The following is a 57671-nucleotide window of genomic DNA, read 5'->3' as shown; positions in this document are numbered from 1 at the left end:
CTTCCACCGGAAATGAGGACGGTTTTTTCATGCAGAGTCGAGTTGGACACCATTACTCCATTCAATCGTGGACGTGGTCTACGCTACATTCTGCCAGAGTTTCTCGATACTGTCCGTACCGGGTACTTTGAGGTCTGGTGTGGCGCCACTCGCAGCGCGCCAGGCTTATCGTGTCCCTGGGGTGTGCCAGGGTTGTGGGTATGGAGATTTCAACTGCGATTGTGCTGTGCCTTCTGATCGCCCTCGTCTGCTTTGCCGCTGGTATTTTTGTCGGGTCACGCCTTGCTACAAACCGCGCTACCTCAACCGATGATGCCGACCTGCGTGAGCAATTAGCGACAGCGCAGACACGTGCCGAGCTGTTGGAACGTCAACGCCACGAAGATCGCGACCAATTCCAATCGCAGCAACAGATCGTCCAGATGCTTGGGCCGCTTTCCAAGCAGTTGGAGCATTTGGGAGGCCAAGTCTCGCAACTAGAACGCGATCGAGGTCAGCAGTACGGGCAGCTGTCCCAGCAACTGCGGACGGCGCACGCCACTGATGCAGCACTGCTCGAGAACACGCATAAACTGGTTGCCAGCCTGCGCTCTTCATCAGCGCGTGGCCACTGGGGTGAAGTCCAACTGCGGCGCATAGTGGAAGCTGCCGGCATGCTGCGCCATACAGATTTTGAGGAGCAAGTCAGTTTCTCCAGCGATACGGCTGAACGTGATGGTGAAATCTTCCGTCCGGATATGTTGGTGCATCTACCCGGCGAGAAGTCGCTGGTGGTCGATGCCAAAGCACCGATGTCGGCCATCCTGCAAGCAGGCGAAGTGCCGACAGACGGCTCCGAAGAGGAACAACGTCGTCGCGCAGAATTAGAAGCCGCGCACGCCCGCGCGGTCCGCATGCACGTCAAAGACCTGGGCACCAAAAAGTACTGGGCTGCACTCGACAACACCCCGGACCTGGTGTTGTTGTTCCTGCCGGCTGAATCCCACTTATCAGCGGCACTTGAAGCTGATCCGCAATTACTCGACTACTCCTTCAGCCAGGGTGTAGCCCTGGTCTCCCCCGTCTCACTACTTGCCACGTTGAAGTCCGTCGCCTATGCCTGGCAACAAGAAAATCTGGTCGATAACGCGCGCACTGTTTTCGCCTCGGCACGCGAACTCTATGAACGCCTCGGTCTCATGGGTCGCCGCCTCGACTCGCTGGGCAAATCCATTAACACCACCGTCTCTCGGTTCAACTCCATGATGGCCACCCTCGAGGGACGCGTCATGCCATCGGCACGCAGACTCGAAGAACTCGATGCCTCACTGGACTCCATCGATTTACCCGATGCGGTTCAGCAGACTACACGTGATGTCACAGCCCCGGAACTTCAGGCCAATATCGACGCAACCGAACACACCACGGATGAAAGGTAGCAGACTGTGAATCGACAATCACCGAAATCGATTCTCACAGGCTTCCAACAAGCCTGGAACGCTCATGATGCCGATGCTCTTGCCGAACTCTTTGTCGACGATGCACACTTCGTCAATGTCACGGGATTGTGGTGGTCCAATAAGGCGCAAATCCGTAAAGCACACGCGTTTGGATTTGAACGTATTTTTGGCGACTCAACAATGACCGTTGGCCGCACAGAAGTACGGATGCTGGGTGAAGATCATGCAGTGGTCCACGGTCGAGTCATCGTGACAGGCCAAAACACACCTGATGGCCAGCTTGCCGACGATCGACGCACCGTTTTTAGTTTTGTTGTGACCCGATTATCCGACGATCACGGCACACACTGGAAGGCTGTTGCGGCACACAACACCGACGTTGTCCCTGGAGGACCCGAAACGCACGTGAATTCCCCGGATGGCCAGCAAGCGGTACGATACCGTTCCTAATACCGTGCTCGTTGACGGTTCGCAGAAATGAATCCACCAAGAATGCCAAGCAGTGCACAGCCAAAGCCAATGGCCATCAGCACAATCAGCTGCGGATCAGCCCACTCCTGAAACGCCCGCAAGAACGAACGTGCCAAGGACAGCTGAGGCGTGTTTTCCGCCGATTCGAGGACTTGATTTTGCATCCATGCGAGCCCCAGTTTCAGCGCGACCCCGGTAATGGCGGTCAGCAGCCCGGAGATCAACCACACAATCCAACGACTGCCATGAGTAGCAACCAGCAAAGCCATCAACAACACAATGCCAGCAATCACCAACACGACCGGCCACAGCGTAATCAATTCTTCCGTCAAAACCGTCTGCTCTGCAGTCAACATGGTCACCGGTGGAATCGCCACGTCAATGCGCAGCTCCGGCTCAAGACCAAGCCCACCGCTGACACCCGGAATCCCGGCCACCGCATCATCGATCATCGAAATGCCTACCTCAGCTACCGGATCCAGCTGCAGCTGCAGTTGCGCGTCCGTCGAATTCTGGGCAATCGATTCACCGTTCTCCATCCGTTCACGCAACGAATCAATGCTCTGCGACCATCCAGCACGCGTCTGCTCCAAGCTTTCCGACCACGCCTCGTCGAAGTCCTCGTGCGCCGTCAGGTCACCAACCGCACTCGACACCGCCGCACTCACGGCATCTCCGACAGCACCGTTCTCAATGGACTCCGATGCCATGTTTCCTAACGCGTCCGGAACAGCAGATTTCAGTGGCTCTGCCGACTCACCAGAACCAAACATTGTTTGGACCGGCTCCGGTTCATTAATCACGCCATCAAGCTTCCACGCGACCAATCCCACCGAAGCAGTGATTCCAGCAACCAAGGCCAGCACGACAGCCAAAAAGTTACGCATCCGTGAATCCTACTTTCTCCAAAATTGGTCAAGTTGTGAAATCATCAGGGTATTAAAGAACTAGTTTAGGTGGAATTGATGACTGAACACATTCCTACCGGGAATGGACCCGATCAACCGCAACAAGCCGCGGACACCACACCAGATAATCCGTGGCCCCTATCCCGGCTATCAGACAACCTCAAACACTACATTGAGCGCGTCTCCCCCACCTGGATCGAAGGTCAGCTCATCGAGCACCGACTCTCCCGCGGTCACGCCTGGATGACCATGCGCGACCTTGACGTTGAAATGTCACTGCCCGTCGTAGCCTGGTCACGCACTGCCCGAAACTTTGATGCCGCCATCGCCGAAGGTGCACGCGTCGTGGCCCTGGTCAAGCCCAACTTCTACACCAAAACCGGGCGACTGACCATGGTGGTCAATGAGATGCGCCCCGTCGGAATCGGTGAACTACTCGCCCGCGTCGAACGACTCCGTCGCGCCCTCGCCGAAGAAGGGCTCTTTGCCCCCGAACTCAAGAAACCATTACCCGTCCTGCCACAAAAAATTGGCCTCATCACCGGACGAAATTCCGATGCGATGCACGACGTCCAACGCAATGTGTGGCTTCGGTGGCCCTCAGCCCAATTCGAAGTGATCCACGCAGCCATGCAGGGCCCCCAGGTGGGTACCGAGGTAACGGCTGCACTGCGCGCGCTTGATCAGGATCCAACCGTTGACGTCATCGTGGTGGCACGAGGTGGTGGCGCGCTGGAAGAAGTCGTTTTGCCCTTCTCCGAAGAGCTCCTCATCCGAGCAGTGGCCGATATGACGACGCCGGTGGTCTCTGCCATTGGCCACGAACAAGATCGACCCGTGTTGGATGATGTGGCAGACTTCCGGGCATCCACCCCCACTGATGCAGCAAAAACTATCGTGCCCGATGCCGCTGTAGAACTCGCCGGTATCGCCGATGTCCGGGTTCGCATGGCCCAGGCCGTCCAGCGGCTCGTCGATGTGCAAGAACAACAGATTGCCCAACTTCGCTCACGACCAGTCATGGCCCAACCGGCCACGATGATCACGACTCGCGCCGAAGAAATTCAGCAAATCCTGGCGCGCACCCGGGCAACGTTTGCTCACCAATTGGACCGCAGCACCGATCAGATCGGCCAACTCAAGGCTCGGGTCCGTGCGCTGTCCCCACAAAAAACTCTGGACCGTGGCTACGCCGTCGTGCAGCACGACAACACCGTCCTCCGCGATGCAGCCGCAGTGTCGGTGGGCGATGAACTTGATATTTTGGTGTCAGCAGGACGCCTGAGCGCAACCACCACATCGGTGACCGAAACGACACAGGAGCAACACCGTGACTGAAAACCCCGCCGAACAACCCGCCGTCGAAGGCTTCTCATCCGCCGATGTTTCTGACGTGCACTCGATGAGCTATGAACAAGCACGCACAGAACTGATCCAAACCGTAGAACGGCTTGAAGCAGGCGGTGCCGGGCTCGAAGAATCGTTGGCCCTATGGGAACGCGGCGAAGCCCTTGCCCGGCGCTGCGAGTCCTGGCTGGACGGCGCACGGGCACGTCTCGAAGAAGTCCGTGCTCAGACCCAACAGCCAGAGCAACCAGATGCCTAACTTCACGTGCCGTTTAGGCGTGCCGGTACCGGTAGTCGGCCAGGAATTCTGCGATGCGCTCGATGCCAATCGTCAGTTCGCGAACCGACGGCAAGGTCACCATCCGGAAGTGATCGGTTCCATGGTAGTTGAACGCTCGACCGTGGGAGACCAGGATTTGCTGTTGTCGCAACAGCTCAATGACGAACGCTTCGTCGTCGGCAATCGGATACATCTCAGGATCCAATTTCGGGAACAAATACAGCGCCCCCTTAGCTTCCTGTACTGATACACCGGGAATCTCTCGCAAGAGCGAGGTGGCCACGTTGCGCTGTTCCAGCAGGCGTCCGCCCGGCAAGATCAAATCATCAATGGACTGATAGCCACCCAGCGCCGTCTGGATCACGTGTTGTGCCGGCACATTCGCGCACATCCGCATATTGGCCAACAGCGTGAGCCCCTCCAGAAAATCAGCAGCACGGTGTTTCGCACCCGAGACAGCAACCCAACCGGCACGGTAACCAGCAACCCGGTAGGCTTTCGACAGGCCGGAGAACGTCAACACTAAAACGTCATCAGCAATTGAAGCAGCATGGATGTGTTCGGCATCTTCATAGAGGATCTTTTCGTAGATCTCATCCGATAACACCACCAGACCATTTTTCCGAGCCACTTCGAAAATCTTTTCAAGAGTTTCCCGTGAGTACACGGCCCCGGTTGGGTTGTTGGGGTTAATGATGACGATGGCTTTGGTCCGGTCCGTCACCTGAGCTTCCAGGTGCTCCAGATCCGGGGCCCAGCCTTCTTCCTCCACGCACCGGTAGTGCACGGCACTACCACCAGATAGCGTGGTCGCTCCGGTCCAGAGCGGGTAGTCCGGTGACGGGATCAGCACCTGATCACCGTCATCGAGCAGTGCCTGGAGGACCATGGAGATCATCTCAGAAACCCCATTGCCGATGAAAATGTCATCGCTGCGGATGTCCATGATGCCTTCGGTTTCGTAGTATTGCGAAACCGCGCGGCGTGCAGAGGTAATGCCCTTGGAGTCGGAATAGCCCTGGGCATCTGGCAGATTGGAGATCATATCTTTGAGGATCTCGTCTGGTGCTTCGAAACCAAATGGGGCAGGATTACCGATATTCAGGCGCATAATGCGCTGACCTGCGGCTTCAAGACGTTGGGCTTCTTCCAGGATTGGACCGCGCACATCGTAGCGGACATTAAGTAGTTTGGATGATTGACGAATGTCGCGGTAGGCGCGGGTCACGGGTCCTCCTGAAACTGTCGAGTTTAGGTTGATTGTAGATTACTACTGCACAGTGTCAGCCGAATTGTCAGTAACTGTGTCGCTATCGATCAGATCCTGTCCGGCAAGCCAGTGCCGAATGGCCTGGTCAACCTCGTAGTCCAAATCAGAAACGGAGAGACGCGAATTGTGAAAACCTCGCAAGAGTTCGGTGGCTGATTCGCCATCAAGTTCTTCCAGCACCGCGATGACGTCCCGGTGTAATATCGCTTGCTCATTATCCGGTGCGACTGCGGCCACGGCGCTACGCGGCCAGGTATCTGTTGCAACATCGAGGGTAGCCAGTCCTTGATCGTCGATAACGGGGTCGAGACTATAAAGCATGGCGATCACATCCGGTTCGGTTTTTAACCTGTCGGTGAGCTCGTCATAGGCTTCGGTCTCGTCACCCGAGGTGATTTCAAATTCCGGCTCACACCCTTGCTGGGCAAGTTCTGCGTTCATGGGCTCGATTTCATCTGCAAGGGATTCGGCATGGATCCATGTCAGGTCCTGGCAGGCGGCTAAGAGTTCTTCTCCCTCGTCGTCCTCGGTGCTTTCCTGCAGGTCCCGGCTAAATTGCTCCGAGGTGATCGTTGAAGCCGCAGCCACCAAGCCCAAGTCTGCAGGCGCCTGAGAAACGAGCTCCAGATCATTCGGAAGTTGAAGCTCTTGGTCATCGCTGCCTGGTTCCTGTTGTGCAGTGACGATTCCTATGACAGCGTGATCATCGGCTGTCTGCGTCTCCAATGCGGCAAAGACTTCAGCCGAGTCGGCATGGTCTTGGATTTCTACCGTGGTACCCCGGTCCTCAACGTATTCTGATACCGCCAAAGAGGTGGCCTGATCAAGCACCGACGAGGTGGTGACAATGGTCAGTTGTTCGACATCAGCTTCCTGGGTGTCTGAGCACCCGACCAACATGATGCTGGCAGCCGCGAGCATGCCACAGAATTTTGCAGAGAACTTCACCGAGGGGTCACCGTTTCCTAGGTCAAATCAATCGAGGCGACGGGCATACTCAAGGCTTCTTCGACCCATCCAGACACACTGTGTCCCTTGGTTTGTGCACGATTATGCAACTGGCTTATTGGAATCCACGCGGCGTCTGTAGACGAGCCACCAACCTCTGGACGAAGCGTTCCGGAGACGATATCGGCGGTGTATAAAATGCGCAAAATTTGGAGTGGAAGGTGTTGTCCAGGCACGCGTTTTTCCGTCGGGATCACGTGTGTGGAGGTAGACAAATAGCCTGTTAAAGCGACGTTGTAGCCGGTTTCTTCCCATACTTCACGGATGCATGCTTCTTGGGGTTGCTCCTCGAACTCGATACCCCCGCCGGGTAACGTCCAAAACGAGCCAATCGAGCTCTCCCATAGACTCAGCAAAACTTCATCTTGTTTCGTAATTAGCGCATAAGACGCCGGTCGCCACTGAAATTCCATATTTTCCTAGTCTAGTGGTCGTCACCACCTGCCGGGGATCACTAGACTATAAGTCATGGAATTCTCGACGTCGTCGGCTGAATTTGAAGGATCTGACAGCCACTCTGCTCTCCCGTCCATTCTCGAACTAAAATTGCGTTCGCTCCTAAGCAATGGACCAGCAACCCAAAACTTTCAGCAGGAGACCGCGCATACGGCTCGTGGTTGGTTGGATCTCGCGCATGAATCGGCGTATGCCGATGATCTGGAGTGGGCACTCGATTGTGCCAAACACGGTCTGGCGAGCTCTGGCACAAAGCCCGACGTCAAACTTGGGCTTTACCGCTTACTGGCATCGGTACATCATAAACTCGGTGATGAAACCGCCATGCAGCACGCGATTGACAAGCGGACCGAGCTCTTACGCGCCCTGGGTCAAACCCACCAGGCAGACATGGAAGACCAACTGGGTTCGATTTTATTTGCCGAAGCCGACGCCTTCGCTTCGACCGTGCTCGGCGGTGTGGCTGACCAAGAACGTGCACTCGACACCGAAGACTCCGTCCTGGCTGATGTCCTGATCGGGTTAGCTGTCCACCAGATGAGTCAAATGCGTGCTGAGGAAGCCCTCGAACTGATTGAAGAAGCTGTTGCGATGCAGCGTCGTCGCCACGAAGCAGGATTACGACTCTCTGCCGGTTCACTGGTCAACACCGAGATGTTCTTGGCGCATCTGAAATTCATGAACGAGCAAGTGGATGAAGCAGATACACTTTCCACCCAAATCTTAGAATCGGGTTGTAACCGGGCCGTTCGCGCCGCGATGTGGATGATGCAAGCGGTGATTGCCCACCACCGCAACGAGATGGCTGAGGCTGCCAACTTTGGGATCCGCGCATTAGAGCTTTACGCGCGACTACAGATCCGACCGGGTGCTGCCTCAGCAGCGTCCCTGGTTGCGTCTGTGGCCCGCCGTGCTGATCAGCATCAGCTCTCAGTGCTTGCCTGGAAAGTCGCTGTCGACCAGGCAGAACAAGGCGAGGTCGAAGAAACCTCAGGTTTGGTCGCAGCACTAGGACATCAACTGCTAGATGCAGGCGAAGTCGCCGAAGCCGAAGAAGTTCTCACCGGGTTGGTCACCCGTGAAAAGCTCACCGGCAACCATCAAGTTTTAGCCCATGCCCTCATTGATTTAGGAAATGCGGTATGCCGCCAAGAGCGGTTCAAGGAAGCCATCACCCACTGGCGTGATTCCATTGAAGCCTTCCTGAAAGTCGATGCCGTCCGCGAGGCCGCCCGCACCAGCCTGGGGGCAGGCATGAAACTTGCCGAGGCAGAAGACGAGACAGTATTTTCTGAAGCTGAACAGCTCATGCGGCAGGCCGTAGAAATGGCAAAAACGTCAGAAGATCCAGCAGTTGAAACACAGGGGCTGCGTGAGTTGGCGAAGCTCTTATGTGATCAATCGAAGCCCGAAGGCTTGGACCTCTACGACCAGGCGATCAAGCTGGCTGGTAAAGATGAGATCCGTTATGTTGCTGCCGAACTGACCCGTCAGAAAGCCCGTGCCTATGCGCTGTTTGGCAAAACAAATAAGGCTGTTGCCACCGCGTTGACCGCAGCGGATATGTTTGAGGACGAAGCCGAACTTTCCATGGGCCACGGCTGCGAACTCTTAGCCGGAAAATTCCTGATTGAAAACAGCAAATGGTTAGAGGCCACAACGCTGTTTTCCACGATCGCCGATGCAGAAGGCATTCAACCGCCGCTACGGCGTGCTGCTCTGTTGGGCCTCTCCACGGCATTGCGTGGTCAAGGTGATCAACAAGAATCTGAACGGGCGAAACAACAAGCCGAACGTATTCAGGTTGAGAAACCACTGGAGAAGGAGCACGAGTTCACCGCGGAGCACCTCTTCGACGACTAAGTCGATTCACGTGTTGCGGTGCCCGGGTTATTTGGCCGCCAGATTGTCGTTGACCCGCTCGAGGTCTTCAGCAATTTCTCCGGAATAGTTATCTGGCAGCAATTGGGCTGTGTGGGTACGCGATGAGCCGCCTTGCACCCACCCTTTGCCGTTGGCAAGATCCCCTGATGTACCGCAGGACGATGACACTGACCAATCATCTGGATTATTGGGTGACGGTTCGTTGTAGAGCAAAATACACCAGGCGTCTTGGCCATCGCGTGCCGCAAAGACGCTGAAGTCTTCACCTTCACCAACGAAGGTATGATTCTGCATTTGCATGTCCTCGCCCACGTCTTTTACCCGCTCAGGTATTTCACGCTCCTGGCTATCGTTCATGATCGCAAGTTCTGGATCTTCTGAACCTGAGCACCCCGCGAGCAAAAGTGCTGCAACACCTCAGCCTGCTACAAAATACTGTTTGGTCATATGCCAAGCCTGACAATCACTGTTACGGAATACAAGACCCGAGATCAAACACCGGGGAAAGACGACGGAGCCATGGCCAGCAGCGTTTCGGCAATCTGCAGATAAGCTCTGCCGCGTAATTGGGACTGCGCATCGGGTTGATGACTTGGAATGAGGCTCACAACCATCGCAGCTGACCGAACAGCAAGCGCATACGGATTGGTATATGGCGCCAACTGATTGAAGAATCGCATGGCGGTTTGCCAACCCCACCGCTGTTGCTCGTTATACCCGAGCACGGCAAGATGACCGATGAGACAGGCGTAGTCGTCCACGCGGAAACCTGGGCCCGCACCATCGACGTCTAAGAGCTGCTGAATGCGGCCGGTCCCCTGGTGTACCAGAATGTGGGCTTCGTAGAGGTCACCGTGGGTTGGAACGAGTGGACCAAGTTCTAGTCCCTCGTGCGCGTGCTCGAGCTGGTAGCCAAGATGTGCGACGCGAGCGTCGTCAGCGGGCATGGCTTGGCGCGCCGAGTATATGAATTCTTGGTGCCGGTCAGCCCATGATGGTCGATGCGGATAGTCCATGACTTGGCGAGGAAAACGGTCGAGGATGCCGATGAGTCGGCGTGGATCGAAATGGTTGTGCACGCCTTCGATGCGTACGAGTTCACCTAGCGGCATGCCTTGTCCACCGGCCAGCGCCAGGACATCGGCGACAGGTTCTGCGATGGGTGCGACCACGGGGACACCGGCTGCAGATAGCTTCACGTGGATGTTATACAACGCTGCTGCGGTGTTTGGGCGGAGGACCTTCAAGTAGATGGTCTCGCCCAATCCTGCTGGCTGGCGTGGGGCCAGGTGTGCTTTGAATACCGCTCGGTTCATTGGCCGGTAGATGACGGTCTGCAGCGAAGTGAGTTCTCGCTCTTGTGCGAAATACTGTTGGACCTGCGCCGGGGTTGCGGCCAGCCCGAGTCCTGGAAGCATCGGATCCTGCGGATGTTGCCAAATAAATACCTGATAGCCCAGGTGGTTGGTTGTTTGTCCCTGCGCTGTGGGTGGGACTTGCGCGGTGGTCATGCCGAAGTATGTTTGGCCTACTCCCCCTTCATGGTGGACCACGGCTTCGGCGATGCCATAGTAGTGCCCGGCACGGAATTGGACGTCGTGCAGTGTGGCACTTGCGATGCGATATCGGGGATCTGTCACCCCGTCCGCAAGGAGTCCGGTGAGTTCTGTCTCCAGGAAGGGACCGAAGCTACCGGCACTCATGGTTGTCTGACCTCACATGGCGCGGCGACGGTTCAGTACCTTGTCGAGGTCGAGTCGCGTGTTGGCTTTCTGCTGGATCTTTTCCTGGTACTGGCTGGAGACCCCTTCGCTTAGGTGTACCTGGCGCGATGGTGTTGGGTCCTGCGGGGTTTCCAATGGTTCTGGTGCTTCACGCTGCACTTCCGGAGTATCCAGGTACATTGGGCGCGGGACCGGTTGCCGTGCGGGCACCGGTGCTGGTGCCTCTGCGGCAGCCTCTTCTTGCGCTACCGGTTCTGCAACAGGCTCGTCATGCTCTTTGGCCGGGGCATCAGCGACGTCAAATACTTCGTCATTGGTGTTGACGTAGGTGTCCTGTTGGCTGGCCTCTGTGGTGTATTGCGCGATGGTTGCATCGAGACCTTCGGAGCGGCTGAGTTTCTCGCGTTCGCGGGCACGCTTTTTAGAATCCATGATGGCCAGGCCACGGAGTGCGCCATAGCTTGCGGCGGTGATCAGCACGCTGATGCCAGCGGTGACCCACGTAGCTGCACCAAAGAGACCGGCGATAAAGCAAATGACGGCAACCAGCAGTGCGATGACACCGATGCCGAAGATTGCGAGCCGGCCCCAGCGAATTGAGAATCCAGTGCCACCGGAGGTGGTCGAAGAGGGGGAAGATTGCATGGCTTTCCTTCGTTGGCGGGATTCGCGACTCTTTCGAGCCCGTTGTGTGACATCCGGTCGACGTGCAAGGATCACTAAGCCGACTACAACAACGACAGCAACGACAACAGACGTTGCGATATCGATTTCGGGCAGGAATCCGAGCGTAGCGGCTAAGGTCTCTTCAAGCTCTCGGATACGGTTGTCCACGATCTTTACGATATACCGGGTCAACCCGAAGTTGGCGGCTTTCTGGTCGTGTGTTGCCAGGTTTCAGCTATGAGGATGCTCTATGGAAGACGTGTGAGGAGTCCACCGGGTGGGATTTCCTGGACGGTGAGCGCGTATGATGCATGATCACGCCATTGACCGTTGATATGTATGTAGTCTTTCCTGATGCCTTCGGAGCGAAAGCCGAGTTTTTCAACGACGCGTATCGACGGCGCGTTTTCGGGGACGATGTTGATTTCGATCCGGTGTAATCCCACGTGGCTCAGCAAGTAGTCGGCCGCCAGTGCCACAGCGGTTGGCACAATGTTTTTTCCGGCCTGTTCTTTGTCGACCCAGTAGCCGAAGGTGGTGGAGCGCATGGATCCCCACAGCACCGGGGCGGCAATCATTTGACCGACGAGCTCGGGGCGGGCGGCTGGGCCGTCTTGGAAGAAAATGGCCCACGGGAATGAGACTCCTGCGGCACCATCGCGGTTGTGCGCCCTGACCATTGCCCCGTATGTCATGCTGGGAGGATTCCGTAGTGGATCGGTGGCCTCCCACGGGGTCAGCCAGGCTGCGTTGCGGTTGCGCACTTCATACCACTGTCTGCGATGGGGGTAACGAAGCGGCGCCAGCATCACGCGGTGGTGTTCCAGCGTGACGGGCCAGCTCGTAGGCAGCGCAGAAAATTGTTTCATGGGGTCATTGTATGTCGTTGGGCGCGCATCGTCTGTTTGCATGTTGTGTCCCCGGTGTCACAATAAGATTATGTCTCTTGAAACCAAGGATGAGCTCCGTCGTCAGTTCTTTAGCCAACGCAAGGAACTTGGACCTGAGGAGCGTCAGCGCCAATCCGAAAGTCTCTCTGAACAGCTCTTGGACTGGTATCGCGGGCTCGACGCCGCCAGTCGGTTTGCCAAGAAGGTTGCGTTGACGATTAAGTTTGGCACGGAACCAGATACCGATCCGGTGATGCATGCGCTGCATGCGGATGGCGTGGAGATTTGGGTGCCGATTTCGAATGCTGATCGTTCGATGTCGTGGACGCAGTGGTACCCACAGGTTCCGATGGAGCAGTCGAAGCTAGGTCCGATACAGGAGCCCACCGGTGAGCGTTTTGGTCCCGAGGTGGTGGCTGATGCCGACGTGATCTTCGTTCCGGCACTAGCTGCTGACACCGCCGGGTATCGGTTGGGTAAGGGCGGTGGCTATTACGACCGGCTCCTGGAGGCCTTGCCAAAAATTGCCGATGATGTCCCGTTGTTGGTGACACCGCTCTTTGATCACGAGTTCTTTGCAGCAGACGCGGAAGCTTTCCCCATCGAAGACCACGATCTACCGGTTCAGGCGGTCGCCACCGCAGCAAACGGTATCGTCTGGGTTTAATAGTGCGGAGGCCGCTGCTCTAGCATCCAGCGTTCTCGTTCCGTCAGCTGGCGGTCCTTCGACGGCTTGGGCTGTGGCTCGATGGATTCGATGCGCGGTTCGGGCCCGGTGGCAGACTGGGGGCCGGTACCGGCAACGGTGACTCGTCGACTCCCCCGTCGCTTTTTGCCACCGTCCTGACGCTTGTTACCGCTCTCGGGTTGCTCAGCGCGTTTACCCATGGGGGTTAGGCTTCAGGATCACTGTCAGCGGTTGCATCGGAGTCCGGTTCAGCCTGCGTATCGCTTGTGGATGCTGCACGTGGGTCGAGCTGCAGCTTGTCGGCGAAAGTATCGGTAATACTGATCGGGTCGGTAAACACATCAATCGCCCACAGGGTTTCGTTCTGCCAGCCGAGATGTTCCAGTTGTGCCGGGATGGTGCGTGTTCGACTACGCACGGATGCTTGATCGTGTCGCGGTGAGCCATCATAGGCAACGGCAATTGGCTGGTAGGTCTCCGAGTGGAATGTTGGCCGGTGTTTGCTCGGTGTGTAGAGCAACAGGTCCGTGAATTCGTGGGTGTCGAAGTTGTAGGCTGCTCCACGTTCGGCAAGGTGTTGCACGAAGTCATCGGTGAGATGATCGAGGGCTTCACCGGCCGTTGGGTCCCCGGGCTGCGCTGGGTCGGTTGGCAAATTGACCAGCAAATCCCAGAAGTAATACGCACCCGACATGAGGTTATCGAAGTTGACCTCATGCGGGTGGATTGCGGTAAACACCTGAATGTGCTGACGGGCTCGCGTGAAGCTGGTGGCATAGTATTCCACGCCGTGCTGCTCGGAGAGCGGCCCGAAGTGGTGAATGACTTTGCCGTTGGCTGTGCGACCATAACCGAGTGTGAAGATCACATGGTCGGCCACGATGCCGTGTGCACGCTCCATTGGCGCGACCACGAAGGCTTCACCACTGGGCGAGGTCTCAGCACTAAAGAACTTGGCTGCCCACCGATGATTTGGCAGGTTGTACCGGATGGATTCGGCGATGCGACGCGCGTGAGCCCCATTGGCGGCGATGACGGCCAGGGAACGTTCCGGATGATCCCGGAAGTGTTCAAAGACCGCATCAACGGTGCGGGTGACTTCGGCGGTTGTGGATTCCACACCGTCGTCGCCCATGCCCGGGCTACCTGATTCGGTGAGGTATTCGACCGACATGCCGGTTTGCGAGCTGGTGGCAACTTCTTGTGGTGTTGGTGCCCGGTCAAGTCGACCGTCATACAACTGCTCACCCAGGGTTCGCGCCAGATACCGGTTGATGCCGCGGTGCAAGAAATGCAACGGGACCACCGGCAGCACACGGGTCAGAGCACGGTGGACAGATTCGGCCTGTCGAGGGTGGGATGGACGCGCGGTGGGGTCGATTGAGACCTGGAATCCGACGGGTCGGCCCGAGACTGCGTCCCCAAAAGCAACGACCTGGTCGGCACGCGAGATCGCGCCAAGACCGGTGGCCAATCCGATGGTTTCGGAGTCGAGGACTAACACGGTGTCGAAGGTAACCGATGGTGGCAGCTCCGCCAGGGTGAGCGGCGACGTGGTCAGGATAGGCACGAGTGGCTGGAGCAAGTTGGGGTTGATGCTCAGAATGGTTTCCACATTGGCCCCGCCGGTGCGCAGGAGGCGACGCAGAGAGTCGGCGGCGTCCGGATAGTCTCGAGTCGCTTTCTCCCAGCTGGTCGCCAGGCTGTGGCGGATTCGCGATGGTCCAGATTCACGGTGGGCCGTATCGGCGATCCGGAATTCTTCTTCTAACCGGGCTAACTGTTCACCCGTGGTGGCAGCCAGGTGTTCATCGGCCGACACCATGGCTTCTAGGGCTGATTGCCACCAGGACACCTCGAGTTCTAAGGTCACCTGGTCAGATGAGACACCGCGGGCCTGGAAATCATCCAGCAGTTCCTCAAGACCCTGTTCGGTGAGCTGGTCAATGACGATCGTCCGCTCGGGCAGGGTATGAAGCGTATGGGAGTCTTGAACCAGCTTGGACAACACATCGTGGAGGTCACCGGCATCAAGTCGGGTCAACCGGTCTGCTTCTGACTCGGCTGGCGCCAGCATGTCTTGGAGCCGGTTGAGGTTTTCATAGAGCTGGCTGGTATCTGCGGCCAGGGACTCAACACCGGTTGGGATGACCGGGTTGCGCTTGGATGAGGCCCACTGGTTCCACAAGGTCAGTTGGTCTTGTACTTTGACCAGTGCTTCGTGCAGGTTCGGCACATCGACACCCGGGCGGATATATTCGCGAGCAAGCCACCGTAGGCGGGTGCGAGTCATGGCAGACATATCGATGCCGTTGCGTTTGCGCCATGACCCGGTGGCGGTGGCGGCAATGAGGTCGGTGACCGGGCGGTCAAAGATATCCGGGGTAAATTGGTCCAGGGTGTCGCGAACTTCGCGCAGCAGTTCGACCTGTTCCATCCATTCGGTGATGTTGGCTGCGATCGACAGCTGAGCCTGCGCGGTGGCTGCTTCAAAGCGTGGTGCGACATCGGAGAGCTGGTCGTGGACAGACTGTGCCAGTTCGAGCGCTTCCTCGGCCTCGTGCACGTTACGTAGTCGGGCGCCATACCAAGGTGATTCGGTTGAGGAAGCTTCAAATGCTCCCAGCTCTGCGGCATACCGCAGCTGTTCGGCAACTTGTTCGCGGTCTACGGTGCTATCCAACACCGAGCGTTTCAGCCGCACCGACGTCGATGGTGCCGGGTCGGCGTTCATGAGGGTGACCAGTTCATTCATGGCCTGGATCGGTGAGCACTGCCAACGCTCGCGAACCTCGTGCAGGGATTCACCGTGTTCTACGAGTTGGCGGCGCGCATCGCGCAGTGTTTCATGAATCCGGCGGACCGCTGGTTCCTTGGCCCGCTCGGCGGATAGCAGGGAGCGCACCAGTTGGTTGGTGACTTGCGTTGAATCGGTGTCTGCTTGCACGCTAAAGACCATGGGGTCCAGTTGGAGCCCAGCTAACCGGTTCGAAAATTCTGCCAGGGTCGAGGTGTTTTCCGCGATGACCAACACGCGTTTACCTTCTTTGGCTAAGCCTGCTGCAGCCGCCACTGCGGTTTGCGTTTGACCGGTGCCCGGCGGCGCTGAGACGACCAATGATTCACCGGCTACAATGTGGTCGACCGCGCGTTGTTGGGACGCATCGAGGTCGACGACGAGCACTTCATCTGCCGGATCGCGTTGATCCAGTGGTAGCGGCTCAAAGGTAAGTTCGGGGGCTTCGTCTTCATATCCTGCTTCATCGGTTCCGGCACCGACTTCATACAGGGCGGTAATGACGTCATGGTCGGTGTTGACGACTTCTCGCGAAGCAGTATCCGACAGGTCTGCAAACGTGGAAATGAGTAGCCGGTGCTCGACTACCAGGCCGCGTACTTTTGATGACTGGGTGCGCAGCAGATCAAGCGTGGGCAGCGGTTCGAGTTTAGCTGTGGTGTAGGCGGCTTCTTCGTGGGTTTGTGGATCTAAGACGATCCCGTAGTTGTCTTCAAAGAAGCGCACCAGTGCCGGGTTGAGACGTGCTGGGCCGGTGATCTGGATATCGTAGTCGTCGCGATTAGGTCGAGCAGCCAACCGAATGGGCGCCAGAAGCACGGGGGCCGACATTTGCTGGTTGACGCCATCTTCGGTAGCACGCCAGGTGGCCAGTCCGGCTGCAAGATAGCCGACGTTAATGCCACGGTCTGCCAGCAACTCTTGAACTTTGGTATCAATGGCCTCGGCCGTGTCAATACTGCGCTGCATTTCGGGTTGATCGCGCAACAGTGTGGTCAACCGGGTCCGACGTGCGGATAAGAATTGCGTGAGCCCACTGGGCTGGGAGTGCGTGACGTCAATCGAATTCGACCGGGTGGGCGCATACCGCAACATGGTGTCGGATTCGGTTCCGGTCGCGATCTCAGCTAACCACCGGGAAAAGTCGTAATCAGCAACCTCCACAGGATCCACTGCGCCATCGTCTTCCGCGACGTCAGCCTCCTCGACAATCGGGGCTTCGGTTGCAGCCACTTCGATACTCGTGTCAACGTCTTCGGCAGACAGCGTTGTATCGTCGTAGTCGACGTCTTGTTTATCGCGGCTCACGCTCATCCTTCCTGTGGTTGATACAGGTTGCACCTACCTGACTCTAGTACCAATACGGCTGAGTTTCGCGTTGCCACACCACATAAACCGGCCCCGGGAGCCGGAAACTTATTCCCACTCGATAGTTCCCGGTGGTTTGCCGGTAATGTCCAGCACCACGCGGTTGATTCCGTCCACCTCTTCGGTGATGCGCTGTGAAATACGATCCAGGATGTCATATGGAATACGCGCAAATCGTGCGGTCATGGCATCTTCGGATAGGACTGGACGCAATACAACGGGGTGACCGTAGGTACGTCCACCGTCGTTAACACCGACCGAGCGTACATCGGCAAGCAAGACGACGGGTGATTGCCAGATCTCACGGTCAAGGCCTGATGCGGTGAGTTCTTCTCGCACAATTGCGTCAGCTTCGCGCAACAGATCTAGTCGTTCTTTAGAGACGGCACCGACGATACGAATACCAAGACCGGGTCCGGGGAATGGTTGACGCCACACGATCTCATCTGGCAGACCAAGCTTTGTGCCCACGGTCCGAACTTCATCTTTGAAAAGCTGGCGCAACGGTTCCACGAGTTCAAATTCGATGTCCTCGGGTAAGCCGCCCACGTTGTGGTGGGATTTGATGACTTTGGAACCATCGGCGTCACCGGATTCGATGACATCCGGATAGACGGTGCCTTGCACCAAGAACTGCACATCGGTCGCGTTGGGATCATTGGCTGATTTCGCAACGATTTCAGCTTGTGCACGTTCGAAGGTACGAATGAAGTGTTCGCCGATGATCTTGCGTTTAGCCTCCGGGTCAGACACCCCGTCCAGTGCGGATAAGAATTCTTCCTCGGCATCCACCATGATCAATTTGGCGCCGCCGGTGGAGGCCCCAAATGCCTGTTCGATTTCTACCGACTCGTCTTTGCGCATCAGTCCGTGGTTCACATACACCGCGGTCAGCTGATCGCCCACGGCACGCTGTACCAGGGCTGCTGCCACGGCTGAGTCAACCCCACCCGAGAGTCCTACCAGTGCACGCTTGTCACCGATTTGCTCGCGAATCTTTGCAACCTGTTGTTCGATGACCTGTTCGACGGACCAGTGCGGTGACAGGTCTGCGGCGATGAACAGGAAGTTCTTGATGGTGGCTTGACCGTGGGTGGAATCCTGTGCTCCGGGATTCCACAGCACGCCATAGAGCTGCTGTTCCGGATGCTCGGCTGCTGCGACCGGCATGGCAGCGTGCGAGGCGGTTACCACGAAACCTTGGCTTGGCTCGGTGATAACGTGAGCGTGGTTGGTAGCCACGTCTTGTGTCGCCGGCTGGCCGGAAAACAACGTGGAATTATCGTCGACGGTATCGAGGGACAGGACTTCTTTGGAGACTGCATCGAGTGTCACGGTGCCACCCAGTGCTTGGGTCATGGCCAGGAAGCCGCCACCAATGGCCAGTACAGGAATCCCGGCGTTCAAGAGTTTCGGGTCAATCTCCGGGAGGTCTTCGGTGACCGTGGAACGAGCCGCAAGCACCAGGGCTGCAGGCTGTGCACCGAGAATGGCGTCGGCTCCGGAGGTGTAGGAGTGCACTTCCGAATAGACTTTTGCTTCGCGAATGCGGCGAGCGAGGAGTTGGGCGTCGTCTGAACCGTAGTCCACAACGATGACGGTGTCTTGAGCAGAAACGGTGGCGTTTTGGGGTGTAGTCATCACAGCATTCAGTCTAGTGGATTCATGGAGTTGGCTGCGCAGTGCGCGCTAGTAGCGCATGGTCGCTTCGGGGTGTGCGGACAATTCGCGTTCGACTCCTTTATTGACGCGTTTTTCAACGAAGAAGGACAGGAATGGGACAACACCGCCACCGGCCATGGAGAGCAAGCGGAGGCCACCCCAGCGCATCATGGCCCAGAGTCTGAAGCAACCCAGCAGGTAGGCGACGTAGAGCCAGCCGTGGACGATGAGGATGATCAGCGAGATATTGACGCCTTCTAAGACGGCATCCTGATGGTAGAGACCAAGGATGAATTCTGTACCGTCTTCAGCGGTGCCCCCGGCGAAGAGTTCATAGCCGAAACCGTATTTGACGATCATCTGCAGCACGAGCAGCAACAGGAAGATACCGGTCAACCAGGCCGTGAAGGTATAGAGCTTCTGGGCGCCGCGGATCTGACGGTGGGTGCCTCCGAAGCGACGCTTCTTTTTGGCCTCGGGACGCGGCGGTGCCTGGCCGATATCGTCTTCGGTAATGTCTTCTGGATCCGGCAGGGTGGATGGGTCTACCGGTGGGTTCGACTTGTCTGTCATAGTGTTTTGTTTGTCTTTCTTACTCAGCGGGGTCTTGCCCGTAGTATGCGCGGTAGGCCTGGGCAGCAGCTGCTTTTTCTTGGCGTGCTTGTTCACGCAGGCGTTGCAGTTCTTGCGCTCGCCAGTGCTGTTCCCAGAGCTGGTCAAGTTCGGCTTCGCGTTGATCTTTCAGGTAGTCATCGCGGACGAAGCGCCACCACAAATACAACGAGAAGACGGCGAAGATGAACCATTCGACGGCGTAGAAGATGTTGAGCCAGGCCACTTCGCGTTCTTCGGGTTGTGGAGCGACGCCAACATCTTCGATGCCTTCACCAGACACAACATGCTCGGTGCCGTCCACGGTAAAGGTTTCGGCGACGACATAGCCGGCGTACAGCGGCTGGTTCCACAGGTTCACCAATTCTGCGGTGGACAGCATCTGGGTGCGTTTGGGCTCGATGAAGTGGTTCGTATTGGGGGTTGGCCCTTCGCCTGGAATCAGACGACCGTAGATCTGCATGGGCTCGTCCATCGACAATCCGGTGGACTCTTCAAATAGCGCTGTGATTTCGGAGGTGTCAGCTTCAATTTCTTCGGGAATCCAGCCCCAAGCAATCGGAATGTTGTTGTTTTCGGGTGCGCCTTCAACGTCCGCACTGGACACGAGCCAGAGACCAACGTTGCCTTCATCGACCCGAGATTCGACCTGCACGGTGTGCTCCGGGTCGATGGTCCCGGTGAAGTGCACCATTTGGTCGGCTTGATCGCTCATCATCGCCACACCGGGTTCGAAGTGTTCGGTAAGTGCAACCGGTGTTTCAGTTTCGGCGTGTGTGCGGGGCTGAACGGCGGTGGATTGTGCGAACTGCCACTGGGTGAGCAGCACAAAGAGCGACGCTACCGCGAGGGTGAGAATCAGGAAGCCGATCCACCGTGGTTTTAGAGCTGTGCGTAGCAAGTGGGGATCACCCGGTGTAGGTCGGTGAGATCTGAACTTCGACTTTTTGGAAATCTTTCAGATCAGTGTAGCCCGTGGAGGCCATGGCGCGGCGCAGGGCACCCATGAGGTTTGCGGTGCCGTTGGTGTGGTTGGTAGCGCCCACAAGCAGCTCTTCCAGTGGTGCGACGGTACCAACGTGGGTCCGGTCGCCGCGTGGGAAATCTTGGTGTGCTGCTTCCAGTCCCCAGTGCCAGCCCTTGCCCGGTGCTTCGGTTGCCCGAGCCAGCGTGGTGCCGAGCATGACGGCGTCAGCACCCATGCCGATGGCCTTGACGATGTCGCCGGAAGTACCCATTCCACCGTCGGCGATGACGTGGACATAGCGGCCGCCGGATTCATCCATGTAGTCGCGGCGAGCTTCCGCAATATCGGAGATAGCCGTGGCCATTGGTACGCGAATCCCTAAGGCTCGACGGGTGGTCGAGGAGGCGCCGCCCCCGAAACCGACCAGTACGCCGGCAGCGCCGGTGCGCATCAGGTGCAGGGCCGGAGTGTAGCCTGCCACGCCCCCGACGATGACCGGGACATCGAGTTCGTAGATGAACTTTTTGAGGTCCAATGGTTCTTTGGTTTCGGACACGTGCTGTGCCGAGACGGTGGTCCCGCGGATGACAAACATGTCGACTCCGGCATCCACAACGGTCTTGTAGAACTCTTGGGTGCGCTGTGGTGTCAGGGCTCCTGCGACGACCACTCCGGCTTCGCGGATCTCTTCCAGACGAGCTGAAATGAGGTCTGCTTGGATCGGTGCCGAGTAGAGCTCCTGGAGCCGTGCCGTGTTTTCTGGGGAGAACTGCTGGGCCTGTAGGGCAGCAATTTCGTCCAGTACCGGCTGTGGGTCGGCGTACCGGGTCCAGAGGCCCTCAAGGTTGAGTACGCCCATACCGCCGAGCTGTCCCAGCTGGATTGCGGTGGCCGGTGACATCACTGAGTCCATTGGTGCACCGATGACGGGCATGGAGAATTTGAACGCATCGATCTGCCAGTCGAGCGAGACGTCTTCCGGGTCGCGTGTTCGGCGGGTTGGCACGATGGATATGGCATCCAAGGGCATGGATTTCCTGCCGCGTTTACCGAGACCAATTTCAACTTCGTAGCTCACGTATATCCAGTTTCTATCCGATTGTGGATGGGTTTAGCGCTTGGGATTCTACCGTCACTCTATTAGGCGCGGTAGTTTGGTGCCTCCACCGTCATCATAATGTCATGCGGGTGGGATTCTTTGAGACCGGCTGCTGTAACGCGTACGAAACGTCCGTCGCGCTGGAGCTGATCGATGTTTTCCGAACCCGTGTAGAACATGGTCTGCCGCAGGCCACCTTCGAGTTGATGAAGTACTGCACCGAGTGGTCCGCGGAATGGGACTTGCCCTTCGATACCTTCCGGGATGAGTTTTTCATCATCGGGCACATCGGCCTGGAAGTAGCGGTCCTTGGAATAGGAACGTGAACCGTCGCGAGTTTGCATCGCGCCCAGTGAGCCCATGCCGCGGTAGGACTTGAACTGTTTACCGTTATAGAAGACGAGGTCTCCGGGTGATTCTGCGGTGCCGGCGAGCAGGGAGCCCAGCATTACGGAATTGGCGCCGGCCACGATGGCCTTGCCAATATCACCGGAGTGCTGCAGACCACCGTCTGCGATGATTGGCACACCGGCCGGAATCGCAGCTTTGGCTGATTCATAAATGGCCGTAATTTGTGGCACGCCCACACCGGCAACCACGCGGGTGGTACAGATCGAGCCCGGACCAACGCCAACCTTGACGGCGTCGACGCCAGCATCGACGAGGGCTTTTGCGCCCTGGTAGGTTGCGGCTTGTCCGCCGATAACGTCGACGTGTTTGGCTGCTGGATCGTCTTTGAGTTTGGCGACCATGTCCAGTACACCCTGGGTGTGTCCATTGGCGGTGTCGACCACGAGCAGATCCACTCCGGCGTCGACGAGGCTCATGGCGCGCTCGAAACCGTCACCGAAGAATCCGACGGCACCGCCGACTCGCAGGCGACCGTCATCATCTTTGGCGGCATAGGGAAATTCTTGGGCTTTGTCGAAGTCCTTGACCGTGATGAGGCCTTCGAGCGTGTTGTCTTTGCCGACCAGGGGCAGTTTTTCGATGCGGTGTTCTTGGAGTAGGCGTACGACTTCGTCGCGTGCAACATCAACGGGTGCCGTGACCAACGGCATCTTGGTCATGATCTCGTGCACCTTGGTGGTCGCGTATTCTGCACCCGGAACGAAGCGGGTGTCACGGTTGGTGATAATGCCCAGCAGAACCTGATGTTCGTCCACGACCGGCAGTCCGGAGATGCGGTAGCGACCACATAGATCATCCCATTCGGCCAGCGTGGCTTCCGGGGAGATGGTGACCGGGTCGGTGATCATGCCGGATTCGTTGCGTTTGACTTTATCGACCTCGGAGGCTTGGTCTTCAATCGACAGGTTGCGGTGGATCACGCCGAGTCCGCCGTAGCGTGCCATGGCGATGGCCAGTGGTGCCTCAGTCACGGTGTCCATGGCCGCGGAGATGACGGGGGTATTAATGCGGATGCGTTTGGTCAGCTGGGTAGAGACATCGGCATCGGCTGGAATGACGTCGGTCGCGTTCGGCAACAGCAGTACGTCATCATAGGTAAGACCCACGAACCCGAAGGGGTTGTGGGCTTTTGCGACAGGTTCAGATGATGGCCCGGAAGTGTGGTCGGTCACTGGATCATACCCTTTCAAGAAATCCTTTGGTTCCCATGATAAGGGCTGTACGACCCTGAATATTCCGAACGTCACTCATGGTGACGTTTCATCGCAGACCGTGAACACTTCCGGGCCAAACACGCTGCTCTTTACTCGACGGTGCCCTCGGTTTGCTCGGCGTATTCCTCCGGGGTTAGCAAGGGGCCTTCTTCTGAAACCTCGACGGTGAACAGCCAGCCGGCACCGTATGGGTCTTCGTTGATGCGTTCCGGATTCTGGATGACATCTTCATTGGATTCTACGATCGTTCCGGTCACTGGCGAGTAGAGTTCGGACACCGATTTGGTGGATTCCAGTTCGCCACAGACTTCGCCGGCGGTTACGGTGTCGCCAACTTCTGGGAGTTCAGCGAACACGACGTCACCGAGTTGATCGGCAGCGTAGTCGGTAATGCCGATGCGTACCGGGTCCTCGTCGTTGAGCCATTCGTGTTCAGCGGAGTAGCGCAGTGCGGGTTTAACTACTGTCATGATGGGTCCTTCGTTTGGGTTAGCGAGTGTAGAACGGGGGTTTGGTGATGACAAACGGTAGTGCTTTGCCGCGAATCTCGACGTCCACGGCGGTATCGACTGCCGCGTGTTCGGCATCGATGTAGCCCAGTGCTACCGGTTGGGACATTGTGGGCGATGGGATCCCGGAGGTCACGACGCCTATGGTTTGACCATCAAGGACGATCGTTGCGCCACTGCGTCCGGCGCGACGTTGGTCGCTGGTCAGGCCGACCAAAACTTGTGCGGGGGCTGTTTCGCGGTGTGGTTCCAGCGCTGCGCGTCCGACAAAGTTTTCTGGTTTGTCGAAGGACACGATCCGTCCCATACCGGCTTCAAACGGTGTACGTTCGCGCGAGAGTTCGTTGCCGTACAGTGGCATCCCGGCTTCCAGTCGCAGCGAGTCACGGCTGGCCAAGCCACACGCGGTGACCTCGACTCCGGTATCGGCTGCGAAGATGCGGTTCCATAAATGATTCACCTGGTCGTTGGGGGTGATGATTTCAAATCCATCTTCACCCGTGTACCCCGTGCGGGCCACGATCCATTCGCTACCGTCCACCGTCAGTTGGGTGACGCGATAGTTTTTCAATGACGAGGCTGCTTCGGCAAATTCTGCACCCAGGGCTGCGACCACGTCTTGTGCCTGTGGCCCCTGGATGCCCAGCAGTGACAGCCGGTCCGTGGCATCGTCGATGGTCGCGTCCAAGCCGGCCAACCGCTCGGTCACGGCCTCGGCGACGGCTTCGGCGTTCCCGGCATTGGGGACCAACAGGTAGCGGTCCTCCCCTAGCCGGTAGACGATCAGGTCATCGAGGATCGTGCCCTGTTCGGTGAGCATGACCGTATATTTTGCCCGGCCAATGGTCATCTTGGAGAAATCCCCGGCCAGGGCGGTGTTAAGCCCTTTGACGGCGTCGGCGCCGGTAACAAAGATTTCGCCCATGTGTGACAGGTCGAAGATCCCCACGGCTTCGCGAACGGCCTTGTGCTCGGTGATTTCTGAGGAGTATTTCAGCGGCATGTTCCAGCCGTTGAAATCGGTGAAGCTTGCGCCTAGCGCGTCGTGAGCCTCAAACAATGCGGTAGTTTTCAAAGTCATGTGCAGGCTCCTAGTCGATTTCGAACGCTTCAGGTGGTGGGCAAGAGCAGATCAGGTTGCGGTCGCCACCAGCCTGATCAATGCGCGAGACCGGGGTGAAGTATTTATCCACCCGCAGTTCTGGAACCGGGAAGGCCGCTTGTTCAACGGAGTATGCGCGGTCCCAGTCTGATGACACGACATCGGCTACCGTATGCGGAGCGTTGCGCAGCACAGAGGCTTCCAAGGACACCTTGTCGTTGGCGATTTCGTCGATTTCTTCACGAATGGTGACCATCGCGGTGATGAACCGTTCGATTTCTTCCAGGTCTTCGGATTCGGTTGGTTCAACCATGAGGGTGCCCGGTACCGGGAAGGCCATGGTTGGTGCGTGGAATCCGAAGTCCATGAGACGTTTGGCCACGTCTTCGGCTGTGACACCGGTTTGCTTGGTGAGCTCACGCAAATCCAAAATGCATTCGTGTGCCACGAGCCCGTTGAGACCGGTGTAGAGCAGCGGGTAGTGCTCCTTGAGGCGGTGTGCCAGGTAGTTTGCCGAGAGCACGGCAACTTGGGTTGCTTCTTTGAGTGCTGGCGCACCCATCATCGAGACGTATGCCCAGGTGATGGGCAACACGCCTGCTGAACCGTACAGAGTTGAGGCAACCGGTGTGGAGTCTTCTGGCAGTGGGCCGTTGGGGTTCGCCGGCAGGTGTGGTTTGAGATGTTCGGCCACGCAGACTGGTCCTACACCGGGGCCACCACCACCGTGTGGGATGGCAAAGGTTTTGTGCAGGTTCAGGTGGGACACATCGCCACCAAATTTACCCGGCTGGGCCAGGCCGACCAGGGCGTTGAGGTTTGCGCCGTCGATGTAGACCTGTCCGCCTGCGTTGTGAATCTTTTCGCAGATCTCGACAACGTCTGTGTCGTAGATACCGGCGGTCGATGGGTAGGTAATCATGATCGCGGCGATGCGATCACCGTATTTTTCTAGGACCTCATCCAGGTGATCGGAATCAATCGAACCATCGTCAGCGGTTTTGACAACGCTGACTTGTAGACCAGCCAGGACTGCCGACGCGGCGTTGGTACCGTGAGCGGATGCCGGGATGATGCAGATATCGCGCTGCGTCTCGCCCTTGGAGTTCAGGTACTGGCGGATCGCCTGCAGTCCGGCGTATTCACCCTGTGAACCCGCATTTGGTTGGAGTGACACCGCCGCGTAGCCGGTGATCGCTTCGAGTTTGGATTCCAGATCTTCGATCAGCTCGATCCACCCTGCGGCCTGTTCGGTGGGAACATAGGGGTGGATGCCAGCAAATTCCGGCCAGGCGGTGGCTTCCATTTCGGCGGCTGCGTTGAGTTTCATCGTGCACGACCCCAGTGGGATCATGGTGCGGTCTAACGCGAGATCGCGGTCTGCCAGACGACGGCAATAACGCATCATGGTGGATTCGGAACGGATCTTCTGGAAAATCTCGTGCGTCATGAATTCCGATTCACGAACCAACGCCGAATCAATGGCTGACTCTGATGAGGCCGCAAGTTCAACACCAAAGACCGAAGCCAGGGCTTTCAGATCCGCGTCGGTGGTGGTCTCATCCATGGAGATACCGACCTGGGTATCCGAGAAGCGACGCAGGTTGTAGCCTGCGTCATCGGCCTTGGTCATGGTTGCGGCGACGTCATCAACGGTCACCACAAGGGTGTCGAAGAAGTGTTCGGAGGCCAGTTCAAAGCCACCCGAGCGCAGCGATGCTGCCAGACGGCTTGCCATGGAGTGGGTGCGCTGGGCAATTTCAGTAACGCCTTCGGGGCCGTGGTAGACGCCGTACATGCCGGCCATCACGGCCAGAAGTGCTTGTGCGGTACAGATGTTCGAGGTGGCTTTTTCACGGCGAATGTGTTGTTCGCGTGTCTGCAGTGCCAGCCGGTATGCCGGTGTTCCGGAAGCATCTTGGGAAACACCAACCAGGCGGCCTGGCATTTGGCGGACGAAGCGTTCTTTGGTGGCCATGTAGGCGGCGTGTGGTCCACCGTAGAACAGTGGCACACCAAAACGCTGGGTCGTGCCCACCGCAATGTCAGCCCCTTGTTCACCAGGGGGTGTGATCAGCGTCAGGGACAGCAGATCGGCGATCACACTGATCATGGCGCCACGTTCTTTGGCCTCGTCGAAAATGGTCTGGTGGTCAACGATCGCGCCGTCGTTGCCCGGCTGCTGGACCAGCACACCGCACAGATCGCCTTCTGGTAGGCCTTCGGTAGCGAGATCGACAAGGTGGGTTTCAACACCGAGCGAACGGGTGCGTCCCAGGATGACTGACAGGGTCTGTGGGAAGATATTTTTGTCGATAACCACGGGCGCATCTGAGTGCTTGCGGTTGGCGCGGCGCATCATGAGTACGGCTTCTGCTGCGGCCGAGGATTCGTCCAACATCGAAGCGTTGGCAATTTCTAAGCCGGTCAGGTCTGACACCATGGTCTGGTAGTTCAGCAGGGCTTCAAGACGGCCCTGGGAGATTTCCGGCTGATAGGGCGTGTAAGCGGTGTACCAGCCTGGGTTTTCAAAGACGTTGCGGCGGATGACGGCGGGGGTGATCGTGTCGTAGAAGCCCTGACCGATCATGGTTTTCTTGACAGTGTTTTTTGCTGCTAGTTCACGGAGTCGGGCTTGGGCCTGGGTTTCGGTGAGCGCATCGGGTAGAACAAGTGGTTCATCTTGGGCAATATTTTCTGGCATTGCCGCGGTGGTGAGCGCATCTAGGTCCTCATAGCCGAGTGTTTCCAGCATTTCTGCAATGCCGGATTCGCGCGGTCCGAGGTGACGATGAGCAAAGTTGGCTAGATCATAGACAGCCATGGGATCTCCTAAGTATGGATACAGCGTTATCCGTGGACCCCTCCCCATCTGTTATCGACCTGAGAGTTTTCCAGTAGCTGGTTGCCCCGTCGGTGAGCCGTCTATGCGACGACTGCTTTCCAGATTGGCCTGTAGTAGACGGTAAGGGTACCTGAGAGATTCCTGGGGAGGAAGTTGCACCGTCGGTGCCCATTTACTGGGCTCTCCCGCCTGCTATGTACGGCCGCATTCAATTATGTGTCGGCTCACAGTATAGCCCGTGCAAAATTTTTTGAGAACTTTTGGACCATGCGGCCTCATACTTTACGCCTCGGCCTGATTTCTACGTGAAAACCCCGGCTGATCACACTGCCGGGGTTCACGCTTATTCATCGGACACGGGCTATTTCACACGGCCACGACTTCGACGGGAATATTGCCACTGATGGCTTTGGAATATGGGCAGAGCTGGTGGGTGCGATCCACGACCTGTTGGGCCGTTGCTTTATCAGTCTTGGGAATATTGACCTGCAGTTTGATGGACAGGCCGAAACTTTCGCCTTCTTTGCCAATACCGACCTCTGCGTTCACGACGGAGTCCGTCGTATCAACGTCCAGTTCTTTACCGGCTAAGCCCAGTGCGCTTTGAAAGCAGGCGCCGTAGCCGACAGCAAACAGCTGTTCTGGATTTGCGCCGCCTCCTGGTCCGCCCTGTTCTTTCGGGGTGCGTAGGTTGACATCAATCATTTCGTCGTCGGTGGTACCACGGCCATCGCGACCACCTGTGATTTCTGCTTTGGCAGTGTATGCAATGTTTTCGGGAGTTTTCATGTGCTCCTCCTTAGATAGAAGCTCAGCTTCTTTGCATTTGCTAGCCGCTGCTGCGACCAACCACTTTCCAGCATTGTCGTACTGCTGTGAGTTGTCCACCCCTGATGCTGTTAACCAACAGAACCTCTGCCCAGCGAGTGGGCAGAGGTTCTGTTTGAAGGTTTCAGAAGAACAGTTCGTTAGTCTTCGTCTTCTTCAACTTTGTCAGCGACCAGTGTTTCGGTGGTCAGCACCATACCGGCGATCGACGAAGCGTTCGCCAGCGCGGAGCGGGTGACCTTGACCGGGTCAATAATGCCGGCGTCTACCAGGTTGCCGTATTCACCGGAGGCAGCGTTGTAGCCTTCATTTGGCTTCATTTCGGCAACACGGGAGACGACAACGGAGCCGTCTTCGCCTGCGTTGAGGGCAATCCAGCGGGTTGGCTGAACGATAGCGCGGCGCACAACATTGACACCTGACAGCTGGTCAGCTGGCAGATCTTTGAGCTCTGCGGCGTCATCAAGTGCAGCAGCAGCGTTGATCAGTGCGGTACCGCCACCGGCAACGATGCCTTCTTCAAGTGCTGCACGGGTTGAAGCGACGGCATCTTCGATGCGGCCCTTACGCTCTTTGAGCTCAACCTCGGTTGCGGCACCAACCTTGATGACGGAAACGCCACCGGCCAGTTTGGCCAGACGTTCCTGCAGTTTTTCGCGGTCCCAGTCCGACTCGGTTGCCTCGATTTCGGATTTGATCTGGCCAACGCGGTCTGACACGTCCTGAGCGTCACCGGCGCCATCCACGATGGTGGTGACTTCCTTGGTGACGGTAATACGACGTGCGCTACCCAGAACTTCGGTACCAACCTGATCCAGCTTCATACCGAGGTCTTCTGAGACGACCTGGGCACCGGTCAGGGTTGCGATGTCCTGCAGCATGGCCTTGCGGCGGTCGCCGAAGCCAGGGGCTTTGACGGCAACAGCGTTCAAGGTACCGCGCAGTTTGTTGACCACCAGGGTGGACAGGGCTTCACCGTCAACATCTTCGGCGATGATGAACAGTGGTTTCTTTTCCTGCAGCACCTGTTCCAGCAATGGCAGGAATTCCTGCACGTTGGAGATCTTCGACTGGGTCAGCAGAATGTATGGATCTTCCAGCACGGCTTCCTGACGCTCGGCGTCGGTAACCATGTATGGCGACAGGTAGCCCTTGTCGAATTCCATACCTTCGGTGATTTCCAGTTCGGTGTCTGTGGTGGAGGATTCTTCAACGGTGATGACGCCGTTAACGCCAACGGTGTCGAAGGCCTTGGCCAGCAGTTCACCGATTTCGTCTTCACCGGAGGAGATGGCAGCAACGTGTGAGACGTTGTCGCCGGATACCTCAACGGCGTTTTCCAGCAGGCGCTGCTGCAGTACTTCTACTGCGGCTTCTACACCTTTGCGTACTTCACCTGGAGCTGCACCGGCGGCGACCAGACGCATGCCTTCATTGACCAGAGCCTGGGCAAGAATGGTTGCGGTGGTGGTACCGTCACCGGCGATATCCTGAGTTTTGGTGGCAACTTCTTTTGCCAGCTGGGCACCCATGTTTTCGTATGGGTCTTCTAGTTCTACCTCACGAGCGATGGTCACACCGTCGTTCGTGATGTTTGGTGCACCCCATGCTTTGTCGAGTACGACGTTGCGGCCTTTCGGACCGAGGGTGACTTTTACGGTGTCAGCGAGTTTATCGACACCGGCTTGTAGTGCTCGACGGGCATCGTCGTTGAAAAGCAACTGCTTAGCCAACTGTTCTCCTTAGTAAGTCGTTTCGAAAAATATGCGAGTAGCGTCAGGCTTATTTTTCGATAACGGCGAGCACGTCACGAGCGGACAGGACGAGGAATTCCTGGCCGGCGTATTTGACTTCGGTGCCACCGTATTTGGAGAACAGCACAACGTCGCCTTCGGCAACGTCAACAGCTACGCGTTCGCCGTTATCAGCTACGCGGCCTGGACCGACTGCAACGACTTTTCCTTCTTGTGGTTTTTCCTGAGCGGTATCTGGGATGACCAGACCGGAAGCAGTGGTCTGCTCAGCGGCCAGTGGTTCTACAACGATACGGTCCTCAAGCGGCTTGATGGAAACAGCCATGAATCTTCTCCTACTTATACTGTAAAAGGTAAATAATGTTCATTTGCCGGGCAAGCCAACCGTCGTCGCGGGTGCCGGATGGCTGGAACCTAAAGGCTTTAGCACTCGCATCGCGCGTGTGCTAATTCCAACTGTATTACCCCGTTAGCACTTGGTCAAATAGAGTGCTAAATTTACGACGCTTGAAAAACGCCTCGACAGGACTGGCACAACGACCACGCGAACACATCGACCGGGTACGCTGGGAGTTGTGTCTGAATCAACTGCTGCTGAACTTGCCGGTGTCCTGACCCCGGAAGGCTTCAAACTCCTCAATCAACTATGGCGCGACGGCGACTACGCCACGATGGATACCCTCAAACTTGCTGAGCGGCTCCGAGCCGATGGGTATGCACCCAGGGTCGTGAATTCTGTGCTCACGCAGCTAAAACTTCGCACCCAGGCAGAGGCGAAATTTGGGCCGTTTGTTGATCAGATGATTTTTACTGATGCCGGACTCCAGCAGGCCACTTCCCTACAAGTTGCTGCCCACCACGCCCGCCGATTTGCTCGGGCCGGGGTCGATGAAGTCGTGGATCTTGGCTCAGGTTTGGGTGCTGATGCCCTAGCAATTGCCGGCTTGGACATCCCAGTGACAGCTATCGAGATGGACGAGACGACCGCGGCAGCCACAACCATCAACCTGATGGCGTTCCCGCATGCCAAGGTGGAAGTCGCCGATGCCATGGATTGGGTGGATGACCACCCGGCAGATGAGTATACGACCCGCGGTTTCTGGTTGGATCCGGCACGTCGCAAGACACGTTCGCACGGCACGGTCCGTATTTTTGATCCCGAAGCCTTCTCTCCCCCGCTGTCCTTTGTGGAATCACTCGCCGATGCCGGTCACGCGGTTGGGGTAAAACTCGGTCCGGCGCTGGCACACGATGTCATCCCTGACAACGCCGAGGCTCAGTGGGTGTCCTTACACGGCAGCGTGGTTGAGGCGGTGCTGTGGTTCAATATGGTTCAGCGCCCTGATGTCCGGCGTGCTGCGTTAGTGATCGGTGCTTCCGGCGCCTCGGAGCTGACGTCGCCCACCGACTTCGGGACCTCGCCTGATGTCCCCGTCACCGGTGTTGAAGGCGCGACAGGATACCTGTATGAGCCTGATGGCTCGGTCATTCGTGCAGGTTTGATCACGGACCTCATGGTCGAGCACTTTATGGACGACGATTCGACCGACGCTGCTGCTGCCCGACAGTTAGACGAACACATCGCGTACTTCTGTTCCGATGCCTACGTGGAGACACCGTTTGCCACCGGGTATCGCATTCTTGAAGTCCTCCCCTATAAGATCAAGACTTTGCGTCGGTACGTCAAAGAACACGGTGTGACCCGCTTAGACATCAAAAAACGTGGCGTGGATGTCTCTCCGGAAGAATTGCGACGCACACTGATGCAGGGACAGAACTCGAAAAAGCCCGCTTCGGGCGAGCACCTCACCCTAGTCCTGACGCGCATCGGCGATGAACGCTTCGCAATCGTGGTCCAACCTATCTAACGCTTAGGAGGCTGTGCTCGTGCGGCAACCCGCTGAGTGTTAGAAGTACACGGCCAGTGGACCATCGACATCGTCGATAATCCGCACCGAGGTACCAAAAATTTCAGACAGCACAGATGACTTCATGGTGTCGGCACACGAGTCGAAGTGTGTTACTTGGCCCTCGTTCATCGCCAGGATGTGATCCGAGTACCGGGATGCAAAGTTGATATCGTGCATCACCATGATAACGGTGCGCCCCAACTCGTCGGCGGCTTTACGGAGCTGCCGCATCATTTGTACCGAGTGGCTCATATCGAGGTTATTGAGTGGCTCGTCTAAAAACACGTATTCGGTGTCTTGGGCCAGAACCATGGCAACGTATGCGCGCTGCCGCTGCCCGCCCGACAGTTCGTCCAGGTAACGGTCTTGGAGCGCGGTAAGGTTCAAAAATTCTAGTGACGAATTGATGTGCTGTTCGTCTTCAACATTGAGTCGACCGGCAGAGTGCGGATAGCGACCAAAACCGACGAGCTGACGGACCGTTAGTCGAGTCACAAAGTGGTTTTCTTGGCGTAGAATCGCCAACTTTTTGGCGATGTCATTGGATTTGGATGTAGCCACATCCAAACCACCAACGGTGATTTTGCCGGTGTCGGCACCCATGAGTCGCCCCATCATGGTCAAAACAGTGGATTTTCCGGCACCGTTGGGGCCAACCAGCGAGGTGATACCACCGGAAGGAATTTTGACGTCGATGGGACCGATCGTGGTTTCGCCCGAGTACGTTTTCGTGACATTTTCGAGGGTTATCATAACCGCCCCTTCCGCATGATGACGATAAGAAATACTAGCCCACCGATGAGCTCGACGATGATGGTAACCGCACCCTGAGCGTAAAAAATATGCCGCAGGACGAAATATGCGCCGGTCAGCAGAACGAAGCCCAATAAGAACGCAATGGGTAGGATCGCCCGGTGACTGTAGGTGTCTGCTATCGAATATGCCAGGGTTGCTACCAGGAAGCCTAGGAAGGTCATGGGCCCGACCAATGACGTCGTCATCGCCATCAGAATCGAAACGGCGATGAGTACTTTGATGGTTTCGCGACGATGGTTCAGCCCGAGGCTCGTTGCGACTGATGAGCCCAGCGCCAAGGTATCCATCCGGCGAGCCCGGGCCAGAATCCAGAACGCGACGACGGCAACAATCGGAATGGCGTAGGGCAGATACTGTGTGCTGGCATTCGAAATATTACCCATCAATCGTGCGGTCAGCACGTCGAATTCGTTGGGGTCCAGCATGCGCTGCATAAACGTGGTGAGTGAGGCGAGTCCCGCTCCGATCACGACACCGACCAGCAGCATGGTGTGGACGTTCGTGAACCTGGAACTGAGCAGCCAGGAGTACAACAGTGTCGCAAAGGCCACCATCACCACGACCTGGAAGAGATACGACGCAATCCCGCGCGTCGCGGTTGCCCCCACCGCCCCGAGGAAGAATACAGCGGCAGTATTGATCAGCCCGTACAGGGCTTCAAAGCCCAGAATTGATGGAGTCACAATCCTGTTGAAGGTGACCGTGTGGAACGCAACGGTGGCGAATGAGTGTGCAGCCGCAACCACTGCGATGACTAGGACGGTGGTGATGCGTGATTGGGCGATCTTCCAGAAGCCATCGCTGCCAAACGGCATCGGATTGTCGTAGGTGAGGATCCCCGCGGTCAGACCGAGGGCAGCGAGTGCCAACACGACCAGTGAGATCAGCCACCGACGACGGTGTGCTGGAGTCACGAAGGTTGAAGTCGTGACCGCTGCAGCATTGCTGGCGTTAGCCACGGCGACCTCGCTTCACGATCAGGTACACAAAGACGGTAGCCCCTAAGACACCCAGGATCATGGAGACCGGGATCTCAAAGGGCATGATGACGGTTCGACCAATAATATCTGTCAACGTGATGACAACAATGCCGACCAGCATAACCCAGGGCAAATTCGATCTCAGGTTGTCACCGCGGAACATTGAGACAATATTGGGCACCACTAATCCCAGAAACGGCAGTGAGCCAACAACAACGGAAACCACGCCGGTCACAACGGCTACGATCAAAATACCGGTCAGCACAACCGCTCGATAGTTCAGGCCTACCGAGGTCGCGATTTCTTGTCCGAGGCCAGCCACGGTAAACCGATCAGCGATGAAATAGACGATGATCGTCATGAGCGCGACGATCCACAGTAACTCGTAGCGACCTTTGGTCACGCCGGTAAATGATCCGGCGAACCATATGCCCAGGTTCTGCAGCATATCGGTCTGCAAGGCAACAAACGTCGAGACAGCGCCGACGACTGCGCCCAACATCAGCCCCACAATGGGGACGACGAGTGAGGACTTCAACGCCACACGTTGCAAGAACCCAAAGAAGATCAGTGTCCCGATCAGCGAGAACACGATGGCCACAAGCATCCGTAAGGTCAGCGATGGCTGTGGGACGATGATATACGTCAGAATCAGCCCCAGCCCGGCCCATTCGATGGTGCCGGTCGTCGAGGGCTCCACGAACCGGTTTTGCGTCATCAATTGCATGATGAGTCCAACAACGGCCATGGAGGCCCCGGAGAGAATCAGCGCAACGGTACGCGGCACGCGAGTGATCCAGAACATCTCACTGCCGCCTTCGGAGTTCAGATCATACACTCCGATAAAAAGTGATGCTATGACCAGGCTGATGGTGACCATCAGCCCGATCAATAGCGGCCAAGTACGTGACCACAGTCCAGTTGTTTTCGATGCACCGGCAGATGTATCGAGCCCAGCAGGGCGGGATTGAGAAAGTTTAGTCACGCAAGGCCTTTAGATTACTCCGACCAGTGATCTGCGAGGTCGTTGAGGATCGTCGTGTGGTTCTGGATGTCTTCAGCGACGTAGAAGTCGGCTGGCATGTAGTAAATATTATCGTTTTTCACCGCTGGAACATCTTGTAGTGCTTCAGAGTCTTCAATAAGTTCTTTTGCACCGGCCGATGAACCGTCGCCTACGGCAGCGTCACGGTCCAGCACGATCAGGAAGTCAGGGTTGGCTGATGCGATAGCCTCGACCGAGATGTCGTCACCGGTATCATCTGTTGAACCCTCGTCGTCTAGAGCTGGTGTCATATCTAGGATGTCATAGAGTGGGCCAACGGCACGGCCGGTTGTTGGTGCGGCGTAGTTAATGTCGCCGCCTGAGGTGACCAGACCGGTCACTGTCATCTCGGAATCGTACGCTTCCTGGGCGCGCTCTAACGCTTCATCGAAGTCGGCGATGAGCTGATCGGCTTCATCCTGTTTGCCGAAGACTTCACCGAGCAGGGTCGTCTGATCACGGAATTCCTGGTCGAGTTCACCGGTTTCAGTTTCGATATCGGTATTAACGATCGGCACGTCTCCGGTCGCAGCGTTGGCGAGGTCTTCACCGTGCTGACTGAACCGCTGGCCGTTCAAAATCAAATCTGGTTCTGCAGCGGTCACCATTTCCATATCTGGCTCACGGTGATTGCCCATATTGAGAATGTCATCGTTATTCGTGTACTTCTCAAGAACTTCCAGGTCTTCAGGCATGAGGTCGACTGGCGCTGCAGAAAGCTCAACATCCCATTGCGCCAGGGTACGGAAAATACGGTTATCGGTGGCAATAACGGATTCAGGTTCCGCAGGAATAGTGTGGGTTTCGTCGGCCATGTCCGTGACCTCGATGGTCTCGCCGTTTTCGGCACCGGCTTCTGACGTATCGGCGTCTGATGATCCACAAGCATTCAGCCCGAGGGCGCCAACAGCGATAAGTGCCGCAAGACTTGTGCGAGTGATTCCGAGTTTTTTCACGTTTCGTCTCCAAATGACAGAATAAATAACAGAATAACATTCTTACTTACTTAGGCATGCCTAAGCTAACAGATGACAGTTTAGTAAGCCTTCTTGAATTACCGCAAGAACCAATGCGGTTATTCAGGTCACTATTTTTTCAGCGAACGTCCAGCGTGCTTTAAGTTGCCACTATTCAGGGAATTTCAATCGAAAACCATAGGGTTTCCTGATAGACAGTCCCGTTCCTCCACCCTCGGCACAGAACAATTTATGGACTATTTCCATCAATCCCTGCAGGTTTCTTGAAATCTGGAATGTTTCTAGTCAGAACTCAAGGCATTCGAAGCAAGTGAATTCGAAAGTTCTTTAGCTCACAGCTTGGAAAAATTTGACCATTTTGGACTCAAAATAGCGCAGAACATGCGCATGGATCGTCGGCCGGTACCATAATGGGGACCCTATGCATGGAGGCAATGGCGTGCACTTAGAATTTGCGAAGTCTGCCCAATCGACCATCGGTGTCGAATGGGAACTCGGGCTCGTTGATCCCGTCACCGGTGAGTTACGCAATGTCAGCGACGATATTCTTGGCAAACTTGAAACACCCGACGACGAGCCATTCCAAGTCGTCGGCGAATTCATGCTGAACACCGTTGAGCTTGTGAGCGGTGTATGCCAAACGGTCTCTGAAGGACTCGACCAGTTAGCCACTGCCGGCCGCCACCTTCTGGATGTTGCCGCCGAAGAACATCTCACGCTTTTCTCACAGGGCACCCACCCATTCGCCAATGCCTTGGACGAGCAGATCTCGTCGGGGTGGCGATACCAGAAGATGCTCGATCGGACACAATATTGGGGTCAGCAAATGCTGATCTACGGGGTGCACACGCATGTCGGCCTCAATGATGTTGCCAAAGCCATGCCTGCGGTCAATCAACTGATTCAGTACTACCCTCACCTGCTGGCGCTCAGTGCTTCCAGCCCATTCTGGGGTGGCTACGATACCGGGTATGTTTCGCAACGAACTTTGCTTTTCCAACAGCTGCCGACCTCAGGCTTGCCGTTTCAGTATCACGGATGGTCTGACTACGAGCGAGTTGTAGCCGACCTCTTGCGCGTCGGCGTGGCGGATGACGTGACCGAAGTTCGCTGGGATATTCGCCCGGTGCCGAGGTTTGGCACGGTCGAGCAGCGGGTGTGTGACGGTGTGTCAACGCTGCAACAGGTCGGGGCCATCACCGCGTTAACGCAGTGCCTGGTCCACGAAGCTGTCGGCGCCGATGCCGATGCGCTTCACCAGATCGAAATTCTGCCGCCCTGGTACGTTCAGGAAAATAAATGGCGCGCAGCACGGTACGGGCTGGACGCCATCGTGATTATCGACTCGCAGGGCACCGAGCTGTTGGTAACCGACCATCTCAAGCATGTGCTCAATCGTTTAGAACCTGTTGCGGCTGAACTTGGCTGTTCGCGGGAACTCGGTTGGGTCGAGGACATGATCAGTAGTGACACCGCAGCCGCGCGGCAGAGAACCAGGGTGGAATCGACGTTCGGAATGCGTGTTGAGCAGGCCAAACTTGCCTCGTTGGTCCTGGACTCTGCGGCGGAAACCACGACTTCTATTCGCACTTGGCGCTGACCGCCCGCCGGACTGATGTGAGCGATCACGACCCGTGGTCCACCGTAAAGGTTGCTCGCTTCCCGAAGTAGAACAGTCCGCTGAGCAACGAAGCAATGAGCAAGACCGCCATAATGATCAACAGCGGGTAGGGGCCCAACTGCACGATCAGCGGAATCGATGCTGCCGTAACGAGACCCCCACCAAAGAACGGTTCAAACAGTAACTGTTTATAGCCGAACGCTTCGTAGGCGGGGCTCTTCTGATGCGGATCAGCCATGCGCAGCAACAATAGCCCTGTAGCCGTCACACCCATGGACTGCCCGAAATCGGCAATGCCACGTTCCAACCAAAAACTTTGAATAAAGCGTGGCGCCAGGAAGAACAGGACGAATACGTTCCAGAGCACGCCGGCAACCGCCAGAATGACGAACGGTCCGATGTTGTCGGCGATGGCATCGAGTGACAGGGTCGCGAGCGCTGCGATGATGAGTGTATCAAGAGCCAGCCCCTGGATACGCTCCATCGTACCGCGGTCAATCATGTTGCCCAGCCCGGCCTGATCAGCAAAGAGTTGAATAATAACGCCGCCGAGCATGGCTAACGGGAACAGTGGAACGTAGGTGAAGATTTCAATGCTATCCGCCCACAACCATTGTTCTATTGCCTGAAGACCTGAGAGCAGTCCCTGGCCGATCAGCACCGCAATCGCGATAATACCGATATGCAGGGTCAACGTATCAAGAGATTCGGTGCGCACCGTGAGCAAGCCACCGGAGGGCTGTTCGCGAGAGTAAATGCCGCGAGCGATCTCAGGGTCTTTATTGGCTGAGACATCTAGAGTTTCGGAGTGTCCGCGGCGGGCAGCCCAGTTCACGGCGATCACCCCGATGATGACGCCGGATAAGATCCCGACGGTCGCCATCGCTAGGGCAAGGTCGCCGCCTTCTTCGAAGCCCAGTTCCGTCATGACCGGTGCCATGCCCGCGGCCGTCCCGTGACCACCTTCAAAGCCGATTTCGATCAGCGCACCGAACATCGGGCTCACGTTGAATAATGGCACGAGTATCGCAACTGCGAGCGCGATACCAATCACGTATTGGCCGGCGGCAAACGTGACGCCGAGCGAAAGCTGTGGGCCCAAGAGCTTGACCGCCCGTTTCGGTGACGGCAGTCGCGTGCCCAGAAAGAGGGCCGCAAAGACCACGCTGATGAGCAAGCCTGGCAGCTCGCCCCAGACTTCAAGTACGCCAGATGAAAAGATACCGCCCTCGGCCAGTGCGTCCCAGCCAAGTCCTTCGCCGATACGGCCGATGACCTGTGGCCCCAGGACGAGTGCGATAAACCCGGCGATGATTGATACCGGTAAAAAGAGTTTCTGTGCAGTACGGCTGCGCACCCGAATCATGATGCCGACTAAGGCCAGCACTCCGAGCAGCAAGATGGCGAGCCCGACGGTTGACGGTGACATATGTACACCTTTCGAAGAGGCATATCTCTCACAGAGATGTTATCTCTATGAGGTGTACCAGGTATTTGCTGAACTCGGCAATCATTCAGCCCCTGAAGCTAGACAGAAATGATGCTGACTTGCTGTGTCGGGTCAGCTGAGAATCCTAGATCTGATGGGACAATTCCGTCTGCGACCAGTTGTGCGCCCAGGGCTGCGACCATCGCCCCGTTATCGGTACACAGGTTGATCGGTGGGATGGTCAGACCGATGCCTGCGGCTTGAGTGCGCTCGGTTAGCAGGTTACGGAGTCGTGAGTTAGCAGCTACTCCCCCGCCGAGCAGTATGTGGTCGATGTCGTGTTCGGTGGCTGCCAGCACCGCTTTTTTGGTGATGACGTCGGCGACGGCTTCTTGGAAGGACGCTGCAATGTCGTTGGCAGGAATCTCCATGTCGCGGATTTTGAATTGTTCTACGGCACGAGACACTGCAGTTTTTAGGCCAGAGAAGGACCAATTGTAGCGGTCTTTTCCTGGTGCATCGCGGGTGCCCATGTTCTTTGGTGCGCTCAGGCCACGTGGGAATTTGAACGCCCGTCCGTCACCTTGGCTAGCCATCTTGTCGATAACAGGCCCGCCAGGATAGCCGGCTCCGATGAGCCGGGCGACTTTGTCATACGCTTCACCAGCGGCGTCGTCAATGGTTCCGCCGAGTAGTTCAACATCTGAGGTCAGGGAGTTGATCTTCAGCATCTCGGAGTGTCCACCCGAAACTAACAGGGCACCCAGTTGGTTGACCCTCGTCAGGTCAGCTCCCGAAGCATCGAGGTAGCCGACCCCGATGTGGGCGATCAGGTGATTGATACCGTAGAGCGGTTTGCCGGTGGCTAGCGCCAGTGCTTTTGCACCGGACACGCCGACCATGAGCGCACCGGCCAGTCCCGGTCCTGCAGTCACAGCGATGGCGTCGATGTCGTCGAGCGTGATGTTGGCTTCTTCTAACGCGGCCTCGAGCACCGGTAGGAATTCGGTGACGTGGGCGCGAGCAGCGATTTCAGGGATCACGCCGCCAAAGGCCACGTGTTCATCCATCGACGAGGCCACCTGGTGAGCTAGCAGGTTGGTGCCTGCAACGATTCCGATGCCGGTTTCGTCGCAGGAGGTTTCAATCCCTAGCACGGTGGGATGTTTCACATTACTCCTTATCCGTTAGCGCCACGGCGCTCGAGGGACCGCGTTGACGCAGTCTTTTCCGCATGACCCAGGCATCTATACCGCCAGGATAATACTTGGGTCTGGTGTGGATGTGTTCGAAACCGTTGTCGGTATACAGACGTTGTGCACGGGTGTTGTCGGCGCGCACCTCCAACAGAATATCCATTGCTCCAAGTTCCTGCGCAGTGTCCATGAGCCATACCAACAGGGCGGCACCCAGTTTTTGGGCGGTGTGATCGGGATGGACCCCGATGGTGGTGACATCGGCAAAGGGCGGCCCGTACAGCAGACCGGCGAATCCAATCACGACGCCGCCATAGGTGATGACCTGGTAGAAGCTATGCGGGTTCTGTTCCGTTGAGGCGCGGTATTCGTGACGGAAGATCTCATGTGACCAGCTGTCTGGACCGAATACCAGGGCATCGAGCTGCGACACCGCCTCAACGTCTTCTTCGGCCCAGGTCCGCATGACGTAGCCGGCCGGTAGTGGTACGTGTGTTGACTGGGTCATGAGCGCAGCTGTTTGGGGATCTTGGCGTCGTGGCCGCGTAAATATTGTGGTTCGACCGGTTGCAGTCCACGGCCGCGGCGCAGTGCGATGGTGCCGTAAGCCGCGATGTCGCTGGCATCGGGTACCGCGTCGGTGAATCCGGCGATTCCGAAGAGTTCCTGGGGGTAGAGTCCAGCTCCGGCACCGAATACCGGCAGCTCGGTCACATCAGGTGCTGCGTTGACGAAGGGGCCGTGGAGTCGCTGGGGTTGACCCCCGATGTTGTCATAGTGGGCCCAATAGACTTCTTTGCGCCGGGCGTCGGTGGCGACGACGAACTCTTCGGCTCCAACCCGGAAGGCATCGGCTGCAACCCGGTGGGCTAAACCATCCAGGCTCAGCACCCCATAGACAGGCAATTGCCAGGTGTGTGCCAGTGTTTGGGCGGTGATAATGCCCGCGCGTAGGCCGGTAAATGGTCCAGGTCCGACTCCCACAAAAATGCCGTCGAGGCCTTCAGCAGTACTGGGATCAATAGTGGCTTCGGTCAGCGCCTCGGTAATGAAGCCGGCGAGGACTTCGGAGTGGTTGCGTTGTGACGAGGTGCAACGATGGGCGATCACGTCGTCGTCCCGGACCACGGCTGCTGAGGCTGTCGCCGAAGTATCAAGGGCGAGATAGGTTTTGCTCATGCGAGGCTGCTTCCTTCCCAGCGTGGCCCGTATCCGGTGACCAGAACGGTGCGGGATTCCTCCACATCGTCATCGGAGAAATCGGTGACGAGTTCGTCGGTGACGGCTCCGGGGCGCTGCAGTTCAATGTCCAGGTAGGCATCGGTGAGCGCTTCGGCTGTGCCTCGGCCCCATTCGACCACGACCACGGAGTCTTCTAGTGCGGTTTCCAGGTCAAGACTGGCAAGCTCATCTTCACCACTCATCCGGTAGGCATCCACGTGGACGAGGTTGAGCCCATCTGCTGGGTGGGTGTGGTGCCGTGCTAACACGAATGTTGGTGAGGTAATGGCCGCGGTGATGCCCAATCCGCGTGCCAGTCCCTGGGTGAACGTCGTTTTTCCGGCTCCCAGTTCACCGGTCAGAATGATGACGTCTCCGGCCTGGAGTTGGTTGGCGACTGCGAGCGCGAAATTCTCGGTGGCGGCTAGGTCTGGCAGTTGTGCGCTGTAATTCATGGTCACACCCATTGCTGGTGGACTCGTGGCACGCGGGCACCGATGCGGGTGACGATTTCGTAGTTGATGCTGCCACAGGCCTGCGCCCAGGCGTCGGATGCTATGCCGGATTTTGCGCCAAAGAGTTCAACGGTCGTCCCCACGGGCGCGGTTGCGTCGTCTTCACGGTCGGTATGAAGGTCGACGACAAACTGATCCATGGCGATCCGACCGGTGACACGATAGCGCTGACCATCAATCCAGACGGGCGCGCCTTCAGCTATGCGGGGCACGCCATCGGCATAGCCACACGGGATCAGCGCGAGTCTGGTGGGTTTCTGCACGCGGTAGGAGTACCCGTAGGACACTCCGGTGCCTTCATCTGCGGGTTTGTTGTGTGCCACTGTGGTGCCAAAGCTCATAACGGGACGCAGTCCGAGATCTTCTGCGGTGCGATCCGCGAAGGGACTCAGCCCATAAATGGCCACACCGGCACGCACCATATCGAGGTGGGTGTCGGGGCGTGAGAGCAGCGCCGGGGAATTGGCGACGTGGCGGACATCGACGGTGAGTCCATGTTTCCGGGCGGTTTCCACGGCTTCGTGGTACACCCGCAGTTGTTCGTCGACATCTGATTCGCCCACTGGGTCATCGGCGACGGCAAAGTGGGTAAAGACCCCGACGACGCGGACGATACCGGATTGTTGGAGTTCCGAAGCCCGACGGCACAGTGCATCCCATTCCTCCGGTACGGCACCGTTGCGGGATAGCCCGGTATCGATTTTCAAGTGAATACGTGCTGGCAGATCGCTGGCTCGCGCGGCATCGGCCACGGATTCGATTTCTGGACCAGATACGCCGAGGTCAATATTTTGGGCTACGGCGGCTTCAAACGGGGTGTTGATGGTGTGCAACCAGGCAACTAGTGGCGCGGTGATACCGGCTTCACGCAGGGCCAGGGCTTCACGAACGTGTGCGGTGCCAAGCCAAGTTGCACCGGCTGCCACTGCGGTCTGGGCGACTTCGACGGCCCCGTGGCCATATCCATCAGCTTTCACCACTGCCATCACTTGGGCCGGTTTGACCCAGCGAGCAATCGTATCGATATTATGCGCTAGCGCGGAGTGATCAATCGTCACCCAGCGTTCCGGTGTTGCAGTCCAACTTGTAGCCATGATGCCGCCCATTATTCCAGACCATTCGTGTTTCTGCAGATCGACACAGTTCCTACGACGACGCCATGGCGTAGCGCTTGGCCGCACGAATGTCGTCTTGCAAACTCGAGACCACGATGCCGCCGTCTGCCGCGGCAAGCTCACCGGCCAGAGAGTGCAGTCGTACTCCGGCGGCTAACACGGTGAACAGCTCGTGATGGAAGTCCTTGCGTGCAGGGTCTAGCGCAGCGATACCGGCCCCCAAGATCCCGGCTAGTGTGTCGCCGGTTCCGGCCGTTGCAAGTTCTGAGGTCTTGGCGGGGTGCACGCTTCGAAGAGTCCCGGGTGACACAACATAGGTATCAGCCGACTTCAGTACAATCCATACTCCGAAGCGCCGTGCAAATGCGCTGGCCTGTTCTACGGGAGTCGCTTCCTGTAGTTCTGGCGCCAGACGTTTGACCAGACGCTGCATTTCACCGATATGCGGGGTCAGTACCATCGCGGTGTAGGTTTCTGCCAGGTTTTCTTCATCCAACAGGTCGAGACCCGACGCGTCCACAAGCACCGGGAGCTGTTGGCGTTGGGCCGCCTGGAGTGCTTCGCTAAATCGTTCCTGGTCATCCGCGGTGCTCCCGAGTCCTGGTCCGATCACCACAGCGCTAGCCTTCGGGGCGACCTCAGCTTCGACCACGGCTTGCGGGTGTGCTGCCAAAACCTGATCAGCCACCTTGTTGTCGCGGGGCCGCTGCGCGACCAAACTCATATACCCGACCCCGGTGGCCGCGACGGCATTGACGACCAAAACGGCCGCTCCGGGATACTGCGGGGATCCTGCCACCACTGACAACACGCCCCGAGAATACTTATGTACATCCCATCGAGGGGTGCCGTAGCCAGCCCGAATGTCTGACTCGTCTGCGATCCACCAGGGGTCTTGAACCCCGTCGAGTTCTGAGCCCAATCCAATGTCGACCACAGCGACCTCGCCGCTGTGTTGGCCGCCGTCACCGATGAGTAAACCGAGTTTGGACGCACCGAAGGTCACGGTCACATCAGCGCGCAGCACGTTACCCGGAATGTTTCCGGTATCTGCCATGAGTCCCGAAGAAATATCACAGGCAACAACGGCTGCCGTATCGGGGATAGCTAAGTTATGGTCGTGGAGATAGCACGGAAGATCGAAGCTCCCTCGAAATCCAGTGCCAAATACTCCATCAAGCACGACATCAACGGTGGGACCGATCGTCGAAACTATTCGTCCACCGGCACGCTGAAAAGCGGCCAGTGCTTCCGGGTGGAACTGATCGTGCGTGGTGTTGATGGCTACCGCGGCGATCGACACCCCGCGGTCGGCAAGAAAACTGAGCGCCAACAGCGCATCGCCGCCGTTATTGCCTTTGCCAATGAGTCCAATTGCTCGGCTGCCGTACACGGCGCCACGGCGGTGTAGCAGTTGACGAATATGGTGTGCTAGACCCCAGGCTGCCTGGCGCATCAACGTGGGGCCGTGACCGGCCTCCAGCCAGGGCGCTTCAGCGCCGCGTATCTGGGTTCCGGTAAAAACGGGTTGCATTAGCCCTCTGCGACAACCATTGCTGTGGCCCATCCACCGTCGTGGGATAGCGAGAGGTGCCAGCGCCGTACGCCTTTGGCCTCAGCGATATCAGCCACCGTGCCGGTGAGCACCACGTAGGGTTCACCCGAAGGTTCGCGACCAATTTGGCAGTGCTGCCAGTTCATGCCGGCCGGTGCAGAGAGGGCTTTGGCGACTGCTTCTTTCGCTGCAAAACGTGCAGCCAATGATTGGAGACTGAGCTCTCGCTCTGCGGGGGTAAACAACCGGTCACGGAGTTTTGGAGTCCGCTCTAACTGCCGCTCGAAGCGCGCAATATCAACCATGTCCACACCAATGCCAATGATCATGCTTGGTAGTCTACCTTTTCTTCACGTGACTGTTGTGATGTTTTGATACGTAACTTCGGATTTTGTCGGATTTGGCGAAGGACATCGCTGATCAATATCAGCACGGCAAGCCACACGAGAATGAACCCAACCCAGCGCCCGGTCGACATCACTTCTTCGAAAACGAAATACCCGAAGAGGAACTGGGCGATCGGAGCAATGTATTGGAACATTCCGACGGTTGACAGGGGTAAACGTGCGGCAGCTCCTGCGAAGAGCACCAATGGGACCACCGTAATGATTCCGACGACCGGTAAGGAGTATGCACGAATGGCGTCAAAGGATTCGAAGACCCCGATCCCACCTGCGGTAGCAAAGATGCCCAAAGACGCCAACACAATCCACACCGTCGAGGGGATCGATAACCACATGGTCTCCACCGTTAGGCCGGTCAAGGAATCCACCGTGGGCCCCAGCTTGTTTTTCACTAAACCGTAGAAGGCGAACGAACTCGCTAGACCAAGTGATACCCACGGCAGATTTCCATAGTCGAAAGTCAGAACGATGACGGCTATCAATGAAATGCCCACGGCGATCCATTGCAAAAGACGCAAGCGCTCCCCTAGGAGGACGACGCCGAGCACAATGGTCATCAACGGATTGATGAAATATCCCAACGAGGCTTCAAGGACTCGATGGCTGGCAACAGCATAAATATAGAGTCCCCAGTTCACCGCAATCAGATGGCCCGCTAAGATCAGCAGCAAATGGTCGCGCCGATTTTTCAGCACCTTGCCCAAGCGTTGCCAACCGCCCCGGACGATTGCGACCGCAACCAGCGTTACACCAAGCGCCATCACAATGCGCCACGACAGAAGATCGACGGGGTTGGGCGTCATGTACAGAGCAAATACTATGGGGAGTGCGCCCCAAAGGGAGTAGGCCAAGAAAGCCTGCATGAGCCCGGTGCTGTTGGCCGGTGATTTGACCTGGTCATCGGCACTAGCCAACGGTCCTCCTGCGATGTCGTGGGTGGCAATGGAACAAGCCGGTAGTGAAGTGGATTATCAATAATTGCTCACTTCGCCGGCCCGTGAGCGATAATGAATAGGTGAATTACCACATCAACGATGCGCCATACCCTCCACAGGGTTCCTCAGATTCTCCGGATACTCCGGTGAGTCCTGTAACCGAGCCCATCTCGTTTGTGGGTTCACCACCGTTCGAACCACAACAAACATATTCACCGTTCATCGAACTCGACCGCTCCACATGGTCTAGGCTAGCGCATCAGCTCGAGCAACCATTTGACCAATCCGATGTTGAACGGCTCCGCGGCCTCGGAGATCGATTGTCCTTGACCGAGGTCGCCGAAGTCTACCTTCCACTTTCGCGGTTGTTGAGCATTTATGTGGACGGTTCTGCCCGCCTTCGGGAAGCATCGAACGAGTTTCTAGGCGAGACCACCCGTCGTACACCGTTTGTGATTGGGGTGGCCGGGTCGGTCGCCGTCGGAAAATCCACAATTGCTCGTGTGCTGCAGGAGATGCTGCGTCGATGGCCTAATACTCCACGCGTCGAACTGGTGACCACCGATGGCTTCCTGTATCCCAATGCCGAACTACGGCGCCGCGGCCTCATGGAACGAAAAGGGTTTCCGGAATCTTTCGACCGGCGTCGGCTGCTGCGCTTCGTTTCCGATGTCAAAGCCGGCGTCCCGGAAGTTCGAGCGCCGATGTATTCGCACTTAACATATGACATTGTGCCCAACCAACAAATTGTGGTGCGCCGGCCTGATGTGCTCATCGTTGAAGGGCTCAATGTACTTGCTCCACCGCGACCGCGTTCCGATGGCACATCAGGGTTGTCAGTTTCCGATTTCTTTGACTATTCGATCTATGTCGATGCCAGCCACCACGCGGTTCGCAACTGGTATGTCAACCGGTTTATGGAAATGCGCTCCGGTGCCTTCGCAGATCCAAATTCCTATTTCCACCGGTACTCAGGGCTGACCGATGATGAGGCTGTTAAAACAGCCACCGACATCTGGGATCGCATCAACGGGCCCAACCTTGTGCAAAACGTCCTACCTACTCGGGGCAGGGCTAAGCTAGTATTGACCAAGAACGCAGACCACCATGTCAAACGCGTGTTGATGAGGAAGATCTAGCAATGTTGCGCACCTCTAGGGTGACTTTTACCGCCACGACGGTCACCTTGGCGTGCCTCGCCGGAGCACTTTATGCATCTCCCGTAGTTATTGCAGAGACGATGGGGCGCGAAGTCACCACCTATTCTCTTATGAACCATGAGGAGTTTATGCGGCAGCGCGAACAGACCACGCTGCAAGCTACCACCGACGTGGATACAGCTGGCCCAGAATCGGTTATGCCCGAAAGAGGAAAGTGGGAGACCCACGGATCTGCCCTGGCCCCGGCTTCAAGTGCCACAGATGAGCTCACAGGGTCTGAAAATCAGGACACAGCAGCAAACGCTCATGAAACCGACGAAGAAAAACCTCCCGCCGAGCCTTCCGAAGAACCTACGGCTCGCATAACCACAGAAATCCCACAGGTTAAGGTCGCGCTTCCAGATTCCTCAGGCTCTGACAATGCCGAGCCTTCGGAAACTGCCGAAGATACTGCAGATTCCAGAGATCATGACAGCACCCCAGATCCAGAAGAGACGGTACCCGAGGACTTGGAGTCTTCTGACTCAGTCACGGTGATCGTCAATAAACTTCGACCGTTACCGGCTGACTATACGCCCGACGACCTTGTCGAGCTGTCCTCAGATTTCACCGAGGCAACTCAACAACTGCGTGAGGAAGCTGCCGAAGCAGCTGAAGCAATGTTCGTCGCGGCCAAAGACGATGATATTGAGCTCCAGGCTGTTTCATCGTTCCGTTCGTATGACTACCAACAAGAGTTGTATGACCGCTATCTCGAACAATATGGTGCTGAGAATACGAACGGTATGTCCGCACGGCCGGGCCATTCAGAACACCAAACCGGCTTAGCACTGGACATTGACGCTCTGGACGGAGAGCACACGCTACAAACGAGTTTTGGAGAAACAGCGGCCGGTCAGTGGCTTGCAGAACACGCACACGAGTATGGATTCGTCGTCCGCTATCCCGACGGCGCGCAAGACATCACCGGCTTCCAATATGAACCATGGCATCTCCGCTATTTCGGTGAACAATATGCGACGCAAATTTTCGAAAGTTCTGGCGTCGCGGAGGAAGAATTTGGGCTTGAACCCGCGCCTGACTACAAAGATTAGACCTTGACGTGACGTGCACCTCAGGAGGGGGCAGTACTCTTCCGCCTTATACTATGATCCATGTTCAAAGGTTTTAGAGATTTCCTCACACAGGGCAACGTCATGGATCTTGCCGTCGCAGTCATTATTGGTGCCGCATTCACCCAGGTCGTCACAGCGCTAACCGACTCGGTGCTCATGCCGTTAATCTCGGCTCTCGTCGGTTCACCAAATTTCGATGAGTTCGCCAAAGTCACCCTCAACGGAAACGAAATCGCATTCGGCGTCCTCCTTACCGCAATCGTGAATTTCTTACTGATTGCCGCAGCCGTCTACTTCGCTATCGTGATGCCAATGAATAAGCTCATTGAAATGCGTGGGAAGCATGCTGAGGAAGAAGAGGCAACTGAAGAAGTTGTTCTGCTGACTGAGATCCGTAACGCTCTAGTTTCCGGTCCGAAACACTAAACCCCGCACCTACAACTTTTATGGCAAAGGCCGCCGAACACTGATGTTCGGCGGCTTTCTATCTTTTCAACGACTTAGAGATTCGGAATACAAGGCATCCAGTTGTATTGCGGATTCTCACACTCTGGCAGAGCCATGAGTCCAAGTGCTATCGCGGCTGCGCACAGCCCCATGATCGTCAGGGTCGCAAAGACTACAAGACGGCGGAACCGCAGATTCTCGGGTGGGTCAGCCGAAACGCTCTGCGGGTCGTGCCCCGCGAGAACGTTTGCTTCGCGATGGAAGTCGTCGACGTCCCGCTCGAAGTAACCGTGTTTGTGCCGGTCTGTCTCGAATGGCTCTTCAGAATTTTGCTGTGTCACAGTGGCAGGTTCTCGGATACCACATCAGCTAAGTACTGTGCTTGTTGCTGCGCGGTGGCTTTATCAGCGGCTTCAACCATGACACGAACGACTGGCTCGGTACCTGACTGTCGCAACAAGACCCGTCCTGTTTCTCCGAGTTGGGATTCAACGGCGACCACTTCTTGTTTCACGACCGAGTGGCTATCGACCGCAGCTTTGTCTACGTCTTTCACATTAATCAAGACCTGCGGCAAACGTGTCATAACGGTCGCCAGATCGGCCAACTTCTTCTTGGTGGCGTTCATGCGGGCCGCGAGCTGCAGGCCGGTCAGGATCCCGTCTCCGGTGGTAGCCCATTGTGAGAAGATAATATGCCCTGACTGCTCACCGCCTAACGAAGCCTGATTGGCAGCCATTGCTTCTAGGACGTAGCGGTCGCCCACTTTCGTCTCGACCACGTTGATATCGTGTTGCTGCATCGCCAATTTCAGACCGAGGTTACTCATCACCGTCACCACGAGGGTATCGTCCTTCAGCGCCCCCTGATCCTTAAGCGCAACAGCCATCATTGCCATGATCTGGTCACCGTCAACGATGGTTCCCTTGTGATCGACTGCAAGGAAACGATCGGCGTCGCCGTCGAGTGCGACACCGAGATCCGCGCCGTGCTCGAGCACGGCGGCCTGGAGATTCTCCATGTGGGTTGAACCGTAATTGTGGTTGATGTTCAAGCCATCCGGGTCGGCACCGATCACTACTACTTCGGCACCGGCTTGCGTGAACACCTCTGGTGCCACCCCGGAACCAGCACCGTGTGCGGCATCGATAACGATCTTCATGCCTTCTAGCCGATTCGGCATCGTCTTCAGCAGGTGCAGTGCATAACGGTCTTCTGCATCCGAGAAGCGACGTACGCGACCAACCTCTGCTCCGATCGGTCGGCGAGGCTCGTGCTCCAGCTGTTCCAAAATGCGGTCTTCTTGTGCGTCGGTGAGCTTCTCACCGCCGCGGGATAAGAATTTGATGCCATTATCTGGTGCCGGGTTGTGCGACGCCGAAATCATCACGCCGAAGTCGGCGTTGATATCATCCACGAGAAAGGCAGCTGCAGGCGTTGGTAGCACTCCAGCGTCGAAAACATCGACCCCCGAGGAGGCCAAGCCCGCTGACACGGCAGCGTTAATAAATTCCGACGAGATTCGTGGGTCTCGAGCAACGACGGCTTTCGGACGGCGGTTGGCAGAGTCTTCATGGCCGAGGACTTCGGCCGCTGCCTGAGAGAGTTTCGTTGCAAGTTCAACGGTGATTTTCTCGTTGGCTACGCCTCGAACACCGTCGGTACCAAATAATTTAGACATTGTTTTCAATTCTTTGTGACCTGCAGATCTGCACGGCGTTGTGACGCACAGGAGTCGGACTGCATATTTTTGGATAATTGGAAAGCTTCTGCCGTAAACTTTGTCGGCGTTCGACAGGAATATCGGCCCACATGTGAGCGGTTCTGGTCGCGGCACTCACGACGTGGCCATTCCACAGTATGGCAAGACCTTGCATACCTGCCGTATTGTCTCGAGGCATGCTCGATGTTGATCGTTGGTTGAGACCAGGGTCAAGCATGCTGTTTCGGCCTCGACAGACAAGAGAAGACGAAAAATCACGGGCAGGCATTTCGAATTCGTGATGGATCACGGAGTCGGTATGGCCCATCGTGGCTCAGTCTCCTTCCTGTCACAGCGACTAGATTCTCTATATTTTAGCGGTTTCTGGGCATTACTGGAGGATTTTTCTTTTCCTAGGATCAGACGGGATGCCCCTGTGATTGCAATGGCCACCCAGCGGGCCCTTCTTCATGAGCTAGTCCAAGGGCTGATTTCGGTAACTGCGGGCACGTGCTAGATCCCGGCCCGGATTATATCCACCGGTGAGGAGCTTGCGCACCGCCCAATGTGCCCAGAATGGTGCCGGATGCTTCACGAGTTTCAGGGTGTCTGGTTTAACCGGTTTATCTAATACGGCGCGTTCATGGCTGAACGTGCGCAGGGACCAGATCCCGTGATACCTGCCGTGACCAGAGCTCCCCACACCGCCAAATGGCATATGGGGTGTTGCCAAGTGCATTAGCGGCACGTTGATGCCTATTCCCCCGGCAACGATCCGTGGCAGAACATGGTCTTTGAGTGCTTCTGATTGGGTGAAGAGGTAGAAAGCCAACGGGTTCTCACGTTTGGCTATCCGATCGAGAGCATCGTCAGCATCGTTGACGGTAATGACCGGTAGGACGGGGCCAAAGAGCTCACGAGACATTAACGCGTCGTCTTCGTTCACATTGGTGACGATTGTGGGGTCGAAATAGCGCTTGGATGGTGTGCAGTTCCCGCCGTAGACCACGTCACCTGCGGTCTCAGCAAGAAGTTCTACCAGAGATTTAGTGTGGTCTGCAGTAATCATGCGCGGATAGCTTGGATCCCGCGCGTGGTCTTTGCCAAATTGGCGACGCACTTCTTTGATCATCGCCGTGACAAGATCCTCGGCTATCGATTCGTGGGCATAGATGTGGTTCGGGGCCACGCAGGTTTGTCCTGCGTTGAGGTATTTGCTCCACACCAGACGAGAGGCGGCCGTGGCCAGATCTGCATCGTGGTGCACATAAGCCGGTGATTGTCCGCCAAGTTCCAGGGTGTATTCGATCAGGCGTTCTGCACAGGCCGTGGCGATGATTGAGCCCACTTTCGGTGACCCGGTGAAAAATACGTAATCGGGTCGAGCATCAATCATCTCGTGTACAACATCGGGCCCGCCGGTCACCACACGGATCGCATGGGGGTCCAGGTAATAGGGGATTAATTCCTGCAGCACGGTTTCTACGGCACTGCCAACCTCGGATGGTTTGAGCACCACGGCATTACCGGCTGCTACCGCACCCGCCAGCGGTGAGAGCCCCAACATGACCGGGTAATTCCAGGGTGCAATGATCAAGACTGTTCCGCGTGGTTCATGTTCGATCATCGACTTGGCCGGCCACAGCGCGAGCGGGGTGCGAACTCGTTGAGGTTTTGCCCACGGGGCGGTGTGTTTTCGAAGCCAACGGATTTCGGTGAGAACCTGTCCAATTTCAGAGACCCAGGCTTCGAACCCATTTTTCCCTAGATCTTGAGCCAGAGCCGCTTCCAGCGTCGGGCCATTATCCTCGAGGAGTTGTTGAAGTGCAGCTAGTTGGCTCAGACGCCATGCGACACTTCGGGTGCGTCCGCTAGCATATACCTGTTGAACTTCCGCGATAGTTGTTGCGGCAGACATGTGTCACCTTTCATCGTGTTGTGACCAGGTTATTGACCTTGACCGTAGCCCCCGCCACCGGCGGTTTGAATCGTGATCCCCTCGCCTGCAGAAACCTCGAAACGGGTCATGGATTCACGAAGTTCGTCGCCATCGTTACCATGTCGTATCACCTTGCCGGGTCGGCCGTCGCTGCCGCCTTCTAACCCCCACGGGGCGGTGGTAACGCGCGAGGTGCCGGCCACCACCTGAGCGGTGCCGCGGGTCAGGGTAAGACGACGCAGGAGTCCATCACCTCCGGGGTAGTGTCCGGCTCCGCCGGTGTTTTCGACGATGCGATAGGCCTCGACCCGTAATGGATATTCCCGTTCGATCACTTCGCACGGGGTATTGCGTGTATTGGTCATGTGCGTGTGGATCGCAGAGGCACCTGCTTGATCAGGCATGGCTCCCTGGCCTCCACCATAGGTCTCAACATAGGAGAAATATTGGCCGGTGTCCTGGTCAAATCCGCCGATGGTCATGATGGACATCGAGCCAGAAGATGCCGCCGGCACGTACTCGGGGGCGAATTGGTGAAACGCACCGAGCAGGGCGTCTACGATCCGCTGTGACGTTTGAATATTGCCGTTGGATACAGGTGCCGGGAACGTGGCAGCCACCAGGGAGCCTTCCCGAGTTGTGACGTCGATGGGTTCCATGAGTCCTGCATTGGATGGCAAAGATGAGTCGGTCAGAAGTTTGATGACGTAGGCGACGCATCCTTCGGTCACCGCCCAGGAACAGTTGACGGCTCCGGCTACCTGGTCGGTGGTCTCGGAAAAGTCTACGGTCAGGTGGTCGCCTTCGACTTGGACTCTTGCTGTGATAGCCAACGGATTTTCTTGGTTCCCGTCGTGCTCCAGATAATCGGTGAATATTCCGGTCCCGTCGGGTAGCTGCTCGATGGCTGAGCGGGTGCGACGAGCAGCGTACTCCACCAGTGCTGTGGCTGACACCCCAAAGCGCTGGTTGCCCCACTCTTCCAACAGTTCGTGGAGCCGGCGTTCTCCCAACCGGTTGGCTGCGACCTGTGCCATGATGTCACCGCGAGTTTTATCGTGGGTGCGAATATTAGTCAAGAGAACGGCCAAGAGCTCATGACGCAACTCGCCTGCTGCAAACAGCTTCACCGGTGGAATGCGGATGCCTTCTTGGAAGATTTCGGTGGCATGGGTCGCCATGGAGCCCGGCGTGATACCGCCGACATCGACATGGTGGGCCATATTTGCGACCACTGCAACGAGTGTGTCCTGCCAGAACACGGGGGTAATGACGCACATATCGGGCAGATGTGACCCGCCGAGGTAGGGGTTGTTGGTCACCAGGACGTCGCCGTCTACCAAATGTTCAGTGCCGTAGGAGGCCAGAGCGTTTTTGATCAATGTGGGCATGAGCCCCAGGTGCAGCGGAATGTGTTCTGCTTGGGAGATGAGCATGCCGTCCGGGCCATAGATGCCCGCCGAACAGTCTCGCCGGTCTTTAATATTGGGTGAGTAACTGGTTTGTATGAGTGCGGTGCCGACTTCTTCGGAGATTGATTCCAGGCGGTTTCGCGCGATTTCTAGTTCGACCGGGTTCAGTGTTGCATCACGCATAGTCACTCCTGTTCCGTTGCCTGGCGTATGTGCAGGAAGTCGTAAGTGTCATTTTCAGCTATCTGGTCGGGACGAACATAAATGGTTGAATCGAACTGTTCAATCACCGCGGGCCCCTCGATCACAGTCTTTGCACCGAATGTGGTGCGATCATATATCGGCACTTCCCGCCAGGCTCCGTCAATATACACATCCCGGTGGCTCGTGGGTGTCACCTCAGCATCGATGGAGGCCACAGATTCTAAAGCACCGTGCTCGAGCTGCTGGGTCACCACCAGTCGGGCCACCACGATTTCCATCAAAGCATCTGGATCGGCGAACCCGTAGTTTTGTTCGTGGGCTTCTTCAAACAGTGTTTGCTGGCGTTCCCACTCGGGGTCGTAGGCGACCGTGAGCTCATATGATTGACCAATGTATCGGGCATCAACCAGCAATTCGTAGTTGGTTTCAGCGGTTGGATCGTCGAGCTGGTCTGCTGCACGTTCACGCATGGTGTCGAAGACGTCTTGCAGTTCTGCCAGGGTTGAGCTCGTCTTTGCTTCGACGCTGGTGGCATAGTCGTGGCGGATGGGTGCATCAAGCATGCCGACCGCCGATGCGATACCTGGTCGGGGTGGAATAACCGCAGATTGCATACCCAGTTCTCTCGCTAGATCTGCCGCGTGTAGCGGTCCAGCACCTCCGAAGGCCATCAAGTCACAGGAGCGTAGGTCGATGCCTCGCTCGACCGAGACTTTCCGGATCCCGCGGGACATCGTTGCGGTGATGACGCGCAAGATGCCTTCAGCCGTGTCTTCGGCACTCAGCCCGATAGTTTCGCCCCACGTGGCCATCGCTTCGCGTGCTGCAGCGGCGTCGAGTTGGAATTCTCCGCCAAGCAATTCATCGCCGAGTCGGCCCAAAACTACGTGAGCATCTGTGACGGTTGGTTCTTGGCCGCCGCGCTGATAGCTAATGGGTCCTGGTTCGGCGCCTGATGAGTGCGGTCCCACCCGTAGACCGCCTCCCGAATCCAACCAGGCAATCGACCCACCTCCGGCTCCAATGGTGTGGACATCGACTGCTGGAAGCTGGAGGGGCAACCCAGCGATCTCGGACGCTAGGGTTTCATCGGGGACCCCGTCGCGAATCAGAGCGATATCGGTGGACGTGCCACCAATGTCGAAGGAAACGGTTCGCCGTAGCCCCAGATGTTTGGACCAATTCGCGGCACCAACCACTCCCCCCGCCAGTCCAGACAGGACCGTGCGTGCCGGATGTTCTGCGGCATCGCTGGGGCTAAGCAACCCACCGGATGACTGCATCATCCGCCACCCAGTTTTCATCCCAGTCTTGGTCAGTCCTTGCTCGAGCCGTTGGATGTACCCGGTAATTTTGGGGGAAACATACGCGTTGATGGCTGCCGTTGAACTGCGCTCGTATTCGCGCATTTCAGCGCAGATGCTTGTGGCTGCGACGACCTGCGGGGCTACACCGGCGTCTTGAACGATGGTTGCAGCGCGTTGTTCGTGTTTGGGATTGACATAGGCGTTGAGAAACGAGACCACGATGACGTCGAGTTCCATGGCTGCCAACGGTTTGAGTGTTTCGGCTAGGGCAGCTTCGTCGAGTTCTACCAGTACTGTTCCCCCAGCATCCATGCGTTGTGTTGCCTCAACGATGGCTTCTTGAACAATGAGCGGCTCAGGTCGACGCTTGTGTTGATCATAGATCGCGGGTCGAGACTGATGGGCGATGGCCAGCACATCACGAAATCCCTGGGTGGTGATCATGCCGACGCGGGCGCCGTCACGGGTGATCACCGTATTGGTGGCGACTGTACTGCCGTGGACAAATCGGGTGAGTTCTTCCGGTGAACGACCCACACGTTCAAGGGCTCCTTGAACACCTGCTATCACCGCGTCATCTGGAGCAGACGGTGTTGAAGGAAGTTTCCACACGGCCATTTGGCCGTCGTCACCGCGCACGGCCACATCGGTGAACGTTCCACCGGTGTCGACTGCCATGTGGAGTTGGCCATCAGTTTGGCTCATCATCTTCGTGTCACGCCCCTTGACCGAATAAGGTTCTGTTCTCCTTCCGATCGTATCGTGATGGGCGGCTTGGTGACATGGTCGATTCTCGCTGAGATGTCGGAGCGTTCTAAGAAATTTGTGGTTAAACAAAACATCCGCCAACATAGCGTTGACGGATGTTTTGAGAACTGTGGGCGAATTAACGCTTCGAGTACTGCGGAGCCTTGCGGGCCTTCTTGAGACCGGCTTTCTTCCGCTCTACTGCGCGAGCATCGCGAGTCAGGTAGCCTGCTTTTTTCAGCGGGCCACGGTTATTTTCGCGGTCAATCTCGTTGAGCGCGCGTGCAACGCCGAGGCGGACAGCACCGGCTTGGCCGGATGGCCCACCACCGTGTACGAGTGCAACGACGTCGTATGCGCCGGACAGCTCGAGGATACGGAATGGGTCGTTGACTTCCTGCTGGTGCAGTTTGTTCGGGAAGTAAGTGTCGAGGTCGCGACCATTGATTTTCCATGAACCGGTACCTGGGATCAGGCGGACACGGGCGATGGCGCGCTTACGACGACCAACAGCCTGACCGGACTGGGTCAGTGGTGGTCGTTCGGTCACTTCTTCGGTGACGGGGGTATTGGCAGATTCCGAGGTGTAGCTGGTCAGCTCCTGGTCCTCAGCGATCTCATTGACGTTTTCAGTCATGGGTTCTCCTTGAACTTAGAGTGTGACCCTACTGGGCAACCTGATCGATAACGAATTCTTTTGGCTGCTGTGCAGCATGTGGGTGTTCGGTGCCTTCGTAGACCTTGAGTTTCTTAATCATCTGGTCTGAGAGGCGGTTTGATGGCAGCATGCCTTTGATTGCCTTCTCAACAGCGTGAACTGGGTTTTTTTCCAGCAGTTCAGCATAAGACGTTGAGGTGAGGCCACCCGGGTAACCGGAGTGACGGTAAGCTTGCTTCTTTTCGAGCTTGGCGCCAGTCAAAGCGACTTTTTCAGCATTGACAATGATGACGAAATCGCCCATGTCCATGTGAGGTGCAAAAGTGGGCTTGTGCTTGCCGCGCAGCAGCGTTGCCACCTGGCTGGCAAGACGTCCAAGCACCACATCGGTGGCGTCAATGACGTGCCATTGACGATCAACGTCGTCTGGCGTTGGTGTAAACGTACGCACTATGTATTAGCCTTCGTATGTCGGTGTTCGGTTAGCGAAGCTACGTGTGGTCGTGAGAACCAACGACGCGAAATCGCTGTTAAGTTAACGGTGCATCCGGTACACCAGGTGAGGACTGGCGTGATGCCGGGTCCGTTCGTTCCCGGTGCTGCAACGACCCTACGACGATGCAACTGCGTCGGGCCATGCTGCGCTTGCGATCCGGGAGGACACGCACAACAGCTACCTACGATACTACGGAACCGGCAGCATCGCAAAACGGCGACGTACCTTATTCATATTGAGCGTCTAGCTCGTGTCGTGCCTCACAGACCGTGAGCGCGAGACTCTAGCCTGAAGTTATGAAGAAGGAAAGAACCTCGATGGCTACACGCATAGAAGTCACCAAGCAATTGCGCACCGATTACCGCACCGGAACCAAAGCAGAGAAATCAGAGATTATCGATCAGTTCTGTGCCTCGACCGGGGCCGGTCGGTCCACAGCTCGGCGGTATCTGACTTCCAAGACCCTTGGGGTCAAAAACGTGGTGCGCATCGACCGGCGCAATCACAAACCCACCAAGTACTCTCAGAATGCGAAAAAGCAGCTGGTCCGGGTGTGGCGGATGATG

General features: G+C 56.9%; 54 protein-coding genes and 1 riboswitch (1 of these 55 running past the window's edge). Of the genes, 12 read left to right on the top strand and 42 right to left on the bottom strand.

Annotated elements, in window-relative coordinates:
- On the bottom strand, positions 1 to 53 hold the beginning of the coding sequence (locus tag G583_RS0110045; protein WP_022871049.1) for an SDR family oxidoreductase. Its footprint begins 775 nt before the window's first position; only the first 53 of its 828 coding nucleotides appear in the window; it begins with the start codon at positions 51 to 53; its stop codon lies off the left edge, out of view.
- 147 nt (positions 54 to 200) lie between these two features.
- Between G583_RS0110045 and G583_RS0110040 the strand changes: the two genes are divergently transcribed.
- Positions 201 to 1418, top strand: coding sequence for a DNA recombination protein RmuC (locus tag G583_RS0110040; protein ID WP_022871048.1), 1218 nt, complete (start codon positions 201 to 203; stop codon positions 1416 to 1418).
- Between the two features lie 6 nt (positions 1419 to 1424).
- Positions 1425 to 1889 (top strand): YybH family protein, encoded by a 465-nt coding sequence (locus tag G583_RS15525; protein ID WP_022871047.1) that lies wholly within the window; start codon positions 1425 to 1427, stop codon positions 1887 to 1889.
- Here the strand turns inward: G583_RS15525 and G583_RS0110030 are convergent.
- The gene (locus G583_RS0110030) at positions 1886 to 2797 is read right to left on the bottom strand and encodes a hypothetical protein (RefSeq protein ID WP_022871046.1); all 912 of its coding nucleotides are present in this window, start codon (positions 2795 to 2797) and stop codon (positions 1886 to 1888) included. The two genes, G583_RS15525 and G583_RS0110030, sit on opposite strands and share 4 nt — an antisense overlap.
- A 78-nt stretch (positions 2798 to 2875) precedes the next feature.
- Between G583_RS0110030 and xseA the strand changes: the two genes are divergently transcribed.
- Both xseA and G583_RS0110020 read left to right on the top strand, forming a co-directional pair.
- Entirely contained in the window at positions 2876 to 4156 is a 1281-nt protein-coding gene (gene xseA, locus G583_RS0110025) for an exodeoxyribonuclease VII large subunit (RefSeq protein WP_022871045.1), read from the top strand.
- Positions 4149 to 4424, top strand: coding sequence for an exodeoxyribonuclease VII small subunit (locus G583_RS0110020; protein WP_022871044.1), 276 nt, complete (start codon positions 4149 to 4151; stop codon positions 4422 to 4424). The genes xseA and G583_RS0110020 overlap by 8 nt, the downstream gene beginning before the upstream one ends.
- Positions 4425 to 4437: 13 nt before the next feature.
- Here G583_RS0110020 and G583_RS0110015 read toward each other — a convergent pair whose 3' ends face one another.
- The 3 genes from G583_RS0110015 to G583_RS15520 are packed head-to-tail and all read right to left on the bottom strand — an operon-like array spanning position 4438 to position 7136.
- Positions 4438 to 5673, bottom strand: a complete 1236-nt coding sequence (locus G583_RS0110015) for a pyridoxal phosphate-dependent aminotransferase (RefSeq protein ID WP_022871043.1) — start codon at positions 5671 to 5673, stop codon at positions 4438 to 4440.
- A 42-nt stretch (positions 5674 to 5715) separates the two neighbouring features.
- Positions 5716 to 6663 (bottom strand): hypothetical protein, encoded by a 948-nt coding sequence (locus tag G583_RS0110010; protein ID WP_022871042.1) that lies wholly within the window; start codon positions 6661 to 6663, stop codon positions 5716 to 5718.
- A gap of 17 nt (positions 6664 to 6680) precedes the next feature.
- Positions 6681 to 7136 (bottom strand): NUDIX hydrolase, encoded by a 456-nt coding sequence (locus G583_RS15520; RefSeq protein ID WP_022871041.1) that lies wholly within the window; start codon positions 7134 to 7136, stop codon positions 6681 to 6683.
- 55 nt (positions 7137 to 7191) lie between these two features.
- Between G583_RS15520 and G583_RS0110000 the strand changes: the two genes are divergently transcribed.
- The gene (locus G583_RS0110000; RefSeq protein ID WP_022871040.1) at positions 7192 to 9042 is read left to right on the top strand and encodes a tetratricopeptide repeat protein; all 1851 of its coding nucleotides are present in this window, start codon (positions 7192 to 7194) and stop codon (positions 9040 to 9042) included.
- 27 nt (positions 9043 to 9069) lie between these two features.
- Here the strand turns inward: G583_RS0110000 and G583_RS0109995 are convergent, their stop codons facing one another.
- The 4 genes from G583_RS0109995 to G583_RS0109980 all read right to left on the bottom strand — a co-directional run bounded on the left by G583_RS0109995 (position 9070) and on the right by G583_RS0109980 (position 12322).
- Positions 9070 to 9420 carry a hypothetical protein gene (locus G583_RS0109995; protein WP_169558783.1) on the bottom strand — a complete coding sequence of 117 codons (351 nt, stop codon included), beginning with the start codon at positions 9418 to 9420 and terminating at the stop codon, positions 9070 to 9072.
- A 134-nt stretch (positions 9421 to 9554) separates the two neighbouring features.
- Positions 9555 to 10766, bottom strand: a complete 1212-nt coding sequence (locus G583_RS16415) for a hypothetical protein (protein ID WP_022871038.1) — start codon at positions 10764 to 10766, stop codon at positions 9555 to 9557.
- A gap of 12 nt (positions 10767 to 10778) precedes the next feature.
- Positions 10779 to 11621: a hypothetical protein gene (locus tag G583_RS0109985; RefSeq protein WP_022871037.1), complete on the bottom strand. Its 843-nt coding sequence runs from the start codon at positions 11619 to 11621 to the stop codon at positions 10779 to 10781.
- A gap of 80 nt (positions 11622 to 11701) precedes the next feature.
- Complete coding sequence (locus G583_RS0109980) at positions 11702 to 12322, bottom strand: GNAT family N-acetyltransferase (protein WP_029629475.1); 621 nt, start codon at positions 12320 to 12322, stop codon at positions 11702 to 11704.
- A gap of 70 nt (positions 12323 to 12392) precedes the next feature.
- Here G583_RS0109980 and G583_RS15510 point away from each other — a divergent pair, with 70 nt between their 5' ends.
- Positions 12393 to 13010 (top strand): 5-formyltetrahydrofolate cyclo-ligase, encoded by a 618-nt coding sequence (locus G583_RS15510; protein WP_022871035.1) that lies wholly within the window; start codon positions 12393 to 12395, stop codon positions 13008 to 13010.
- Here G583_RS15510 and G583_RS0109970 read toward each other — a convergent pair.
- The 13 genes from G583_RS0109970 to groES all read right to left on the bottom strand — a co-directional run bounded on the left by G583_RS0109970 (position 13007) and on the right by groES (position 30524).
- Positions 13007 to 13231, bottom strand: coding sequence for a hypothetical protein (locus G583_RS0109970; RefSeq protein ID WP_022871034.1), 225 nt, complete (start codon positions 13229 to 13231; stop codon positions 13007 to 13009). The genes G583_RS15510 and G583_RS0109970 overlap by 4 nt on opposite strands.
- Positions 13232 to 13236: 5 nt before the next feature.
- Complete coding sequence (locus tag G583_RS15505; RefSeq protein WP_022871033.1) at positions 13237 to 17136, bottom strand: DUF4011 domain-containing protein; 3900 nt, start codon at positions 17134 to 17136, stop codon at positions 13237 to 13239.
- A 108-nt stretch (positions 17137 to 17244) separates the two neighbouring features.
- Positions 17245 to 18837: a glutamine-hydrolyzing GMP synthase gene (gene guaA / locus G583_RS0109960; RefSeq protein ID WP_022871032.1), complete on the bottom strand. Its 1593-nt coding sequence runs from the start codon at positions 18835 to 18837 to the stop codon at positions 17245 to 17247.
- Positions 18838 to 18885: 48 nt separating this feature from the next.
- A complete protein-coding gene (locus tag G583_RS0109955) occupies positions 18886 to 19431 on the bottom strand; it encodes a DUF3817 domain-containing protein (protein ID WP_022871031.1) in 546 nt (181 codons plus the stop codon).
- Between the two features lie 19 nt (positions 19432 to 19450).
- The gene (locus G583_RS15500; RefSeq protein ID WP_022871030.1) at positions 19451 to 20371 is read right to left on the bottom strand and encodes an SURF1 family protein; all 921 of its coding nucleotides are present in this window, start codon (positions 20369 to 20371) and stop codon (positions 19451 to 19453) included.
- 7 nt (positions 20372 to 20378) lie between these two features.
- Complete coding sequence (locus G583_RS0109945) at positions 20379 to 21515, bottom strand: GuaB3 family IMP dehydrogenase-related protein (RefSeq protein WP_022871029.1); 1137 nt, start codon at positions 21513 to 21515, stop codon at positions 20379 to 20381.
- 62 nt (positions 21516 to 21577) lie between these two features.
- The gene (gene guaB / locus G583_RS0109940) at positions 21578 to 23119 is read right to left on the bottom strand and encodes an IMP dehydrogenase (RefSeq protein ID WP_029629473.1); all 1542 of its coding nucleotides are present in this window, start codon (positions 23117 to 23119) and stop codon (positions 21578 to 21580) included.
- A gap of 131 nt (positions 23120 to 23250) precedes the next feature.
- Complete coding sequence (gcvH, locus tag G583_RS0109935; RefSeq protein ID WP_022871027.1) at positions 23251 to 23631, bottom strand: glycine cleavage system protein GcvH; 381 nt, start codon at positions 23629 to 23631, stop codon at positions 23251 to 23253.
- Positions 23632 to 23650: 19 nt separating this feature from the next.
- Complete coding sequence (gene gcvT / locus G583_RS0109930; protein ID WP_022871026.1) at positions 23651 to 24751, bottom strand: glycine cleavage system aminomethyltransferase GcvT; 1101 nt, start codon at positions 24749 to 24751, stop codon at positions 23651 to 23653.
- A 10-nt stretch (positions 24752 to 24761) separates the two neighbouring features.
- Positions 24762 to 27596, bottom strand: a complete 2835-nt coding sequence (gene gcvP / locus G583_RS0109925) for an aminomethyl-transferring glycine dehydrogenase (RefSeq protein WP_022871025.1) — start codon at positions 27594 to 27596, stop codon at positions 24762 to 24764.
- A gap of 129 nt (positions 27597 to 27725) precedes the next feature.
- Positions 27726 to 27815: riboswitch (glycine riboswitch) on the bottom strand.
- Positions 27816 to 27983: 168 nt separating this feature from the next.
- A complete protein-coding gene (locus G583_RS0109920) occupies positions 27984 to 28406 on the bottom strand; it encodes an organic hydroperoxide resistance protein (protein ID WP_022871024.1) in 423 nt (140 codons plus the stop codon).
- A 179-nt stretch (positions 28407 to 28585) separates the two neighbouring features.
- A complete protein-coding gene (gene groL / locus G583_RS0109915) occupies positions 28586 to 30178 on the bottom strand; it encodes a chaperonin GroEL (protein ID WP_022871023.1) in 1593 nt (530 codons plus the stop codon).
- 49 nt (positions 30179 to 30227) lie between these two features.
- A complete protein-coding gene (gene groES / locus G583_RS0109910) occupies positions 30228 to 30524 on the bottom strand; it encodes a co-chaperone GroES (RefSeq protein WP_022871022.1) in 297 nt (98 codons plus the stop codon).
- A gap of 250 nt (positions 30525 to 30774) precedes the next feature.
- Between groES and G583_RS0109905 the strand changes: the two genes are divergently transcribed.
- On the top strand, positions 30775 to 32067 hold the full coding sequence (locus G583_RS0109905; protein ID WP_022871021.1) for a class I SAM-dependent methyltransferase: 1293 nt from the start codon (positions 30775 to 30777) through the stop codon (positions 32065 to 32067).
- Positions 32068 to 32106: 39 nt separating this feature from the next.
- Here G583_RS0109905 and G583_RS0109900 read toward each other — a convergent pair whose 3' ends face one another.
- The 4 genes from G583_RS0109900 to G583_RS15495 form a co-directional block, all read right to left on the bottom strand.
- Positions 32107 to 32862, bottom strand: coding sequence for an iron ABC transporter ATP-binding protein (locus G583_RS0109900; RefSeq protein WP_022871020.1), 756 nt, complete (start codon positions 32860 to 32862; stop codon positions 32107 to 32109).
- The gene (locus G583_RS0109895; protein WP_022871019.1) at positions 32859 to 33884 is read right to left on the bottom strand and encodes an iron chelate uptake ABC transporter family permease subunit; all 1026 of its coding nucleotides are present in this window, start codon (positions 33882 to 33884) and stop codon (positions 32859 to 32861) included. Before G583_RS0109895 ends, G583_RS0109900 begins: the two co-directional genes overlap by 4 nt.
- Positions 33877 to 34785, bottom strand: coding sequence for an ABC transporter permease (locus tag G583_RS0109890; RefSeq protein ID WP_084677358.1), 909 nt, complete (start codon positions 34783 to 34785; stop codon positions 33877 to 33879). Before G583_RS0109890 ends, G583_RS0109895 begins: the two co-directional genes overlap by 8 nt.
- 119 nt (positions 34786 to 34904) lie before the next feature.
- A complete protein-coding gene (locus G583_RS15495) occupies positions 34905 to 35906 on the bottom strand; it encodes a siderophore ABC transporter substrate-binding protein (RefSeq protein WP_022871017.1) in 1002 nt (333 codons plus the stop codon).
- Between the two features lie 460 nt (positions 35907 to 36366).
- On the opposite strand from G583_RS15495, the gene G583_RS0109880 reads away from it, so the two are divergent.
- Positions 36367 to 37527, top strand: a complete 1161-nt coding sequence (locus tag G583_RS0109880; RefSeq protein ID WP_022871016.1) for a glutamate--cysteine ligase — start codon at positions 36367 to 36369, stop codon at positions 37525 to 37527.
- A 25-nt stretch (positions 37528 to 37552) separates the two neighbouring features.
- Here G583_RS0109880 and G583_RS0109875 read toward each other — a convergent pair whose 3' ends face one another.
- From G583_RS0109875 to rarD, 9 genes are all read right to left on the bottom strand, one after another.
- Positions 37553 to 38977 (bottom strand): sodium/glutamate symporter, encoded by a 1425-nt coding sequence (locus G583_RS0109875; protein ID WP_022871015.1) that lies wholly within the window; start codon positions 38975 to 38977, stop codon positions 37553 to 37555.
- 98 nt (positions 38978 to 39075) lie between these two features.
- Positions 39076 to 40149 (bottom strand): tRNA (adenosine(37)-N6)-threonylcarbamoyltransferase complex transferase subunit TsaD, encoded by a 1074-nt coding sequence (tsaD, locus tag G583_RS0109870; RefSeq protein ID WP_022871014.1) that lies wholly within the window; start codon positions 40147 to 40149, stop codon positions 39076 to 39078.
- Between the two features lies 1 nt (position 40150).
- On the bottom strand, positions 40151 to 40681 hold the full coding sequence (gene rimI / locus G583_RS0109865; RefSeq protein ID WP_022871013.1) for a ribosomal protein S18-alanine N-acetyltransferase: 531 nt from the start codon (positions 40679 to 40681) through the stop codon (positions 40151 to 40153).
- Positions 40678 to 41352, bottom strand: coding sequence for a tRNA (adenosine(37)-N6)-threonylcarbamoyltransferase complex dimerization subunit type 1 TsaB (tsaB, locus tag G583_RS0109860; protein ID WP_022871012.1), 675 nt, complete (start codon positions 41350 to 41352; stop codon positions 40678 to 40680). The genes rimI and tsaB overlap by 4 nt, the downstream gene beginning before the upstream one ends.
- Complete coding sequence (tsaE, locus tag G583_RS0109855; RefSeq protein WP_051129712.1) at positions 41349 to 41849, bottom strand: tRNA (adenosine(37)-N6)-threonylcarbamoyltransferase complex ATPase subunit type 1 TsaE; 501 nt, start codon at positions 41847 to 41849, stop codon at positions 41349 to 41351. The genes tsaB and tsaE overlap by 4 nt, the downstream gene beginning before the upstream one ends.
- 2 nt (positions 41850 to 41851) lie before the next feature.
- Positions 41852 to 43003: an alanine racemase gene (alr, locus tag G583_RS15490; RefSeq protein ID WP_040895635.1), complete on the bottom strand. Its 1152-nt coding sequence runs from the start codon at positions 43001 to 43003 to the stop codon at positions 41852 to 41854.
- Between the two features lie 52 nt (positions 43004 to 43055).
- Entirely contained in the window at positions 43056 to 44558 is a 1503-nt protein-coding gene (locus G583_RS15485) for a bifunctional ADP-dependent NAD(P)H-hydrate dehydratase/NAD(P)H-hydrate epimerase (RefSeq protein ID WP_022871009.1), read from the bottom strand.
- Entirely contained in the window at positions 44558 to 44908 is a 351-nt protein-coding gene (locus G583_RS0109840; RefSeq protein WP_022871008.1) for a holo-ACP synthase, read from the bottom strand. Before G583_RS0109840 ends, G583_RS15485 begins: the two co-directional genes overlap by 1 nt.
- On the bottom strand, positions 44905 to 45897 hold the full coding sequence (gene rarD, locus G583_RS15480) for an EamA family transporter RarD (RefSeq protein WP_022871007.1): 993 nt from the start codon (positions 45895 to 45897) through the stop codon (positions 44905 to 44907). The genes G583_RS0109840 and rarD overlap by 4 nt, the downstream gene beginning before the upstream one ends.
- Positions 45898 to 46085: 188 nt before the next feature.
- On the opposite strand from rarD, the gene coaA reads away from it, so the two are divergent.
- The 3 genes from coaA to mscL are packed head-to-tail and all read left to right on the top strand — an operon-like array spanning position 46086 to position 48619.
- Entirely contained in the window at positions 46086 to 47057 is a 972-nt protein-coding gene (gene coaA, locus G583_RS0109830) for a type I pantothenate kinase (RefSeq protein WP_051129711.1), read from the top strand.
- 2 nt (positions 47058 to 47059) lie between these two features.
- Positions 47060 to 48172 carry a D-alanyl-D-alanine carboxypeptidase family protein gene (locus tag G583_RS16410; RefSeq protein ID WP_022871005.1) on the top strand — a complete coding sequence of 371 codons (1113 nt, stop codon included), beginning with the start codon at positions 47060 to 47062 and terminating at the stop codon, positions 48170 to 48172.
- A gap of 60 nt (positions 48173 to 48232) precedes the next feature.
- Positions 48233 to 48619 carry a large conductance mechanosensitive channel protein MscL gene (mscL, locus tag G583_RS0109820; RefSeq protein WP_022871004.1) on the top strand — a complete coding sequence of 129 codons (387 nt, stop codon included), beginning with the start codon at positions 48233 to 48235 and terminating at the stop codon, positions 48617 to 48619.
- Positions 48620 to 48693: 74 nt separating this feature from the next.
- On the opposite strand, the gene G583_RS0109815 is transcribed toward mscL, so the two are convergent.
- From G583_RS0109815 to rplM, 7 genes are all read right to left on the bottom strand, one after another.
- Positions 48694 to 48981, bottom strand: a complete 288-nt coding sequence (locus G583_RS0109815) for a hypothetical protein (RefSeq protein WP_022871003.1) — start codon at positions 48979 to 48981, stop codon at positions 48694 to 48696.
- On the bottom strand, positions 48978 to 50321 hold the full coding sequence (glmM, locus tag G583_RS0109810) for a phosphoglucosamine mutase (RefSeq protein ID WP_022871002.1): 1344 nt from the start codon (positions 50319 to 50321) through the stop codon (positions 48978 to 48980). The genes G583_RS0109815 and glmM overlap by 4 nt, the downstream gene beginning before the upstream one ends.
- A 496-nt stretch (positions 50322 to 50817) precedes the next feature.
- Complete coding sequence (locus G583_RS15470) at positions 50818 to 52260, bottom strand: aldehyde dehydrogenase family protein (protein ID WP_022871001.1); 1443 nt, start codon at positions 52258 to 52260, stop codon at positions 50818 to 50820.
- A gap of 29 nt (positions 52261 to 52289) precedes the next feature.
- The gene (locus tag G583_RS0109800; RefSeq protein ID WP_022871000.1) at positions 52290 to 53876 is read right to left on the bottom strand and encodes a hydantoinase B/oxoprolinase family protein; all 1587 of its coding nucleotides are present in this window, start codon (positions 53874 to 53876) and stop codon (positions 52290 to 52292) included.
- Positions 53877 to 53878: 2 nt separating this feature from the next.
- On the bottom strand, positions 53879 to 55909 hold the full coding sequence (locus tag G583_RS0109795; protein WP_022870999.1) for a hydantoinase/oxoprolinase family protein: 2031 nt from the start codon (positions 55907 to 55909) through the stop codon (positions 53879 to 53881).
- A gap of 181 nt (positions 55910 to 56090) precedes the next feature.
- Complete coding sequence (rpsI, locus tag G583_RS0109790) at positions 56091 to 56588, bottom strand: 30S ribosomal protein S9 (protein ID WP_022870998.1); 498 nt, start codon at positions 56586 to 56588, stop codon at positions 56091 to 56093.
- Positions 56589 to 56616: 28 nt separating this feature from the next.
- Positions 56617 to 57060, bottom strand: coding sequence for a 50S ribosomal protein L13 (gene rplM / locus G583_RS0109785; protein WP_022870997.1), 444 nt, complete (start codon positions 57058 to 57060; stop codon positions 56617 to 56619).
- A 362-nt stretch (positions 57061 to 57422) separates the two neighbouring features.
- Here rplM and G583_RS0109780 point away from each other — a divergent pair.
- A partial coding sequence (locus tag G583_RS0109780) for a UBA domain-containing protein (protein WP_022870996.1) occupies positions 57423 to 57671 on the top strand: 249 nt, incomplete at its 3' end.

This window comes from Yaniella halotolerans DSM 15476, assembly GCF_000420805.1.
In the GTDB taxonomy this organism is placed as follows: Bacteria; Actinomycetota; Actinomycetes; order Actinomycetales; family Micrococcaceae; genus Yaniella; species Yaniella halotolerans.
This window is presented reverse-complemented; position numbering and strand designations above follow the sequence as displayed.

Coding starts and splice junctions, on each gene's coding strand:
- G583_RS0110040 (WP_022871048.1), top strand. CDS start 201: ATGGAGATTTCAACTGCGATTGTGCTGTGCCTTCTGATCGCCCTCGTC.
- G583_RS0110030 (WP_022871046.1), bottom strand. CDS start 2,797: ATGCGTAACTTTTTGGCTGTCGTGCTGGCCTTGGTTGCTGGAATCACT.
- xseA (WP_022871045.1), top strand. CDS start 2,876: ATGACTGAACACATTCCTACCGGGAATGGACCCGATCAACCGCAACAA.
- G583_RS15520 (WP_022871041.1), bottom strand. CDS start 7,136: ATGGAATTTCAGTGGCGACCGGCGTCTTATGCGCTAATTACGAAACAA.
- G583_RS0110000 (WP_022871040.1), top strand. CDS start 7,192: ATGGAATTCTCGACGTCGTCGGCTGAATTTGAAGGATCTGACAGCCAC.
- G583_RS0109995 (WP_169558783.1), bottom strand. CDS start 9,420: ATGAACGATAGCCAGGAGCGTGAAATACCTGAGCGGGTAAAAGACGTG.
- G583_RS16415 (WP_022871038.1), bottom strand. CDS start 10,766: ATGAGTGCCGGTAGCTTCGGTCCCTTCCTGGAGACAGAACTCACCGGA.
- G583_RS0109980 (WP_029629475.1), bottom strand. CDS start 12,322: ATGAAACAATTTTCTGCGCTGCCTACGAGCTGGCCCGTCACGCTGGAA.
- G583_RS15510 (WP_022871035.1), top strand. CDS start 12,393: ATGTCTCTTGAAACCAAGGATGAGCTCCGTCGTCAGTTCTTTAGCCAA.
- G583_RS0109970 (WP_022871034.1), bottom strand. CDS start 13,231: ATGGGTAAACGCGCTGAGCAACCCGAGAGCGGTAACAAGCGTCAGGAC.
- guaA (WP_022871032.1), bottom strand. CDS start 18,837: ATGACTACACCCCAAAACGCCACCGTTTCTGCTCAAGACACCGTCATC.
- G583_RS0109955 (WP_022871031.1), bottom strand. CDS start 19,431: ATGACAGACAAGTCGAACCCACCGGTAGACCCATCCACCCTGCCGGAT.
- gcvH (WP_022871027.1), bottom strand. CDS start 23,631: ATGACAGTAGTTAAACCCGCACTGCGCTACTCCGCTGAACACGAATGG.
- gcvT (WP_022871026.1), bottom strand. CDS start 24,751: ATGACTTTGAAAACTACCGCATTGTTTGAGGCTCACGACGCGCTAGGC.
- gcvP (WP_022871025.1), bottom strand. CDS start 27,596: ATGGCTGTCTATGATCTAGCCAACTTTGCTCATCGTCACCTCGGACCG.
- G583_RS0109920 (WP_022871024.1), bottom strand. CDS start 28,406: ATGAAAACTCCCGAAAACATTGCATACACTGCCAAAGCAGAAATCACA.
- groES (WP_022871022.1), bottom strand. CDS start 30,524: ATGGCTGTTTCCATCAAGCCGCTTGAGGACCGTATCGTTGTAGAACCA.
- G583_RS0109900 (WP_022871020.1), bottom strand. CDS start 32,862: ATGATAACCCTCGAAAATGTCACGAAAACGTACTCGGGCGAAACCACG.
- G583_RS0109890 (WP_084677358.1), bottom strand. CDS start 34,785: ATGGTCACCATCAGCCTGGTCATAGCATCACTTTTTATCGGAGTGTAT.
- G583_RS0109875 (WP_022871015.1), bottom strand. CDS start 38,977: ATGTCACCGTCAACCGTCGGGCTCGCCATCTTGCTGCTCGGAGTGCTG.
- rimI (WP_022871013.1), bottom strand. CDS start 40,681: ATGACCCAGTCAACACACGTACCACTACCGGCCGGCTACGTCATGCGG.
- tsaB (WP_022871012.1), bottom strand. CDS start 41,352: ATGAGCAAAACCTATCTCGCCCTTGATACTTCGGCGACAGCCTCAGCA.
- tsaE (WP_051129712.1), bottom strand. CDS start 41,849: ATGAATTACAGCGCACAACTGCCAGACCTAGCCGCCACCGAGAATTTC.
- alr (WP_040895635.1), bottom strand. CDS start 43,003: ATGGCTACAAGTTGGACTGCAACACCGGAACGCTGGGTGACGATTGAT.
- G583_RS15485 (WP_022871009.1), bottom strand. CDS start 44,558: ATGCAACCCGTTTTTACCGGAACCCAGATACGCGGCGCTGAAGCGCCC.
- G583_RS0109840 (WP_022871008.1), bottom strand. CDS start 44,908: ATGATCATTGGCATTGGTGTGGACATGGTTGATATTGCGCGCTTCGAG.
- G583_RS16410 (WP_022871005.1), top strand. CDS start 47,060: ATGTTGCGCACCTCTAGGGTGACTTTTACCGCCACGACGGTCACCTTG.
- mscL (WP_022871004.1), top strand. CDS start 48,233: ATGTTCAAAGGTTTTAGAGATTTCCTCACACAGGGCAACGTCATGGAT.
- glmM (WP_022871002.1), bottom strand. CDS start 50,321: ATGTCTAAATTATTTGGTACCGACGGTGTTCGAGGCGTAGCCAACGAG.
- G583_RS15470 (WP_022871001.1), bottom strand. CDS start 52,260: ATGTCTGCCGCAACAACTATCGCGGAAGTTCAACAGGTATATGCTAGC.
- G583_RS0109800 (WP_022871000.1), bottom strand. CDS start 53,876: ATGCGTGATGCAACACTGAACCCGGTCGAACTAGAAATCGCGCGAAAC.
- G583_RS0109795 (WP_022870999.1), bottom strand. CDS start 55,909: ATGAGCCAAACTGATGGCCAACTCCACATGGCAGTCGACACCGGTGGA.
- rpsI (WP_022870998.1), bottom strand. CDS start 56,588: ATGACTGAAAACGTCAATGAGATCGCTGAGGACCAGGAGCTGACCAGC.